This window comes from Arthrobacter sp. CAN_A2 (assembly GCF_015752045.1).
Classification (GTDB): domain Bacteria; phylum Actinomycetota; class Actinomycetes; order Actinomycetales; family Micrococcaceae; genus Arthrobacter_D.
The window spans coordinates 1-57,671 of the sequence record NZ_JADOUS010000012.1 but is presented as its reverse complement, the minus strand read 5'-3'; the positions used below and the strand labels follow the sequence as shown (position 1 = coordinate 57,671).

The following is a 57,671-nucleotide window of genomic DNA, read 5'->3' as shown; positions in this document are numbered from 1 at the left end:
CTCCGTTCCGTCGAGTGACCTGCGGTCATGTGGCCACGGTTCCCTCGTAGGTCGAGTGGGGAACCGTTCGAGTTGGGAAGACCCAATGGCACGTGGACAAAGCTACCGTATGGAATACGTACAGGCATAGTCCTTCGAATGAATTTATCCGGGTATTTCCGGTGAAAGGTGGAATTGGGTGTCGGGACCGACCACTGCGAACTCCCGCATCGCGCAGATCGACGCCCTGAGGGGTTTCGCCCTCTTCGGCATCCTCATGGTCAATGTGTGGTTCTTCGCCGACTCGTCCCATCTGTCGGGAGGGCCGGAGGCGTCCACCGCGTCACGGACGGACCTCGGTGTCCGGTTCGTCGTGGCGACGTTCTTCGAGGGCAAGTTCTACCTGCTGTTCTCGCTGCTGTTCGGCTACGGGTCCGTCGTACTCGCCGCGACGGCCGGCAGGGACCCGGCACGCCTCATGGCACGGCGCCTCGTCTTCCTGGGGATCCTCGGCGTGGTTCACGGGCTGACCCTGTTCTACGGCGACATCCTGCTGACGTACGCGCTGGCGGGCGCGATCCTGCTCGCCGCCGCATCCGTCCCGCCGCGTGCACGGCTCGGTCTCGCGATCGGCATCACGCTGGGGATGGCCCTGCTCCTCGTCGCCGCGGCGGCGCTCCTGCTCGTCGGCGGGGCGTCGGGAGCCGACGTAGCCGCCGGCGCCGCCCCGTCCACGCCCGCGGCGTCCCCCGCCGACGCACTCGCTGCCAATGCGGCCACCTACGGCGTCGTCCTGCCGTCCGTCGTGTTCTTCCAGGGGCCGCTCGCCCTCGCGGCCTTCCTCGCGGGCTCCGCCCTCGCGATGCAGGGTGTCCTCCGACCCGCAGTGCCCCCTCGCACGGTGCTGTGGCGCGTCGTCGTCCTGGCCCTCCCCCTCGGCCTGGCCGGTGCGGGGTACTCGGCCTACCTCGACGTGTGGGGCGCCGGGAGCGCGGCGCCACTCCTGGCCACCGGCATCTCGGTCGTGGCGTCACCGCTCGTGACCGCGGGCTACGCCGCGTCCCTCCTGCTGGTGCTGGGGTCACGGGCCGGACGCGTCGTCGCCGCGGTCCTCGTTCCTACCGGGCGCCTGTCATTGACCAACTACCTGGCCCAGTCCGCCGTGCTGTGCCTCGTCTTCACCGGGTACGGACTCGGCCTGATGGACCGACTCCCGCCCACCCTGGTGGTCGCGGTCGTCGTCGTGCTCTTCGCCGGGCAGGCGGCAGCCAGCCGCTTCGTCCTCGCGAGGTACCGGACCGGTCCGCTCGAGTGGGCCCTGCGGCGCTTCGCCCGCGGGACGCCGCGGCGGGTGTCAGGTCCCGACGGCGCCTAGAGGTTCCAGTGCACGATGGCGGGCGTTTGCTTGTCCCAGCCGAGCGCGCAGACCGCGGCCGTGCCGAGCACGAAGCGCCGGCCCTCGATGCCGCCGAACTCCAGCCAGCGGGCCGCGACGATCCGCAGGAAGTGGCCGTGCGCCACGAGCAGCGCATTCTGCACGGGCGTCGCCCCGGGGTCGTTGTCCGCCGCGGTCCCGCACCCGGCCTGGACGCGGGCGATGACGCGGTCCGCCCGCTCCGCCACCTGGTCCAGCGTCTCGCCGTGCGGGGCGCCGTCGTTCCAGATCAGGTAGTCGGGGTTCTCCACGCGGACCCTCGCGCTGTTCCGCCCCTCGTTGTCGCCGTAGTCCCACTCGTGGGCGTAGGGCAGGACCTCGGCGTCGGGGAAGCCCGCGAGTTCGGCCGTGCGGACCGCACGCTGCAGGGGCGAGGTCACCACGAGGTCGAAGTCGACGCCCTGGAGGTGCTCGCGCGCGGCGAGCGCCTGCTCCTCCCCGTGTCCGGTCAGGGGGAGGTCGGTCAGGCCCGTGTAGCGGCCGTCCCTGGACCACTCCGTCTCGCCGTGCCGCAGCAGCCAGAGGCGGGGCAGGGGCGTGCCCGACGGGGTGAGATCCGGTGTTGCGGCGCCTGACAACGGCTTCATGGGGTGCTCTCCTGGGATTCGGGCTGCTCGCTCCACCACTGGCGGAGCTTGGTCTGTGCGTCGGCCGGGTCCTGCGGGCCGTGGTCCATCCGCTCCTCGAGGAGGAAGCGGTAGGCACGACCCACCACGGGGCCGGGCCGGACACCGAGCAGCGCCATGATCTGCTCGCCGTCGAGGTCGGGGCGGATCGAGGCCAGCTCCTCCTGGTCGGCGAGCGCGGCGATCCTCGCCTCGAGATCGTCGTAGGCGAACGCGAGCCGTTCGGCCTTGCGCCGGTTCCGGGTGGTGACGTCGGAGCGCGTGAGGCGATGGAGCCGCTCGAGGAGGGGACCGGCGTCGCTCACGTAGCGGCGGACGGCCGAATCGCTCCAGCCCGCCTCGCCGTAACCGTAGAACCGCATATGCAGTTCCACGAGGCGCGCCACGGCCTTGATGGTGTCGTTGTCGAACCTCAGCGCCCGCAGCCTCTTCCCGACGAGCTTCGCTCCGACGGCGTCGTGGTGCCGGAAACTGACCGCGCCTCCGGGCTCGAACTTCCGGGTCGCGGGCTTGCCGATGTCGTGCAGGAGGGCGGCGAGCCGCAGGACGACGTCGGGCCCCGGGACCGGCCCGTCCTCGCCCGACTCGAGGGAGCACGCCTGGCGGAGGACGGTGAGGGAATGCTGGTAGACGTCCTTGTGCCGGTGGTGCTCGTCCGTCTCCAGCCGCAGCGCGGAGACCTCCGGCATCACGTGCTCCGCGAGCCCCGTCTCCACCATCAGGTCGATCCCTGCGTCGGGCGCCGTGCCCAGGATGAGCTTGACCAGTTCGTCCCGCACGCGCTCGGCAGAGATGATCGAGATCCGCTCGGACATGTGCGTCATCGCCTCCGTCACCTCCGGGGCGAGGGCCACGCCCAGCTGGGAGACGAAGCGGGCGGCACGCATCATGCGCAGCGGGTCGTCGGAGAACGACGACGACGGCGTGCCAGGAGTGCGGAGGACGCCGGCGTGCAGGTCCCGGGCACCACCGAACGGGTCGACGAGTTCGAGGGACGGCAGCTTGAGGGCCATCGCGTTGATCGTGAAGTCGCGGCGCTCGAGGTCATCGTCGAGGTTCGTGCCGAAGGCGACAGTCGGGTTCCTGGAGGACGGGTCGTACGCCTCGGCGCGGTACGTGGTGATCTCGATCTGGTAGCCGTCCTTCCGGAGGCCGATCGTGCCGAACGCCCGGCCGATCTCCCAGTACGCATCAGCCCAGCGTTTGACGACCGCGAGCGTCTGGTCCGGGTGGGCGTCCGTGGTGAAGTCCAGATCGGGCGACACCCTGCCCAGGAAGAGATCGCGCACCGGCCCGCCGACGAGCGAGAGCTCGTGGCCCGCGGCGTCGAAGAGTTCGCCGACCTCGAGGACAACAGGAGGGAGGGGTGCGGTGAGGGTCGAAGTGTCCAGCAGGTGCGCCATAGTCCCTTAAGGGTGCCAGATCAGCACCCGTTTCCCACACCGCGGACGGGGCCGCATGATGCCGTGACGCTGCTGCGGGAACGGGCGGGTGAAGGGTCGCGCCGTCATCGCTCCGGGCCAAAGATCGTTAGAGTGGTCTGCATGGACCGACCCGTTCCAAGTGCTCCGAAGCGCACCCCGTTGACAGTGTCAATGGGAACCACGGGTATGCCTGCCGTGCAGCATCAGTTGCCCACGGTGGAGGAGGTGTCCGCAGGCGGTATCGTCGTCGACGCCTCGAAGGAGACCCTCGACGTCGCCATCATCGCCCGCCTCAACCGCGGCGGACGCCTCGAGTGGTGCCTGCCGAAGGGCCACCCCGAGGGCGCGGAGAACAATGAGGAAGCGGCCGTCCGGGAGATCGCCGAGGAGACGGGCATCGAGGGCAGGATCGTCTCCGCGCTCGGCAGCATCGACTACTGGTTCACGGTCAGCGGCCACCGCGTGCACAAGACCGTCCACCACTACCTCCTGATCAGCACCGGCGGCTACCTCACCATCGAGAACGATCCCGACCACGAGGCCGTCGACGTCGCGTGGGTCCCCCTGCAGGAGCTCGGCCGCCGCCTGTCCTTCCCCAACGAGCGGCGGATCGCCGACCTCGCCCGCGAGGTCCTGCCCGAGCACCTCTGAGTCCGGCGCGCGACCACCGCAGCCGGGCCGAGGCGCGCCGTCGTCGTCCCATCGGTGAGACGATGGGGAGCGATGTCTGACACGAACACAGCCTCGGTACCCCTGCAGGACCCCGGTCACCCGGTCCGCGACGATCCCTCGGCGCCACGGAGCGGTTCCACCGTCCGGTCGAGCGCGATCATGGCCGCGGGTACCCTCGTCTCGCGGATCCTCGGCCTGGTCCGCGTGGCCCTGCTGGCGACGGCGATCGGCGCCACGGGTCAGGTGTCGGACCTGTTCACCTCGGCCAACAACCTCCCCAATTTCCTCTACCTGATGCTGGCGGGGGGCGTCTTCAACGCGGTCCTGGTGCCCCAGATCATCCGGGCCAGCAAGCAGCCGGACCGGGGGGCGGACTTCGTCAGCCGGCTCCTCACCCTCACGGCAGCAGCGCTCCTCGTGCTGACCGTGCTCGTGACCCTCGCCGCGCCGGTGATCGTCGGCGTGACGACGAGCTTCACGGGGGCGAACCTCGCCCTCACCACGGCGTTCGCCTTCTGGTGCCTCCCGCAGATCTTCTTCTACGGGATCTACGCGGTGACCGGGCAGATCCTGAACGCCAACGGTTCGTTCGGCCCGTACATGTGGGCGCCCGTCGTCAACAACGTGGTGTCCATCGCCTTCCTGGTGGTCTTCATCGCGCTGATGGGTGGTGAGCAGGCGGAACGGCACCAACCGGAGACGTGGACCACGGACCAGACGGTGCTGCTGGCCGGTGGGACCACGCTCGGGATTGTGATCCAGGCGCTCGTGATGTTCATCCCGCTGAAGCGCCTGAACCTGGGACTGCGGCCGAAGTTCGGCCTCCGCGGCACGGGCCTCGGGCGGACCGGCAAGCTCGCGTCGGTGACGATCCTGACGATGCTCATCGGCAACGGTCTCTATCTCGTGAACCTGCGCGTCGCCACCATCGCCTCCGATGCCCGGCAGGGTTTCCTGGCCCAGGACCCTCCCGTGCAGATCCCGGGGTCCACCAACCTCGAGTTCGGCGCGATGGTGTACCAGCTGCCGCACTCCGTGATCGCGCTGTCACTGGCCACGGTCATGTTCAACCAGCTCTCGTCCGCGCATGCAGACGGCGACCTGCGGACGGTGCGGGCCACCCTGTCGCGGGGCCTGCGCATGATCGGCGTGGCCACGGTGTTCGGCGCGGCGGCACTGCTCACCTTCGCCGGACCGCTCGGCGTCCTCTTCAGCGAATCCCCCGAGAGCGCCGCCATCAACGGCGTGATCATCGCGATCCTCGCCGTGGGCGCCCCGTTCCTCAGTGCAAACTTCTTCCTCAACCGTGTCTTCTACGCCAGCGAGGACGTCAGGACACCGCTCAAGATCCAGATCATCCTGTCCGCCGTGGGGGTCAGCCTCGCCCTCATCGCCGGTACGTTCGACCCCCGGCTGATCGTGCCGATGCTCGCCGTCGCCTACTCGCTCGGCAACGCGATCGCCGTCGTCGTGAGCCACCTGTTCCTCACCCGGAAGATCGGCTCCTACGGCGCCGGACACGTCTTCGACGTCCATGTCCGCCTCACCCTCGCCGGCATCGTGGCAGCTGTCGCGGGGACCGTCCTGTGCTGGGCGTTCGGAGGGTACAGCGCCGACGGCTTCCTCTGGCAGTCGAAACCGAACGCCCTCCTCGTGCTCGCGATCGGAGGAGTCCTCATGTTCGCCGTGTACCTCGTGATGCTGAAACTGCTGCGCGTCACCGAACTCGCCGAGCTCACGGGCCCGCTCCTCGCACGATTCCGCCGGAGCGGCGCCTGACGTACCGCCCGGGAATGGGACGACCGACCGGTAGCATGGGTAAAAATCAGCCAGGGTTTCCGGGGAGGAACACGTGCCAGAAGCAGTAGACGTCGGTTCAGTGCTGGGTGGCCGGTACAAGGTGACCGCCTACGTACTGGCATCTGCTGAGAAGGATCTCGTGCTCGACGGCGTGGACCAGGTCCTCAACCGGGCCGTCAGCATCCTCGTCGCCTCGGCCGGCAACGCCTCGCAGGTGGCCACGAGTGCCCGGGAACTGGCCACCGGTGACAGGAACGGCAATATCCAGGTCCTCGACCTGGGTATCACCGACTCCGGCACCTACCTCGTGACCAACCGCGCACCCGCCGCCGACATGCTCGACCTGATCGTCCAGCAGGACGCGCCGGCGCACGAGGCGCCGTACATCGAACCGTTCTTCACCGATACGCTCGGTTCCGAGATCTTCGGCCATCCGCGCTCCACGGAACCCGAGACCTACGACGACGATCACGACGAGGACTACGACGACCGGCCCCAGCGCCCCTCGCGGTTGTCCGGCCTGACGCGGCGCTTCGGGCGGCGGAATGCAGGGGATCCGCAGCAGGACGACACCTCGGATCTCGCCCCCGTCCCCGCCGAGCCGGTCGCCGCTCAGCCCCTGGGCGACCAGCGGACATCATCGCACCGCGTGCCGCCGCCGCCGAGCCGGCGACCGGGCGGGGCCTCACCCGCCGCCTCACCCTCGGCATCGCGCGACGAATCCCGGGACGAGAACGCCCGCGACGAGAACACCCATGAGCGCCTGAGCCCCGCCGCCGTGGCGGCCGGCGCCGCAGCAGGAGCAGCTGCCGGAGCGACCTCCGCCGGAACGCAGACCTCCGCGCGGCCGGCATCGCTGTTCCCGGCGTCCGCCTACAGCGATGACGACGACGCCCGCACCGCCGGCTCGGATGATCCGGACGAATACGACACGGAGCAGGCCGACCGGGAAGATGACGACGACAGCGACGGCGGTGGCCGGAAGTTCACCCGGATCCTCGTCGGACTGGTGCTCACCGTCGTCCTGGTGGTGGCCGTCGTCCTCGCGGCGACGCACCTGGGCTCCGTGTTCAGCGGAAGCAGCCCGGTTGCCGAGGACGATCCCGTCCGATCGACGAGCGCACCAGCGGAGGAACCGACGACGGCCCCGGCCGCGCCCTCCGCGGAGCCGACGCCCACACCGGCGGCAGTGACGCCCGTGATCACGGGCATCACCCGGCTCGTCCCGGACAACCCCGGGCTCGACGCCGGCAACGACACGACGCTGCCGCTGATCATCGACGGGAACCCCGCGACCTTCTGGGGCAATCAGGTCTACGCCAGTGACACCTTCGGAGGGCTCGCCACGAACCTGGCGCTCGTCGTCGAACTGGAGCAGGAATCCACCATCACGCAGGTCACCATCGACCAGCTCAACGCCGCGGGTGGCACCTTCTCCGTCCTCGTGAACGACCAGCCCACGCTCGCCGGCGCCGAGCAGATCGCGCAGGGTGGCTTCACCGCGCCGACCGCGAACCTCCCCATTCCCGCCGGCCCCGACGGTCCGGTCGCCGGACGATACGTCATCATCAATTTCACGCAGCTGCCTCGGCTCTCCAACATCCAGGCCCAGTTCCCGTTCGGGCTCAGGATCGCCGAGATCGACGTCAGCTGACCCCGCGGTGCGTGCTGCGCGGTCCTGTGGAGCGCGCATCCGGGCCGGCCCGGACACCCTCGTCCGGCGGAATAACCTCCCCCACGGTTCCGTTGTGGGAGGTGTCCGTGAGAAACGCCCGGCACGGCCGTATCAGCGCAGGAAAAGACAGGAAGGTCTTCCGAACACGTGACCACGCACACCGATGTCCAGCTGGAAACACCCACGGCAGATTTCTCCGGCGGTGACCACAAGGTCCACGACGTCATCATCGTCGGATCCGGGCCCTCCGGGTACACCGCGGCGGTCTACACCGCCCGCGCCAACCTCAAACCCCTCATGCTCGCCAGTTCGGTCAAGGCCGGCGGCGAGCTCATGAACACCACCGACGTCGAGAACTTCCCCGGTTTCCCGGAGGGTGTCATGGGTCCCGAGCTGATGGAACAGTTCGAGCAGCAGGCGCGTCGATTCGGCACCGAAATCCTCTATGAGGACGTGGTGTCCGCGGAACTCTCCGGCGACATCAAGAAGCTCACCATCGGCACGGGCGAGGAGTTCTTCGCACGAGCGGTCATCATCTCGACCGGTTCCGAGTACCGGGAGATCGGGCTCGACGACGAGAAGCGGTTGTCAGGACACGGTGTCAGCTGGTGTGCGACATGCGACGGCTTCTTCTTCCGGGATCAGGACATCGCGGTGGTCGGCGGCGGTGACTCGGCGATGGAGGAAGCCCTGTTCCTCACGAAGTTCGCACGCTCCGTGACTGTCATCCACCGACGCGACAGCCTCCGTGCCTCGAAGATCATGCAGGATCGGGCCCTCGCCCACGAGAAGATCCATTTCCTGTGGAACTCGGAGGTCGTCGGCATCCACGGCGCCGAGAAGGTCACCGGCGTGAAGGTCGCGAGCACGGTCGACGGGTCGACCAGCGACGTCGACGTCACCGGCATCTTCGTTGCCATCGGTAACGATCCGCGCGTGGACCTCGTCAAGGACCAACTCCAGCTGACCAGCGAGGGCACCATCGCCGTCCAGGGACGGACCTCCAAGTCCTCCCTGCCCGGCGTCTTCGCCGCCGGCGACGTCATCGATCCGACCTACCGCCAGGCAATCACAGCGTCGGGTAGCGGCTGCGTCGCGGCCCTCGATGTAGAGCACTATCTGGCCGACACGGTCAGTGCCGGCATGACCGCCGCGCGGGTACCCACCCCTCCGGCCGAAGCAGTCTCCGAATCAGCCACCCTCTGATCGACCAACTACGCAAGGAGCAACACAATGAGCAACGCAAAGGATGTGACAGACGCGTCATTCGACGCTGATGTCCTGCAGGCGAGCAAGCCCGTCATCGTCGATTTCTGGGCCGAATGGTGTGGCCCCTGCCGCATGCTGTCCCCGATCCTCGATGACATCGCAGCCGAGCACAGCGAGAAGGTCGACGTCGTGAAGGTCAACGTCGATGACAATCCCGCTATCGCAGCGAAGTACGGCATCACCTCCATTCCCGCGGTATACGTCTTCAAGGGTGGAGAGGTCGCAGCGACTTCCATCGGCGCCAAGCCGAAGCAGGTCCTCGAGCAGGAGTTCGCGGCCTTCATCAACTGATCGCAGCGTCAACGGAGGGGCCCGTCGGATCGATCCGACGGGCCCCTCCTGTGTGTGGCCACGCGGGCCTTTCCTGGCCACGCGGTATCCACGAGGGCGGCTCCCGTGTGTGCATGCTGGGAATGATGACGCACGCCGACCAGCGCTCCTGTGATTCGCACCAGGACTTCCGATCGTGGTCCTTCTTCCGGCGCCCGCCTCGATGAAGGCCGTCTGCCATCGAGGTCCCTTCGTCCCTGGCTCTGACACCGGTGCGAGACGTCCGGAGCTGATCCGCTGAGAGCACCAGCCGGTCTGGAAAGAAACGAATCTCATGGACGACCTTGCTCCGTCGACCGTAACGGCCCGGAGAAGGGTCTTGGCAGCCGAGGTTGTGTCATTCGCCCCGTCCTTCAGTACCCGGCAAGCACCCCTTCCGGCAGCTTCAAGCCTGGAATGGCTCGCCTGGCATCCTCTGAGCAGCGCACATGGCCGGCGTGCCCGGCGGGCGCATGCGTTTACCGGCAGTGTCGCGTTTCACGTGAAACCAACAATTGCTTCCTTTGTTGCTGAATACATCAGCTTTCAGCTGTTTTTGTCGGTCTGGCAACCTAGATGTGCGTTCGGCGGCCGGACCGGCACTCGAGATCGCTCCGGGCCCGAGGGCGGTGAGGATGGCCTGCCTCCCTGCCCCGCGATGGATAATTTCCTGCGATGGTCCACGCCTCATCGAAGACCCTAGGTCCTGAATTACCGACGATGCGACCGGAAGAGTGATCCCAGAACTCCTCACGTCGCGTCGAGTTGATGCGGCTCGTCGATGACGCTGTGCCCGACTGGACGTTTCACGTGGAACACCGGGCGACACCGGCAACACCGGCAACACCGGCAACACCGGTCAAGCCTCCCTCACCCGGGTCGTCGTACCCCGCGGGTTTTCGTACCTCGCGCCGTGCAACACCCGTCGACCCTACGCGTAGCAGCGACCCCCGCAATGCGCGCCCGGTGATGCACCGTGGTCTGCCGAGCTCTCGTCCGCCCATTAGTTGGCAGCCACTCTCTCACCGCCCCGGTCCTAGGATCCCAAGTCGACCCAAGGGGCACCACTGTAGATCTTCTGACCGACCCGCGCTGCGTTCCCTCCGGACGCAGCGTGTCTGAGCCGCGCGGAACCGAGCCACGGGCGCCGCGGTCCGGAGGTACACCCGCCTCTTTCGCTCGAGGCGACTCCGAGAGTGCGGGCATCGCCAAAACAAAGCCGGGATTAGTTCTCTCTCTGCAACCGGCAAGATCAGCCTCGACGGTCGGCGCAAGGCGCGTCGGATTCGGCCATCCACGGCATGTGCTCACAGGGTCTCCGGCCCGTGCGAAGTCCACCTGGGCCACGCAAATCCTGCTCAACCGAAACTTAAGCCACCGAAGCGAGGGCGCCCAGGGGTGATGTGAATATGCCGATCCATGCTCGCCCTGACCCGCTGAGGGCGATCGTGCGAATTCGATGGCGCGTCGGCTCCGACCCGAGGAACCGCCACCACCAACCCTCGGCAGAGCATACAGCCCACCATGCCTCGAAGACTTCGATCGAGCGACCCGTAGATCGCAAGCACGACAAGCTGACCGATGACGTGCCGGGCTGCCGCGCATTTCAGCATCCAGCGCACCGTATCGGCGGTACGTTCGACCCGGCCTGCGTGCGCTGCTACCCAGAAGATCACGTTTCACGTGAAACGGCTGTGGCGTAGCGCAGACGAACGGCTGACGGGTCGGGTCCAGAGTGCGAAGGGATCGGAGTGCTCGGTCTGACGTCTGGCGACTCAGACGGCGACGCCGGTACCGTCTCGGAGCTCCTGAGCTGGTCTTGCACCCTTAATCAATGTGAATGAATTGCTTTCTGGTCAATGTCACGTGCGTGGTACGTCGGCGTTGGTGGGCGCACCGGAGGCTCGGAGGCCTGCCACCTCGACTTATGCAGGTCCGACCATACCGCGGGCGGCGGGAACGACTGACCCGAATTGTCCGCTGACCGGATCCGTTCACTGTCACTGTCACTCTGCCTGTCACTTTTACAGTCACTTTCAACGTCACTGCCACTGTCGCTCTGTACGCCAGGCGATTAGCTCCACCTGCCTCGCTGCACGGTTCAGGAATTCCACCCCGCCCTCAGCACCACACCAGCAGCACCGCGGGCCACTCTCTGGACCGAGGGAATTACTCGGCCCACAGCATCGGATGCCCTGCGCCTCCGCGTGCATCCACGCGCCCCGCGCGTCCTCGGGCGATGCCGACCGACGACCGAAGGGGGAGGGACCCGTGAGGCCCAAGGACCAGGTTTCACGTGAAACGTCCGCGCGTGGACCCTCGGGGCGCACTGTGCTCGCCTCACCGCGCCGCGCCTTGGAGCGTGAACCATCGATCCGACGAGGTGCGCCGACTCGTCACCTGCATCATCCGACGTAGGTGCAACCGAACTTGTTGCAATGAAGCGCTGGGCTCGTTCTGCACACACAGCTAGGCCACGGACCATACCGGCCAGACACAACCGGACGTCAGTTTTCTCTACTGACATCGGCCACGCTGATGTTGGCATGGCTCACCGAACAGGAATCGGCTGCGGAGCATCACGAGGATGGAACGTGAGGGGAGGCAGCAGGTGGAGTGGCAGCAGCAGTCAGTGCCCCGAGCCCGAGCGGAGGAGATTCGCTCCCGTCCGACCACCGCTGGTTCCCCCGAACTGATGGAACTGATCCGAACCGACTGCCCGCCTGCGGCGTGTGGGCAGAGAAGTGATGAGGGGCTATGGACTCAGGCAGGAGCGGCGGAACATTCTGGCCGTCGTGTATGTGATCGACAGAGCCCTGCAAGGAACCGCGATGTTTCACGTGAAACTGCATTCCGAACACGGGTGATTGTCTGGTGTTTCGAAGCAGGACCTGGAAAACAGGCAGCGCAGCGGTCCTGGGGGCCGCGTACCGAACGGAAATGTACGCACATCGAGGTGGCCATGGCACTCCCGATGTCCGTCTGAGGCCCCGGCGCACGGACGTCCTGGGCTTCGGTCCACACCGCCCCTCATGGCGGGGGGGGTTTTGCGGCCGAAAATGCAACGCCCTTGGTGATTACATGAAGGATCCAAGGGGACCGGAGGACCTTGCCTGTGGATCTCCCCCAGCGCCAAGTACACAATTCCATGGCGACGACGATCCCGGCCACGGTCGTTACTTTCGACCGGGTCGAGCGTTTCACGTGAAACCGAGCGCCAAGCCTTCCGTCAGTCCTTGGAAGGAGACAAGACTCCGATGATCCTATTGAGGTCGTCGACGCTCGCGAACTCGATACTCACACGGCCCTTCTTCGCGCCGAGTGTGATCTTCACGTTTGTATCGAGCCGGTCGGACAGGGAGGTGGCGAGATAGTCCAGGCGCTCGTGGCGGGCCCCGTCCTTCGGTGTCGCCGTTTTGGTCGGCCGTCGAAGCCCTCCGCTCAGGGCGACGATCTCCTCGGTCGACCTGACGGACAACCCCTCAGCGACGATTCGTTGCGCCAGCTTCTCCATTTCAGCAGCATCGGCAAGACCGAGCAGGGCCCGCGCGTGACCCGCAGAGAGGATTCCCGCAGCCAATCGGCGCTGGACAAGCGGGGGCAGTTTCATCAGGCGGAGCGTGTTGGAGATCTGAGGGCGCGAGCGACCGAGTCTTCCTGCGAGTTCGTCATGGGAACAACCGAAGTCATCGAGGAGCTGCTGATAGGCTGCGGCCTCTTCCAGGGGGTTCAGGGCACTGCGGTGGAGGTTCTCCAGAAGTGCATCCCGGAGGAGGTCGTCGTCGAGCGTCGAGCGGATGATTGCGGGGATGGTCTCCATTCCCGCCTCGCGCGACGCCCGCAGCCGGCGCTCACCCATGACCAGTTCATAGGGAGCGTCGCCTTCCTCCTTGGACGGACGCACCACCACAGGCTGCAAGACTCCGATCTCCCGGATCGAGTGCACCAACTCCGCCAGCTCGTCCTCGTTGAATTCGACGCGTGGCTGCTTGCGGTTCGGGTGGATGCTGTCGAGCGACAGCTCGGCGAACCGGGCACCCGGCACGTCGATGAGCCCATCCGCCGGTTCCGCCCGTTCCCCGGTGCTGGGCGGGGCCGAGGCACTGGCCGTTTCACGTGAAACACGTGGTGTAGGAGCGTGGGCCTCAATCGCAGGCGTCGGCCCGCGGTCGACAGCCGAATCCGGTCCATGCACGGTCACGTCGCCTGCGGCTCCAGCGGAGACCTCACCGCTGTCCGGCTGCCGCTTCGTCGTGCCCGAGGATGATGCGTCCTCCCCTTCTCCGGAAGAGGGGAGGCCGACGGACGGGCTGGTGTCGTCGTTTGTCCCATCGGCATGGGCGCCCTCGACCACGGGGGTCGTACCCTCGGAGGATCCGCCTGCGGCCGTCGGCATCCCATTGCTCGTGGACTTGCTGCCTGCGCTGTGGGGGACGCCGGTGCCCGCTGGCTTCCGGGAAGTTCCCTTTGCAACCCGTTTGGTTTGTGCGTCGAGCACATTCTTGTTGATGCCTGTTCGCAGGGCCGACGAATAGGAGCGTGGCTGCTCTGCCACGTCGTCCTCGGTGACACGCTCGAAGAAGAGGTCTACCGGCCGTCCCCCTTGCTTTCGGGAGGTGGCTGAACTGTCCGACCGCCGGACCTCCCGCTTCTCCGGAACACGTTCCGGTTCGGCCTGCTCCGGGACCTCTTCAACAGGCGCGCTGGGAATCAAAGCGCCTAACCCCCGGCCCAGGCCACGCTTCTTCTCCGCCATGTCATTCCTTCCACGTTTCGGAGCGAGGCTCCGGTTCTACGTCTTGCGGGTCCAGCGGACCGATGGTCGGCCCGTCGTCAGGACCGCGAGGCGATTTCAGCCGCCGCTTCCTGATAGGAGAGAGCGCCACTGGATGAGGGGTCATATGTCATGACGGTCTGCTGGTAGCTCGGGGCCTCGGAGATCCTGACGGACCGCGGGACTACTGCCTTCAGCACCTGCTGGGGGAAGTGCTCACGGACTTCCGCTGCCACCTGGGCCGCAAGATTCGTCCGCCCGTCATACATGGTGAGCAGGATCGTCGAGACTGTGAGGTCGGCGTTGAGGTGCTTCTGGATCATCTCGATGTTCTTCAGGAGCTGGCTCAGTCCTTCGAGCGCGTAGTACTCGCACTGGATCGGGATCAGGACCTCCTTCGCGGCTACGAAGGCATTGACGGTCAGCAGTCCCAGGCTCGGCGGGCAGTCGATGAAGACGAAGTCCAGGCGCGGCTCACCCTTCTTCTCACGCTCCTTGGCGTACACGTCGATAGCCCGCCGAAGCCTCTGCTCGCGCGCGACGAGGGAGACCAGTTCGATCTCGGCGCCGGCAAGATGGATCGTGGCCGGAGCGCAGATCAGATTAGGGACATCCGGGCAGGCCGCGACGACGTCGCCCAGCGGCACGTCGTCGATGAGGACATCGTAGATCGAGTCAACGTCGGCGTGGTGATCGATGTTCAGAGCGGTCGATGCGTTCCCCTGGGGATCGATGTCGATCACCAGGACCTGCAGTCCGGCGGTTGCGAGGGCCGCGGCGATGTTGACCGTCGTCGTCGTCTTGCCCACCCCACCCTTCTGATTGCTGATCGTCATGATCCGGGTGCTCTTCGGCCGGGGAAGCTCCTTGCCCAGGAGTTTCTCGCGGCGCCTGGTCTCGCTCGCAAGTTCACGTCCGAGGGGGGATGAGTCATCCATCGCCTCCATCACGCTCTTCCCCTTGACCAGCTTCTTCGCCGCGGGGGAACCGACGGAGTCGGAGGTGGCCACGGTGGTTTCACGTGAAACAACACCAGTGTTGGCAGGATCTGAAAACACTCCGGGTTGTATTTCACGCAATCCAACGGCGAGATGGGATCCTGAAGCCGATCGTGGCTCGGATTTCTTCGCGGGGGCGTCCTTGATGGTCACTCAGTAGCTCACTCTCACATGCCAGACGTCGTTATCTACAAGGGTAACGGGATAACCCGCGCCGCACGGGACCACGGCACCGCCCGGGGATCGGCGGGGAACTCAGACCGTACGGACGGGGATTCGCACAACCGTCGTGGGCTCGTCGAGGACGTCGGCACCCGCTGTCACGATCTCCGCCGTCCCCCCGCCCAGTTTCCGGATGACCTTGCGGGCCTTGTCGATCTCCTCGCCGGCACTGCGTCCCTTAATGGCGAGGACCTGCCCTCCGGGCCTGGTCAGGGGGATGGTCCAGCCCGCGAGCGTGGTGAGGGCGGACACCGCCCGCGCCGTGACGTAGTCACCGTGAAGGGTGCCCACCATCTCCTCCGCGCGTGCGCGGTGCACGGTCACATTCTCCAGTGCGAGGTCGTTCACGACCTCCTTCAACCAGGTGACACGCCGCTCGAGCGGCTCGACGAGATCCAGGTGGAGATCAGGGCGGGCGATGGCTATCGCCAGACCGGGAAGGCCTGCCCCGCTCCCGACATCGACGACCGACGCATCGGCGTCCATGAGTTCCGCCACCACGGCACAGTTGAGGACGTGACGCCCCCAGAGGCGAGGCACTTCCCTCGGACCGAGCAACCCACGCTCGATCCCCGACGTGGCGAGGTGGACCACGAAGTCGCGGGCGAGTCCGAGCCGGTCACCGAACACCGCGGAAGCCGCCGTCATCTCCTCCGCCGTCGGCTCAGGGCCGCCGGCATCACTGCGGGCGGGATCAGTCATCGCTGGGGGAGACGACGATGTGCCGCGCTTGTCCCTCGCCCTCGGACTCGCTCACGAACCCGAGGTCGGCGACGACGTCGTGCACGATCTTCCGCTCGTAGGCGGACATCGGCGCGAGCGCCATGTCCTCCCCGGATTCCTTGACCTTCTCGACGGCGTCCTGCGCGATCTTCGTCAGTTCACGCCCGCGTCTGTCGCGGTAGCCATCCACATCCAGGACCAGCCGCGACCGCGTGTCGGTGGCGGTCAGCACACTGAGGCGCGTCAGCTCCTGCAGGGCTTCCAGCACTTCGCCGTCGCGCCCGACGAGCGAGCCCAGTCCTGTGTCCGCTGTGCCCTCGGACACGATCGAGATGTACGTCCGGCCGCTGCGGACCTCGATGTCGATATCCCCGTCGATATCCGCGATGTCGAGCAACTCCTCGAGGTAGTCCGCTGCGACGTCTCCCTCTTCGTCGAGTCGGGTTGCCTTGCTCGTCGACGGAATCTCGACGTCGTCGTCGGGCTCCGGCTGGTTACCGGCGATCTGCTCTTCGTCGTCTACCGTCATCGCCTCTTCCTCTTCTTGCGCTGGGGCTGAACACGCTGGCTTCGGGGCTCCGGCACCGTCTCGACGGCCGGCTCGCTCTTCCGTTCTCCGAGCAGCGGGACCATGGGCAGGCCCTTCTTCGCACGCCGGTCCGCGAGGGCCTTGGCGGCGGGGGACCCCGGGGTGGGCATCTTGCGGATGACGTAGAACTGCTGCGCCATCGTCCACACGTTGGTGGTCGTCCAGTAGACGAGCACACCGATCGGAAAGTTGATGCCACCGATACCGAACACCAGCGGGAGGATGTACAGCATGATCTTCTGCTGACGCATGAAGGGGCTCTGCATGGCCTCTTCGGACATGTTCTTCGCCATGATCTGCTTCTGCGTGATGAACTGCGACGCCGTCATGGCGATGATCATGATCACGGAGAGGATGATGACGCTGATGTTCCCGTCGGCGCCGAAGCTGCCGAGGAACGTCGAGGAGAGGGGGGCGCCGAAGATCGTCGCGTCGTCGAACTCGCGGACGGAGTCCGGCGACAGCGCACCGATCCCCTCGTTGTCCTCGCTGGCCCGCGAGATCCCGTTGAGGACCGTGAAGAGGGCGAAGAAGAACGGCATCTGGATGAGGATCGGGAGGCACGCGGCGAACGGGTTCGTCCCGTGCTTCTTGTACAGGGCCATCTGTTCCTGCGTCATCGCCTGGCGCGAGAGCTGGTCCGTTTTTCCCTTGTACTTCTGCTGCAGCTTGCGCAGGTCCGGCTGGAGCGCCTGCATGCCACGCTGCGCCTTGATCTGCTTCACGAACACGGGGATGAGTGCGGCACGGATGACGACGACGAGGCCGATGATCGACAGCACCCAGGTCCACCCGGATGCGGGATTCATTCCGAGGAACGTGAAGCCCTCGTGGAACATGAACATGATCCACGACACGAGCCACCTGAACGGTGTCAGGATCGTCTCAAAAAAACCCATAATCAGTCTGCTCCTCGGGCCGCGGGGCGGCTTTCGTCATCGGCCGGAATCACCGGGTGGTTCAACACAACTATCGCTGGCACGTTCCCTTCACGGAAACGCCGGCCGCCCGGGGGGACGTGGTCCACGCCGCCGTCGTTCCAGGGGTGGCATCGCACCAGCCGCTTCGACGCGAGCCAGATGCCACGCACTACTCCGTGGACGGTCACCGCCTCGAGCGCATACGCCGAGCAGCTCGGGTAGAAACGGCACACCGGCCCGTACAGCGGAGAGATGACCTTCCGGTACGCAATCAGGAGTCCGATCACCATCAGGCGCGGCATTCCGACGACGAAGGCCAGCACCCGGAGAGCGACGTCACTCACGATACTCCGCCCCGCCTTCCCGCTGGTTCCGAGCCCTTCAGCTTCCGCGCGACCGTGGACACACAGTTCTCGAAGTCCCTGGTCAGGGCCGGCCAGTCGCTGTCAGCGGCCGGCGGTAGGGCGCGCACGACGACGTCGTACCCGCGGGGATTCGCGACGACCCACTCCGCCGACATATGACGCAGCCTCCGTTTAACGAGGTTGCGGGTGACCGCGTTCCCGACGTTCTTGCCCACGATGAACCCGACCCTCGAGGGGGCGGAGTCCACCGTCCTGGCGCCATATAGCACAACGTTCCGGCGCCCTGACCGGGCACCGGAACGTACGGTACGTGCAAAATCCGCTGCCGTTCTCACCCGGTGGATCATCGGGAGCATGGGGAGATCCTGTCCCTTGCCGAGGAAGGGAGACCCATGCCGACGCGATCATCCGAAGGATGCATGGCGAGGGAGGAACCGCTTATGCCGAGAGTTCGGTACGGCCCTTGCCGCGGCGCGCCGACAGGATGGCACGACCAGCGCGGGTCCGCATGCGAAGACGGAAGCCGTGCTTCTTGGCACGACGGCGGTTATTCGGCTGAAAAGTCCGCTTGCTCACTGTAGTTACTCCAGAACGATCTTGAGATGCGTCCGGCCCATTGCAACAAGGGGGAAGAACAGACTGACGCGATGAAGGTGTACATCCGACATTCGCGGGAGAGCTGTCACCTCCCGAGGCCACTTAGTACCCGGGAACATCTGTGATGGCATGCGAAATGCAGACATGTTGGACTACACAACGGTAGGGGACAGCGCTGACGGCCGTCAAACTCGCGCCAGACGGCTTGTGGACGATCGATCCACCACCCTGTGGACAACTCGTCCTCAAATCACCCTACACGCCCCCCGACGGGCATGAGCCACACCCCCTGTGAGGGCTCCCACGCCGCACCAATCCGCTATCTTCTGCACTTTTCATCCTCTAGTCTTGGCTCTGGTCCGTTTATCCACGACATGTGCACAACTCTGTGGATGACGGACATTTTCGACTGGAAGCACAGCCAAGAGGGGTCTTCGTGGGTACAGATGAGGTAAACGACGTCGGGAGCTCCTGGCGTAAAGTCATCCGCACCCTCGAACAGGACGACCGCGTCACGCCCCGCCAGCGCGGCTTCATGGTCCTCGCCCAGGCGCAGGGGCTCATCGGCACCACGATGCTCATCGCCGTGCCGAACGAACTCACCCGCGAGGTGCTGCAGACCCAACTGAAGGGGGCCCTCGACGAGGCGCTGCGTGATGTGTTCCGCGAGGACATCCAATGCGCGTTCGTCATCGATCCCGAGCTGACGCCCGTCGCCGTGGACGTCCCGGAGCAGGAAGCGCCGGCGCAGCCGTCCCCGGAGCCGAAGGGTGAAGCCAAACCATCCCCGACGCCGCCCAGCAACTCGCACGAGTTCGGCCGACTCAATCCGAAGTACATCTTCGACACCTTCGTCATCGGGTCGTCGAACCGCTTCGCCCATGCGGCTGCTGTAGCGGTGGCGGAAGCTCCGGCGAAGGCCTACAACCCCCTGTTCATCTACGGTGACTCGGGGCTGGGCAAGACCCATCTGCTGCACGCCATCGGCCACTACGCCAGGCATCTCTACACCGGCATCCGTGTCCGCTACGTGAATTCCGAGGAGTTCACTAACGACTTCATCAATTCGATCCGCGACGACGAGGGTTCGAGCTTCAAGCAGACCTATCGCAACGTGGACATCCTGCTGATCGATGACATCCAGTTCCTGTCCGGCAAGGACCGGACCATGGAGGAGTTCTTCCACACCTTCAACGCCCTGCACAACCACAGCAAGCAGGTCGTCATCACTTCCGATCTGCCACCCAAGCAGCTCATCGGATTCGAGGAACGCATGCGCTCCCGCTTCGAGTGGGGCCTGCTGACGGATATCCAGCCTCCCGAACTGGAGACGCGCATCGCCATCCTCCGGAAGAAGGCGATCAGCGACAGCCTGAGCGCGCCCGATGACGTGCTGGAGTACATCGCCTCGAAGATCGCCACGAACATCCGCGAGCTCGAGGGTGCCCTCATCAGGGTGACGGCCTTCGCCAGCCTGAACCGCCAGCCCGTTGACGTGAACCTGGCGGAGATCGTCCTGAAGGATCTGATTTCCGCCGACGGCGCGCAGGAGATCACCTCGACGGTGATCATGGCGCAGACGGCGGACTACTTCCAGATCAGCATGGAAGAACTGTGCAGCAAGTCGCGCACTCGGACTCTGGTGACCGCGCGGCAGATCGCGATGTACCTCTGCCGCGAGCTGACCGACATGTCCCTTCCGAAGATCGGACAGGAACTCGGAGGGCGCGACCACACCACCGTCATCCACGCCGACCGGAAGATCCGCGAGCTCATGGCCGAACGCCGTGCGATCTTCAACCAGGTCACCGAACTCACCAACCGGATCAAGCACAAGCAGCGGGAAGCCTGACCCTCCAGCGACCCGCAGCAGCACCCACCCGTAATTAACAGGTGTGGACACAACTGTGGATAACTGGGGGGACATCCCGGTCCAGCCTGAGGATAAACCCCCCTCTACCTGTGGATCCGCGGAATCACAAGGATTCTGCCCACAGGGACCTCCTGCAGGCCGTCGATCGAACACACATGTTATCCACAGGCAAAATCCGCGGTAGCGCCTCGACAGGCGGGGTTATCCACAGAATCCACAGCAGTTATTAACACTACGAACCTTAAACTTCAAAAGCTCGTCAAATAACATTCCACGTCCCGCACACCTCACACCGGCACGGAGCGAGCCCGCTCCGCGAGCTCGCTATCCGGCTAAGCTTTGACCCAGTAGGGTTGTAGTTCCCTTGCCATGGGGACATCCGTCCAGGCATCGGACCCGACCATCCGCCGGCGATTCGCCGGTGGCTGTTTTTTTGATCTGGCGAAAGGCGGCACTGCTCCGTGAAATTCAGAGTTGAGCGGGATGTACTTGCAGAGGCTGTGTCCTGGACCGCCCGTTCCCTGTCACCGCGACCACCCGTGCCCGTCCTCGCCGGCCTCCTGATCAAAGCCGAAGGCGGCATGCTCAGCCTCGCGAGCTTCGACTACGAGATCTCCGCCCGGCTCGAGATCCCTGCCGACGTCCTCGAAGAAGGCACGATCCTCGTGTCCGGACGGCTCCTCGCGGATATCTGCCGAAGCCTGCCGTCCGCACCCGTCGAAGTGGCCACCGACGGGTCGAAGGTGACACTCACATGCCGGAACAGTCGTTTCAACCTCGCGACTATGCCCGAAGGGGAATATCCGGAGCTCCCGAAGCTGCCCGCGGTCAGCGGCGTCGTCGACGGGGACGCTTTCGCCCAGGCAGTATCGCAGGTCATCATCGCCGCAAGCCGTGACGACACCCTGCCCATCCTCACCGGGGTGCGGATGGAGATCGAGGACGACCTGATCACGCTGCTTGCCACGGACCGCTACCGGCTGGCACTTCGCGAAGTCTCCTGGAAACCGACGACGCCAGGCATCTCGACCAGCGCCCTCGTGAAGGCCAAGACCCTCAGCGAGGTCGCGAAGACCCTGGGCGGTGCCGGCGAACTGAACATCGCGTTCTCGGACAACTCGGAACTCATCGGCTTCGAATCCGGGGGGCGCCGCACCACCTCTCTGCTCGTGGACGGGGACTACCCCAAGATCAGGTCGCTGTTCCCTGCGACCACACCGATCCACGCGACCGTGCAGACCAGCGCGCTCGTGGAAGCGGTACGTCGCGTCTCACTTGTCGCCGAGCGCAACACGCCCGTCCGCCTCGCCTTCTCCGAGGGTCAGGTGACCCTCGATGCCGGAACCGGGGAGGATGCCCAAGCCTCCGAGGGGATCGAGGCAACGCTCGACGGTGATGACATCACCGTCGCGTTCAACCCGCATTACCTCAGCGAGGGACTCGGGGCCTTCAGCAGCCCCTACGTACGGTTCTCCTTCACCTCGCCTCCGAAACCGGCGGTCATCTCGGCCCAGGAGGACGCATCCGGCGAGGATAGGGAAGATTACCGGTACCTGCTGATGCCTGTCCGACTGCCCAATCTGTAGTCCGCCCATCATCGGGTCGCACAGCCCGGCCGGCGGCCGGACGAACGCATCGTCAGGAAGAGAGCTCATGCACATCGGTCTCGTTGGACTCGGAAAAATGGGATTCAATATGAGGGAACGACTCCAGGCGAAGGGGATCGGGGTCACCGGGTTCGATCGTGCTCCTGATCGCACGGACGTGTCGAGCCTCGAGGAACTCGTCTCGTCCCTGCCCGCCCCACGGATCATCTGGGTCATGGTTCCGGCCGGTGAGATCACGCACGCTGTGGTCACCGATCTGTCGCACCTTCTGTCCGAAGGGGACCTCGTGATCGACGGGGGCAACTCCAAGTTCACGGACGACCAGATCCACGCGACCCTGCTCGCGCAGCAGGGGATCCGGTTCCTGGATTGCGGCGTCTCGGGCGGCATATGGGGTCTGGAGAACGGCTACGGCCTGATGGCCGGGGGCAGCGACGAGGATGTCGAACGTGCCCTGCCCATCTTCGATGCACTGCGTCCCGAGGGCGACCGCGCGGAGAGCTTCGTGCACGTCGGCGACGTCGGAGCAGGCCACTACGCCAAGATGGTCCATAACGGGATCGAGTACGGGCTCATGCAGTCCTACGCGGAGGGCTACGAACTGCTCGAGGCCAAGGACATCGTGAAGGATGTCCATGGCACGTTCGCGGCCTGGCAGAAGGGCACCGTCGTCCGGTCCTGGTTGCTGGACCTGGTGGTCAAGGCCTTGCAGGAGGATCCGGGTCTGACGAAGATCGCCGGTTACGTGGAGGATTCGGGAGAGGGCCGATGGACCGTCGAGGAGGCCATCGCCCATTCGATTCCGGCGCCTGCGATCACCGCAGCCCTGTTCGCCCGGTTCAATTCGAGGCAGGAGGACTCCCCGTCCATGAAGATGGTCGCTGCGCTGCGCAACCAATTCGGCGGACACGCCGTCAGGCCCGCCCGGCCGAAGTCCGAGTAAGTGTCCTCCGGTGTACGTTGAGCACCTCTCGCTCACCGGGTTCCGGAGCTATGGGCAGCTCGATACCGCCATCGAGCCGGGCATCACCGTCTTCGTCGGACCGAACGGTGTGGGGAAGACCAACATCGTCGAGGCGATCGGATACCTCGCGACCCTGTCCTCGCACCGGGTCACCACGGACAAGCCACTGATCGCCTTCGGCGAGGAACGGGCGATCATCAGGGGTCGGCTGGTCCGCGGAGCGCAGCGCACGAGCGTGGAAGTCGAGATCAACGCCGACTCCGCGAACCGCGCGCGGATCAACAGGTCCAATCCCGTACGTGCCAGGGATGCGGCGGGGATCCTGAAGACAGTCCTCTTCGCTCCGGAGGACCTCACCCTCGTCAAGGGTGACCCATCGGTGCGCCGCCGGTACCTGGACGAGGTCATGGTGTCACTGCTGCCGCACCAGTCCGCGCTGCGGGCGGAGTACGAGCGGGTGCTGAAGCAACGCAACGCCCTGCTGAAGTCGGCCCGCGCGGCGGGCAGGTTCTCGACGGCGCACGAGTCCACCCTCGATGTGTGGGACCAGCACCTCGCCGAGTCCGGAGCGCGGCTGCTGTCCGCGCGTCTGGTGCTCGTCGACAAGCTCCGCCCGCATGTCCAGCGCGCCTACCAGGAGCTGACGGATGGTTCGAAGCCCGCCGACACCGCCTATGTCTCGAGTGTCTCGCCGTCGTCGGATCCCTCGGCGGAGGACGACGGCACGCATCCGGGGCACCGTGGTGCCGATGACGGACTGGGTGGGCTCGACCAGGGCGCACTCACCGAACTGTTCACCGCGGGTCTCCTGCGACACCGCAAGAAGGAACTCGAGCGCGGGATCTCCCTCGTGGGTCCGCATCGCGACGAGCTCGCGCTGCTGCTCGGAGGGGTTCCCGTCAAGGGCTATGCCTCCCACGGCGAGACCTGGTCGATGGCGCTGGCGCTGCGGCTGGCATCGTATTACCTGATGCTGGAGGAGGACCGGACGCCGGGTGGAGACCCGGTGCTCATCCTCGACGATGTCTTCGCGGAACTCGATACACAGCGTCGCGCCCGGCTCGCCGCCATCGTGGCGCCCGCCGAGCAGGTCCTCGTCACCGCGGCCGTGGGCGACGACATCCCCGCGGCGCTCGTGGGACGGCAGCTTCGCGTCGTTCCCGGAGCCATCGCGCCGGCTGGGGACACCGGCGGCGCCGCGAGGGGAACCGGTGATGCCGCATCGGAAGCCACCGCCGAGCGGTCCGACCCCGACGTCCATGCCGTCGGAGGAATAGATGTCTGACCGGTCCTCCGGGGAGACTCCTCCCGCGGAGGGACAGGACCCGCGCCGCGCCGGCGATCGGATGCCTGGGCGTGCGCAGGGGGACGGAGAAGCGTCGGCGCCCGGGACGGGAGAGGAGTTCCCGGAACAGGACGCCCCCCAGGCCCTGCTCAACCGGCTGCGAAGCGCGTCGCAGGCCAGGGGTACGCCGCGCGAGGCGGCGTCGAAGAAGGCGGCGAAGACCACGCGGCGTCCGTACTCGCCGGAGCCGGTGTACGGCGGGCGGGACCCGGAAGGCGTGGGAAATGTCTTCTCGCGGATGCTCGCCGAGCGGGGCTGGAAGTCCCCGGTTGCGATCGGGTCGGTGCTGTCGCGCTGGAGCGAGATCGTCGGAGCCGACATCGCGGCGCACTGTGTGCCGGAGAGCTTCGACGCGGACACCGTATTGGTCCGGTGTGATTCGACGGCCTGGGCCACGCAGCTGCGCCTCATCACCCCCCAGGTGCTGCAGCGGTTCGAGGCCGAACTCGGCGCGGGCGTCGTGACGCGGCTCTCGGTCATCGGGCCCGCCGCGCCGAGCTGGCGCAAGGGCGGACGCACCGTCAAGGGCCGCGGCCCGCGGGACACCTACGGGTGAGATCGAAAAGGTCCGGCCGGGCTGTCCGCTGAGCGGCCTGTAGGCCAATCAGGGTCCCGGCGGTCGTATCCGGGCTCACGGATGGTACTGCTATCCGGTCTGACCCGGGTTTATTGGCCAGTGAAGGGGTGTTCGCGCCGGACGGCGGCCCTCCGCAGGGTAGAATAGGGGAGATTGTTTTGGTCGATCCAGCTGAGGAGCCGTCTACGCCTGTGGCACACGAGAACGAGTTGAATGCAAGCGACGTGAAAATAGGCGACGGCGAGTCCCCGATCCTGGAGGCGGCCACCGAACACGCCTACGGCGCCAATGAGATCACGGTGCTCGAAGGGCTGGAAGCGGTCCGGAAGCGCCCGGGTATGTACATCGGATCGACCGGGCCCCGCGGCCTGCACCACCTCGTGTACGAAGTCGTGGACAACTCGGTCGACGAGGCCCTGGCAGGATACTGCGACCACATCGAGATCTCGCTCCAGTCCGACGGCGGCGTCAAGGTCGTCGACAACGGCCGAGGCATCCCTGTGGACATGCACCCCACCGAGGGCCGGCCGACCGTGGAAGTGGTGATGACCATCCTCCACGCGGGCGGCAAGTTCGGCGGCGGTGGCTACGCCGTATCCGGTGGCCTGCACGGCGTCGGCATCTCCGTCGTCAACGCCCTGTCCAGCCGCGTCGAGACGGAGGTCCGTCGCCAGGGCCACGTGTGGAGGCAGACCTTCGGGGACGGCGGGAAGCCCGTCGGCGAGCTGCGGAAGGGCGAGGAGACGTCCGAGACAGGGACCACGCAGACGTTCTATCCGGACGACTCGATCTTCGAGAGCACCGAGTTCGACTTCGAGACCCTCCGCGCACGGTTCCAGCAGATGGCCTTCCTCAACAAGGGACTGCGCATCACGCTGACGGACGAGCGCGTGGACGCGGTGGAGGTGGACGAGGTCGCCGAGGCCGAGAGCGCGCAGACCTCCGACGGCGAGCCGAAGCATCGGGAGGTCGTGTACCTGTACGAGAACGGGCTGCTGGACTACGTCCGTCATCTCAATTCCTCCAAGCGGGTGGATGTGATCCACCCCGACGTGATCGCCTTCGAGACCGAGGACACGGACCGGAAGATGGCCGTGGAGGTGGCCCTGCAGTGGACCTCCGCGTATTCGGAGAGCGTGCACACCTACGCGAACACGATCAACACGCACGAGGGAGGCACGCACGAAGAGGGTTTCCGTGCGGCCATGACCACGCTGATCAACAAGTACGCACGCGAGAAGAACATCATCAAGGAGAAGGACGACAACCTCACGGGTGACGACATCCGGGAGGGATTGACGGCCGTCATCTCCGTCAAGCTGTCGGAGCCGCAGTTCGAGGGCCAGACGAAGACCAAGCTCGGCAACTCCGAGGCGAAGGGCTTCGTCCAGCGCGTGGTCACCGACCAGCTCGGCGACTGGCTGGAGCGCAACCCCGGCCCGGCACGCGACGTCATCCGGAAGTCGATCCAGGCATCGCAGGCGCGCCTCGCGGCCCGCAAGGCGCGCGAGTCCACACGGCGCAAGGGACTGCTGGAATCCGGCGGGATGCCCGGAAAGCTCAAGGACTGCCAGTCCAAGGACCCCGCGCGCTCCGAGATCTACATCGTCGAGGGTGACTCGGCCGGCGGCTCCGCAGTCCGCGGGCGCAACCCCGAGACCCAGGCCATCCTGCCGCTGCGCGGCAAGATCCTGAACGTCGAGCGCGCCCGCCTCGACCGTGCCCTCGGCAACAGCGAGGTCCAGGCCATGATCACCGCCTTCGGCGCGGGGATCGGCGAGGACTTCAACGTCGACAAGGCCCGGTACCACAAGATCGTGCTCATGGCCGATGCCGACGTGGACGGCCAGCACATCACGACGCTGCTGCTGACCCTGCTGTTCCGCTACATGCGGCCGCTCATCGAGAACGGCTTCGTGTACCTCGCGCAGCCGCCGCTGTACCGGATCAAGTGGTCCAACGCGAAGCACGACTACGTGTTCAGCGACAGGGAGCGCGACGAGGTCATCAAGATGGGCCTGGCGAACAACCAGCGCCTGCCCAAGGACAACGGGATCCAGCGCTACAAGGGTCTCGGCGAGATGGACTACACGGAGCTGTGGGACACCACCATGGATCCCGACCACCGCACCCTGCTGCAGGTCACCATGGACGACGCCGCGGCCGCCGACCAGGTGTTCTCGGTCCTCATGGGCGAGGACGTGGAGTCCCGCCGCAACTTCATCCAGCAGAACGCCAAGGACGTGCGTTTCCTCGATATCTGACGGGTAACCCCGGCATTCTGCCGGCGCAACGAAAGTAAGAGTGGACTTAGGGTCCCTACCCGAGCTTGCGAGGGAAAGGGAGAAGTCCGGTCGAGCGCCTACACAGAACGTCGGGGCCACCCTTGCTCAGATTCGCCAGTACTGCGGGGCAAAAAATGACGAACGGAACTGATTCATGAGTGACGACATCACCGGCAACGGACCGGACGAGCCCATCGAGGGCGAGGTCCTGACGGACCGCGTCGAGCAGGTCGACCTGCAGACGGAGATGCAGCGGTCCTACCTGGACTACGCGATGGCGGTCATCGTGGGCCGGGCGCTGCCCGACGTCCGCGACGGGCTGAAGCCCGTGCACCGCCGTGTGCTCTACGCGATGTTCGACGGCGGCTACCGGCCGGACCGCTCGTTCAACAAGTGTGCCCGCGTGGTCGGTGAGGTCATGGGCCAGTACCACCCGCACGGCGACTCGGCGATCTACGACGCCCTGGTGCGCCTCATCCAGGACTGGACGATGCGCTACCCGCTGGCGCTCGGCCAGGGGAACTTCGGATCACCCGGCAACGACGGCGCCGCGGCACCGCGATACACCGAGACGAAGATGGCCCCGCTCGCCATGGAGATGGTGCGCGACATCGACGAGGAGACCGTCGACTTCCAGGACAACTACGACGGCAAGAACCAGGAGCCGACGATCCTCCCGTCGCGCTTCCCGAACCTGCTCGTCAACGGCTCCTCCGGCATCGCCGTCGGCATGGCCACCAACATCCCTCCGCACAACCTGCGCGAGGTCGCCGACGGGGTCCAGTGGTACCTCGAGAACCCGCAGGCCACGAAGGAAGAACTCCTCGAGGCCCTGATCGTGCGTATCAAGGGACCCGACTTCCCCACGGGCGCCCAGATCCTGGGGCACAAGGGTATCGAGGACGCCTACCGCACGGGTCGCGGCTCGGTCACCATGCGGGCCGTCGTCAACGTCGAGGAGATCCAGAACCGGACGTGCCTCGTCGTCACGGAACTGCCCTACCAGGCCAATCCCGACAACCTGGCGATCAAGATCGCCGAACTGGTCAAGGACGGCAAGGTCAGCGGCATCGCCGACCTCCGCGACGAGACATCCGGCCGCACGGGCCAGCGCCTCGTGATCGTGCTGAAGCGCGACGCCGTCGCGAAGGTGGTTCTCAACAACCTCTACAAGCACACGCAGCTGCAGGACAACTTCAGCGCCAACATGCTGGCGATCGTCGACGACGTACCCCGCACGCTCAGCCTCGACGCGTTCATCCGCCACTGGGTGACCCACCAGCTCGAGGTCATCGTGCGCCGTACCCGGTACCGGCTGCGCAAGGCGGAGGAGGAAGCCCACATCCTCCGTGGACTGCTGAAGGCCCTCGACGCCCTGGACGAGGTCATCGCGCTGATCCGCGCCTCGTCCACCACCGACCAGGCCCGGGACGGGCTGATGGGGCTGCTCTCGATCGACGAGCTGCAGGCCACGGCCATCCTGAACATGCAGCTCCGGCGCCTCGCGGCCCTCGAGCGGCAGAAGATTCAGGACCGCCATGCCGAGCTCGAGTCGATGATCACGGAGTTCAACCGGATCCTCGCCTCCGAGGACGTGCAGCGCGGCATCGTCAGCACCGAGCTGGCGGAGATCGTCGCCAAGTTCGGCGACGAGCGGCGCACCGAGATCCTCATGGGCTACGACGGCGACATGAGCATGGAGGACCTGATCCCCGAGGAGGAGATGGTCGTGACCATCACCCGCGGGGGCTACGTCAAGCGCACGCGGAGTGACAACTACCGCCAGCAGGCCCGCGGCGGGAAGGGCATCAGGGGCGCGCAGCTGCGCGGCGACGACGTCGTCGAGCACTTCTTCGTCACGACCACCCACCACTGGCTCCTGTTCTTCACCAACCTGGGCCGGGTGTACCGCGCGAAGGCGTACGAACTCGTCGAGGCCGCACGGGACGCCAAGGGACAGCACGTGGCGAATCTCCTGGCCTTCCAGCCCGACGAGACAATCGCCCAGGTCCTGGACCTGCGCGACTACCAGCAGTCGCCGTACCTGGTCCTGGCGACCAAGCGCGGACTGGTGAAGAAGACGCGACTGGAGGACTACGACACGAACCGCACCGCCGGCGTGATCGCGATCAACCTGCGGGACAACGACGAGCTCGTCTCCGCGCAGCTGGTGTCCGGGGACGACGACATCATGCTCGTCTCGCGCAAGGGACAGTCGCTGCGGTTCACGGCCGACGACGACGCCCTGCGGCCCATGGGGCGTGCCACCTCGGGTGTGACCGGCATGAAGTTCCGTCCGGACGACGAACTGCTGGCCGCGAACGTGGTCACGGACGACTCCTACGTCTTCATCGTCACCGAGGGCGGCTTCGCGAAGAGGACGAAGGTGGACGACTACCGCGTGCAGGGTCGCGGCGGACTGGGCATCAAGGTCGCAAAGCTGGCCGAGGAGCGTGGCGACCTCGTCGGGGCGCTGGTCGTCCAGGAAGAGGACGAGGTCCTCGTGGTCATGGGCGGCGGCAAGGTGGTGCGCTCGGCGGTGGCCGGAGTACCCGCGAAGGGACGCGACACCATGGGTGTCATCTTCGCGAAGCCGGACAAGACCGACCGCATCATCGCCGTCGCACGGAACAGTGAGCGCAGCGTCGCCGTCGAGGAGGGCCTCATCGAGGATCCTGCCGAGGGCAGCCCGGATGTCGACGTCATCGGGACGATCACCCCGCAGGAGGATCCTGCGGAGTTCACAGCCGATGAAGTACGGTTGTCGACAGAGGAAACGGCTGAGCCCGACGCTGAGTCGCCCGAACACGGAGGTATCGAGTGAGCTCGGCCAACACCAACCCGCGGTCGTCCAGCGGACCAGTGCGAACGTCCGGGACGCCGTCGCGCGTGAACGCTCCCGCCCGTCCGCCGCAGCGTCCGGCGTCCGCCGGACAGACCGCCCGGCCGGGGCAGCGCCCGGGCCTCGTGAAGCCGGCTCCGAAGGCCAAGGCCCGCAAGGCCCGGCTGCTCGTCAGCAAGGTCGATCCGTGGTCGGTCCTGAAGATGTCGTTCCTGCTGTCCGTTGCGCTCGGGATCGTCACCGTGGTCGCGTCCTTCGTCATCTGGACCGTCCTCGACCTGACCGGCATCTTCGACGGGGTCAATGAGCTGCTTCGCGAGATCGCAGGGTCGGAGAGTGGTGGCTTCGACCTCCGCCAGTTCGCCTCCCTGCCGCAGGTGCTCTCCTTCGCGACGATCATCGCCGTCGTGAACGTCGTACTCCTGACCGCCCTCGCCATGCTCTCGGCCGTGCTGTACAACATCTCGTCCACCCTCGTCGGTGGCATCGGCGTCACCCTGACCGACGACTAGGCCTCCGACGACCAGGAGACCGTCCTCTTCGGCGCCCCCGGGCGATTTGAAGAATGCCGAGACACTACTGTAAAGTCATGTCTCGGCCCGAAGAGGTATCGGGGCGTATAGCTCAGGCGGTTAGAGCGCTTCGCTGATAACGAAGAGGTCCCAGGTTCAAGTCCTGGTACGCCCACGGATCCACCACTCGCAGGTGACTGCAAGGAGACTGTCGTGAAGAAGTTGCTCGTCGCAGCAGCGGCTGCAGCAAGTGTCCTCGTGTACAAGCGGTGGAAGGATTCGGAGAAAAGCAAGAGCGTCTGGAGCAATGCGACGGACGAAGTGGTTTAGCTTCAGGGAACGGCGTCGGTGATCGATTCACCGGATGAAGTCCTTTTCGGGGGCATGGCGCAATTGGTAGCGCACCTGCTTTGCAAGCAGGGGGTTCGGGGTTCGAGTCCCCGTGCCTCCACCGAAGAAAAGTCCCGGCCGGTAGCCGGGACTTTTCGCATTGGCGGGACGGGTGACGGGGTGCTGATGTCGTGCCCTACAGTTGCCGGGTGACTATCTTCCTTTCGATCCTCGGAGTCATCGGGGTGTCGGCATCCGGACCGATCATGGCGGCCACCGCAGCGCCGGTCCTGGCCATCGCCTTCTGGCGTAACCTCCTCGGCGCCGTCCTGATGGGAGGGCCCGCGGTCGTGTCGAAGAGGGCGGAGTTCGCCGCTCTGACCCGGGCGGAGTACCGGCGGCTCGGCATCGCGGCCGTCGCCCTCGCCCTCCACTTCGCGTGCTTCATCACCGCACTGAAGCTGACGTCGGTCGCCGCGGCCACGGCTCTCGTCTGCCTCCAGGTGGCGTGGATCGCGCTGTTCAACGCCCTGCTGGGATCGCGGCCGCAGGCGGCAGTGGTGGCGGGGCTCGGAGTCGCTTTCCTCGGCGTCGTCATCATCACCGGATTCGATCTCTCGCTGTCGAGGGAGGCACTCCTCGGCGACCTCCTCGCCCTGGCCGGTGGGGCGCTGGCCGCGATCTACCAGATGGCTGGTGCCGCCGCCCGTCGGACCATGTCCACCGGGACATATACGACGCTCTGCTACGGCGCCTGCGCGATCATCCTGGTGGTCCTATGTGCTGTTACCGGGCAGCCCATCGTCGGTTTCAGCCCCGCCGCCTGGGCGGGCATCCTCGCCGTCACGCTGCTGGCCCAGATCATGGGTCACTCCGTGTTCAATCATCTCCTGGCCGTCATGAGCCCGCTCGTCGTCTCCATGATCATCCTGCTCGAGATCCCCGGAGCGGCGATCCTCGCTGCGGTGTTCCTGGGCGAGCAGCTCCCCCTGGGCACCTACGGCGGATTGGTCCTCATCCTGGTGGGTCTGGCGGTCGTCATCCGAGGCCAGCAGCGACGAAGGGCACGCCGTTCCCCCGCAGAAGCGCAAGCGGCGACAGCCCCACCGCCCGGCCTGGGTGGTTAGAATATTCTTGATCGGTTATATACGATACGAGTGATGGCACTTAACAAGAAGAACCCCCGGCCGGTGGCCGGGGGTTCCCGCATGTGAGGCTGACCTGTCAGACCTTCGGGTCGTCCGACGGCTTGGCGGCGGCGTGCTTGGCCGTCTCCGTGGCGTCTTTCGCCTTGTCAGCGACGGTCTGAGCCGCGTCGGCGGCCTTGTTCTTGGCGCCGTCCGTTGTGCCGACCTTGCTGTCGCCCTCCGAGGCCGCGGCGCGATCGGCCGCCTCCTTGATGGAGGTGACGACCTCCTTGGCTTCGCGCGTCTTCTCGGTGGACACCGGAGCAGGTGCTGCCTTGATCGGGGCCGGGGTCTTCCAGGGATCCTCGACCGGGCGCGATGCCCGCCAGGCCGCGACACCGGCGAGGGCGGCACTCAGGATAATGCCGACGATCAGCCAGCCCTTGCCCTTCTTGCGCCGCTGGCTCTTCTTCAGGTCCTTGGAGGCCTGCAGGGTGGCGGCGACGAGGCGCTTCTGTGCCTTCTTGACCGCTTTCTTGTCACCGGTGATCCTGATGACGGCTTTCTCGACGGCGGGCGGCACGTGCGCGGTGGCCAGCGAGCGGGACGCGGTGTCTGCCGCCTCGCCCAGCCTGGTCGACAGGGCCGGGAGGTAGTCATCGACCACCTTGACCTTCGCCGAGTTCAGTGCCGGAGCAGCCTTGTCGAGGGTGCCCTGGATTCGCGGCGTGGTGTCGTCGATGACCTGGGAGATACGGGGGCCGACCTTGTCGATACCGTCCTGGATCTTCGGCGTGACGACGGCGATACCACCGGCGATACCACCGGTGATTCCGTCGGTGGCCTTGCGGACGGAGTCCTGCAGTGCGGGCACGGCGGTCTCCCTGCCCTTCTCCCACCGTGGCTTCGCCCATTCGTAGGCGGCATCGACGCGGGGCGTGGCCCATTCCCGTGCGGCTGCCAGGCCGGCAGCGGCCGCCAGTCCGAGTGCGACGCCTTCTTCGAGTTCGTGGGTGGCGCGGTCGTTCTTCTTCACAAAAACCTCCAAGTGGGGTGGTTACTCGTTTTGATCAGCCTACGTTGCATGGGCAGAGCGTGCTATCCGGCCGGCAGGTGGAACGGCCCGCGAGGGTGCCGTTTCACTGTGCGCGGAATGGCCTCCCTCCAGCTTATTGTCGGATGCCGCGTGGAAGAATGGCCTGATGACTGCTATTCCGACAGCAAAAGCGACCATCCACACCAACCAGGGCGACATCGCGGTGAACCTCTTCGGCAATCATGCGCCGAAGACGGTGAAGAACTTCGTGGGCCTCGCCACCGGTGAGATCGCCTGGACCCACCCGCAGACCGGCGAGGAGAGCAACGCTCCCCTCTACGACGGGACGATCTTCCACCGCATCATCAAGGACTTCATGATCCAGGGCGGGGATCCCCTGGGCCAGGGCACCGGTGGCCCCGGCTACAAGTTCGACGACGAGATCAACCCCGACCTCTCCTTCAAGGAGCCCTACAAGCTGGCGATGGCGAACGCCGGCACCCAGGGCGGGCGCGGCACCAACGGGTCGCAGTTCTTCATCACCTCCGTCCCCACCACCTGGCTCCAGGGCAAGCACACCATCTTCGGTGACGTCACCGACGAGACGTCGCGTGCGGTGGTCGACAAGCTGAACTCGATCGCCACCGACATGAGGGACAAGCCCCTCGAGGATGTCGTCGTCAAGAGCATCACCGTGGAACAGCTCTAACCCAGATGTCCTACGGTGTCCCCGCGCCCGACGCCGCCGGCCAGCCGGCGCCCGTCTGCCCCCGGCACCCCGACCGCATCAGCTATGTGAGATGCCAGAGGTGCGATCGGCCGGCCTGTGCGGAGTGCCAGCGGCCGGCGGCGGTCGGTTTCCAGTGCGTCGATTGCGTACGGGAGCAGGCCGCCAGCGCTCCGGTCTACCGGAATGCTTTCGGTGGCGTCGCGCGCGGGGGCACGACCGTCGTGACCTACACGCTGATCGGTATCTGCGTGGTGGTCTTCCTGCTGCAGCTGGTGCTGCCCGGGGTGACCAACGCTTTCATCTATGCCCCGTTCTTCACCGCCGGGGTGGAGGGGGCCGTCCCGGCCCAGCCCTGGCGCATGCTGACGGCGGCGTTCCTCCACTCACCGGGCTCGTACCTCCATATCGCCTTCAACATGTACGCGCTCTACATCCTGGGCAAGGTCCTGGAGCCCGCGCTGGGACGCGCGAGGTTCCTCGCGCTGTACCTGATCTCCGCCCTTGGCGGGTCGGTCGGCGTGCTGCTGCTGACGGGGAACCCCGGACAGGGCGTCGTCGGCGCCTCCGGCGCGGTGTTCGGACTGTTCGGAGCGCTCTTCATCGTCCAGCGGAAGCGGGGCGCGGACGTACGACAGATCGTCGTCCTGATCGCGATCAACGCCGCGCTGGGCTTCCTGGTGCCGTCGATCGCCTGGCAGGCCCACCTGGGCGGGCTCATTGCCGGCGCTGCGTGCGCCGCGGTGATCGCCTACGCCCCACGCGGTCCCCGCCAGGCCCGCCTCCAATGGCTGGGGCTGGGAGGCGTCGTCGTCGTGTTGATCCTGCTCACCCTGCTGGGCGTCTCGCTCCTCCCGTTCTAGGGACGTACTTCCAGGGGGACGAATTCAGGGAGGGCCGGTGCGCATCGCACCGACCCTCCCTGAGTTGTCCACACCCCTTATCCACACCGGGGATAACTTACACACATGTAATTCCACAGCTGTGGATAAGCATCGCCCGGAATTTCGGGCCCGTCGGTGAACCATCAACAATTCTGTGCACATCTGTGGATAACTTTCTGCACAGCGTGTGTACAGAGCGGCGCAGGGGTTTCATCCCCGATTTCCGCCGTCGAGTACCGACCGCGCGGTTACCGCCAGCGCGTCGTCATGAGGAACCCGACTATCGCGATGCCGAAACCGGCGAGGATGTTCCACGAGCCCCACGCCTCGACGGGGAAGCGCGATTCCGAGATGTAGAACGTGATGATCCAGAGCAGGCCGATGATCATGAGCCCGAACATCACGGGCTTGTACCAGGCGGGGTTCGGCTTGGGCTGCGAGGACTTCACGGCAGTAGTGGCGGACCTGGCTCTTTTGCGGGGCTTCGACTCGGGCACGGTTTCTCCTCGGCAGGGCACGGCTGCGGTCAGCTGCGCCGGTGGTCGTTCCGGCTGCCATCCCATGCCCAGACCCGCAGGCTATCCTGAAGGAGAACACCGTCCGGCGGCCCGGTTATCCCCATGATTCTAGCCAAGAACCGTCCGATACCCGTGCAACCCCAGGGCAGGAGCGGCAATGGTCAGGTCAGCCGTCGACGCTGCGCCGCGCGGACCGACGGTCGGGACGCGTCCGGAGCGCCGCCGTCGTACGCCGTTCCAGCTGGTCGCCCAGGTGCTCGGCGAGCTGCTGGTCACCGCGGGTGTGATTCTCCTGCTGTTCGTCGGGTGGGAACTCTGGTGGACCAATATCGACTCCGGGATCCGGCAGGAGCAGGCGCTCGAGGAGTTCTTCTCCGAGGTGCCGTCCCTCGAGGAGGCCCCCCTCCCGCCGGTGCAGGGCGGAAATGGGACCGTCCCCGAGGAGTTCGGCGACCCTGTCGTCCTCCCGCAGGCCGACCTCACCGGGACCTTCGGGGCCGTCTACGTTCCCCGGTTCGGCGGGGACTACTCACGACCGGTCACCTCCGGCGTGGGTTCCGACATCCTGGACAACCTCGGGCTCGGGCACTATCCCGGGACGGCCGCTCCGGGCGCCGTCGGGAACTTCGCTCTCGCCGGGCACCGCCAGACGCACGGGCAGGTGCTCGACCAGATCCACACCCTGGTCCCGGGCGACAGGATCTACGTCCAGACGCGCGAGGGCTACTACACCTACGTCTTCCGCAACACGGAGATCGTGCTGCCGGATCGCTCGGACGTCATCGCGCCGGTGCCCACCCAGCCTGGAGCGGAGCCGGTGGACCGGATCCTCACCCTCACCAGCTGCAACCCGAGGTTCGGTGCGCAGGAGCGTATTATTGCTTACTCGGTGCTGGAGTCCTGGCGTCCCGCGGATGCGGGGCCTCCGCCCGAGATCGCGGAGCAGGTAGCCCGCGCCGCAGGACAGGGATGACCACGATGTACGGATGGATCTTCCGGGCACTCCCCGGACCACAGTGGCTGCGCATCATCCTCTCCGTGGTCCTGGCTCTCGTGGCCGTCGCGGTGCTGATGCTTTTCGTGTTCCCCTGGGTCTCCCAGTTCAACCCGCTCACCGATTCAACGATTGGTTCCCCCTGACTCATGGCTGACACCACCAGAATCCTCGTCGTCGACAACTACGACAGCTTCGTCTACACGCTGGTCGGTTACCTCCAGGAACTCGGTGCCGAGACGACCGTGGTCCGCAACGACGACCTCACGCTCGCCGAGGTCCAGGAGATGGCCGCCTCACGCGATGGCGTGCTGATCTCTCCCGGCCCGGGTACGCCCGCCGATGCGGGCGTGTGCGTGGACCTGATCAGGTGGTGCGGTGAGCACGCCAAGCCCATGCTCGGGGTCTGCCTCGGCCACCAGGCCCTCGCCGAGGCCTACGGCGGAACCGTCACCCATGCGCCGGAATTGATGCACGGCAAGACCTCCCTGGTGGAGCACGATGCCACCAGTGTGTTCGCCGGGCTTCCGTCGCCTGTGACGGCGACGCGCTACCACTCGCTCGCGGCCGTCAGCGACGACGTCCCGGACGAGCTCTCGGTCACGGCCCGCACGGCCAGCGGCATCATCATGGGCCTCGAACACAGGAGTGCGCCGCTGTGCGGCGTCCAGTTCCATCCGGAATCGGTCCTGACGGAGGGCGGGTACCGGATGCTCGGCAACTGGCTCGAATCCCTGGGCCTCCAGGGCGCATCGGCCATGTCGGCAGGACTCAGCCCGCTCATCGCCCGCTAGTTCCCGCCCTCCGTCGGCCGCGGCTCCGAGGGTTCTCCCGTCGCCCGGCCCTGCGGCATGTCGGACGGCTTGTCGCTCGGCGTCCCGGCCGGCTCGGGGGCTGGTTCCTGGGTGGGTTCCGGAACAGGCTCCTGGACGGGTTCGGCCGGTGCCTTCGCGATGGTGAGGACGATCTCCGTCCCCTGGGCCACCTCGGACCGTGCCGGCTCCGACTGCGCGGTGATGATACCCGGCTCCACGACGCTGTTCTCGACCTCGCGGACGCTGAAGGGCAGCTGCACCGCCGGATCTTCGAGCAGGGCCTGCGCCTGGGCGACCGTGAGGTCGGTCAGCAGCGGAACCGTCACCCTGCCGCTGGAGAGCACCAGATCCACAGCACTCCCGACCGGGACGGACTGCCCGGGCTGCGGACTCGTGGTGATGACCCGTCCCGGCGCAACCGCTGCGCTGGTCTCCTCGGTGACATCGCCGCCCTTCAGGCCCAGGTCCTCGAGCGCGTCGCGTGCCGATGACTCCGTGAGGCCGGGGAGGGATGCGGGCAGCACCACATTCGCCGGTCCCCGGGAGACCGTGATGTTCACGCGGGAGTCCGGCTCGACCGACGCACCCGCCGCAGGGTCCGACGCGATGACGTCCCCGGCTTCGACCGACGCGTTGAACTCCTCGTCCGTGGAGGGAAGAAGGCCCGCGTCCTCGATGGCGTCCGTCGCGTCGCCCTCCGGCAGACCGACCAGATCGGGGACATTCACCGTGGCGACCTCCTGGACGGGCCGGTCGTTCACGGAGGTGATCACGAAGTACCCGGCTGCGAGCACGAGCAGCACCGCCACGAAGAACACCGTGGTCCAGGCCGTCCGGGAGGCGCGTCGCCGCTGCTCCTTCCGCGCGTCGGGCTCGTCCCTGTCGTGCAGGACGTCCAGCCTGTCGTCGGGCTCCTCGTCCGGCTGGTGATCCCATTCGGCCGGTGCCTGGTCGCCCGCCACCCTGTCCATGGCGCGGGTGCCCGGTCCGCCGGATGTCGCCGCAACGGCCCCCAGGGCGGCAGGGTACGTCCGCGACGCCGTGACGCCCATCGCCTCGGTCGCGTCACCCGCCGCGCCGGCGAGCACCACGCCGCGGCCGGCGTCGAGCAGTGCCCTCCGGAAGGCACCGGCGTCCTCGAACCGGTGGTCGCGGTCCTTCTGCAGCGCCTTGGCGAGCACCGAGTCGAGCGCAGGGGTCACCTCGGGGTTCAGCGTGCTGGCGAGAGGAGGTGCCTCCCGCACGTGCTGGTAGGCCACGGAGACCGGGCTGTCACCGATGAACGGCGGTCGCCCGGTCAGCAGCTCGAACAGCAGGCAGCCGGCCGAGTACAGGTCGCTCCGCGCGTCGACCGTCTCCCCGCGCGCCTGCTCGGGTGACAGGTACTGCGCCGTGCCGAGCACGGCCTGCGTCTGTGTCATGGTGGCCTGCGAATCGGCGATGGCGCGGGCGATGCCGAAATCCATCACCTTGACGGCGCCGTCGGGCGTGATCATGACGTTGGCGGGCTTGATGTCACGGTGGACGATGCCCGCCCGGTGGCTGTACGCGAGGGCGCCGAGGACGCCGGCCACGTAGGTGACGCTGACCTCCGGGGTGAGGTCGCCGGCCTTGACGTGGTCACGCAGGGTACGACCCTCCACGTACTCCATCACGATGAACGGGACCCGCACCTCGTGCTGCGGCCGGTCCGGGATCTCCTCCTCGCCCGTGTCGTACACCGCCACGATGCTCGGATCGTTGAGCCCGGCCACGGCCTGGGCTTCCCGCCGGAACCTTGCCTGGAAGAGCGGATCCCGGGCGAGGTCCGCGCGCAGGATCTTGATGGCGACCGAACGGCCCAGACGCAGGTCGATTCCGCGGTGCACGTCGGCCATACCCCCGCGGCCGATCAGTTCACGGACCTCGTAGCGCCCGTTCAGGATGCGCTCGGTGATCGTCACGTCGCATCCTTCCCGCGCCGTCTCGGGTCGCCGGTCACGGGCCGGTGGTGGCTGTCGGCGCGGGGGTCGGCGCCGTGGCCGCGGACGTCGCCGGTGGTGCGGGCGCAGTCGTCGTCGGGACCGCCGGCTGAGGGGCCGGGGGTGCGGGAGCCTGGGTCGCTGGCGGGCCGGACGAGACCACGTATCGCACCTCGCTGTTCACCGGCACCGCTGCCCCGGGTCCCGGATCCGTGCGCAGCACCGTTCCCTCGGGCTGCTGTGATTCCTCCCTGCCCACGTTCACGGGCCGCAGGCCGAGCTCCACGAGGGCGGCCTCGAGCTCCGCGCCGGTTCGTCCCTGCAGTCCCGCGGGGATCGTGACCTGCTCCGGTCCGGTCGACACGGTGAGGGTGACGGTGTCGCCCGGGCTCAGCGCCCCGACGGGGGCGACGCCAATCACCAGGCCCGCAGCGAACTCGGCGGACGACTCCCGCTGGGATTCCACGCGGAACCCCAGTCCACCGAGTTCCGCCGAGACCTCCGCCTCGGGCCGGCCCAGGTACTGGCTCGGTGTGATGACCACCTGATCGGCCTCCGTGGTGCTCGGAGACGGGGAGGGCGACGGCGAGGTGGGCGACGGCGACGGTGTACGGGACGTCGTCGGCGCGGCGCTCGCGGAGGTGCTCGTCTCCGCCGGCGCGGGGTCACCGCCACCGGACAGGAGGGGTTGCAGGACGAGGAAGGCGATGGCGCCGAGGGCGAGCAGGAGAAGCACGATCAGCGGGATCAGCCACGGGCTCCGGCCGTTCTCGTCCTCGTCGCGGTTCGGCTGCTCGGGAGAGGGCGCGTCGAGGTCCTCCTCCGACCAGTTCCGCGATGCGGCGATGCCGGCCGCTGCGCCGACCGCGGCCGGTGCGGCGACCGTGGGCAGTGCCGACGTCGACGGCGCCGGCACCATCGTCGTCGCCTGCGTGTCCTGGCGGGGAATCGCCGCGGTGGAGTCGCCCGGATCCGGGGCGAAGGACAGCAGGCCCGGCACGGCCGCCTCCGCGGCACGGATGTCGCCGGCGCGGATGGCATCGACGGCGCGCGCGAGGGATTCGGCGTCGCGTGGTCGATCCGCGGGGTCCTTGGCCAGCATGGAGCCGATGAGTGCCCTGACCGGCCGCGGGATGGACTGCGGAAGCGGCGGCGGGGCGTCGTTGACCTGCGCGAGGGCGATCGCGATCTGCGATTCGCCGGAGAACGGGCGCCGTCCGGCCAGCAGTTCGTACCCGATGACGCCGAGTGCATAGATGTCGGACGAGCCCGTGGCCGGCTGGCCGGTCGCCTGCTCCGGCGCGAGGTACTGCGCCGTCCCCATGACCTGGCCCGTAGCGGTCAGCGGTACCTGATCGGCCAGCCGCGCGATCCCGAAGTCGGTGATCTTCACGCGGCTGTCCGGCATCACGAGGATGTTGCCCGGCTTCACGTCCCGGTGCACGAGGCCCTGGCGGTGCGCGACGGCGAGGGCGGTGGCGGTCTGCCCGACGATCGAGAGCGTGCGGTCGGGGGAGAGGACCTGTTCCTTCTCGATGACGGCCGAGAGCGGCTGCCCCGGAACGAGTTCCATCACGAGGTACGCGGATCCGCCCTCCTCGCCGTAGTCGAAGACGTTCGCGATGCCTTCGTGGTTCAGCAGCGCCGTATGGCGGGCCTCGGCCCGGAAGCGGTTGAGGAACGCGGGATCGCCCGAGTACTCCTCCTTGAGGATCTTGATCGCGACGACGCGGCCGAGGATCTGGTCCCGCGCCTTCCACACCTCGCCCATGCCCCCGATGGCGATCCGCTCGGTCAGTTGGAACCTGCCGCCCAGGGTGATGCCTGATGTGGGCCTCATCTGTTCAACACCGCCTCTATGAGTCTCTTGGCACTGGGGGAGGTCAATTGCTGACCAGTGGGGATGTCCACGTTCTCCATCACGATCGAAAGTGCTACCTGGGGGTCGTCCGCTGGCGCGAAGCCCGTGAACCATGCGTTGTCACCGGTTTCGGAGAACTCCGCGGTTCCCGTCTTGCCGGCCACCCGGACACCGGGCACCTGGGCGCCCACCCCCGTGCCGTTGTCCACCACGTTGACCATCCATTCCGTGAGCTGGTCCGCGGTGTCCCCGCTGACCGACTGGCGCAGCGACTCCGGCTGGGGCGACTCGATGAGCTCGAGGTCCGCGGCCCGGATCGATTTCACGAGCTGCGGTTTCATCTGCTGGCCGTCGTTCGCGATGGCGGCGGACACCATCGCCATCTGGAGGGGTGTCACCCGCGTGTCGAACTGCCCGACGGCGGACTGCGCCAGCTCGGTGTCCGTCAGGTCCGAGGGGAAGACGCTCGCGATGACCCTGGTGGGAATGTCCATCTCCTCGCCGAACCCGAACTTCGCGGCCTGCTCCGCGATGGCCTCCTCACCCAGGTCCAGTGCGATCTGCGCGAAGGGCGTGTTGCACGACTGTTCCAGCGCGAACTCGAGGTCCGCCGTCGTCCTGCTCGCGCAGTTGCCCGAGACGAAGTTCGGCAGGGTGTACTCGATCCCGGGGAATTCCAGGGCGGGAGGATTCGGGATCTGCGATTCGGCGTCGTACTCCCCGGACTCGAGCGCGGCCGCGGCGTCGATGAGCTTGAAGACGGATCCGGGCGAGACGAGGGATTCGGTGGCCGGGTTCGTATAGATCGAGAGGCCCGGCTGCTCCGACAGCTTCGCGGCATTCTGCTCGATGACCGCGGTGTCGTGCCCCGAGAGGAGGTTGGGGTCGTAGGAGGGCTTCGAGACCATCGCGAGGATGTTGCCCGTGGAGGGCTCCATCACCACGATCGAGCCGCGTTGACCGTCGGGGATGAGGTCGGAGGCGAGCTGCTGGATCTCCGGGTCGATCGTGAGCTCCACCGACGCGCCCTGAGGATCGACGCCGGAGAAGAGGGTCACCACGCGGTCGTAGAACAGTGAGCTGCTGGTTCCCGCGAGGATCTCCGATTCCGCTTTCTCGAGCTGCGATGACCCGAGGGAGAGGGAGTAGTACCCGCTCAGGTGGGCGTACAGTTCCGGTTCGTTGTACACGCGCTGGTAGTTGAACTGGTCGCTCGAGGGCACGGACTCGGCGATGGCACGGCCGTCGACGAGGATCGCGCCGCGCTGCCGGCCGAAGTCCTGGTAGAGCTGGCGGCTGTTCCACGGGTTCGCCTTGAGTTCCTGCGCCTGGAAGAACTGCACGTAGGTGAGGGAACCGAGCACCAGGGCGAACATGCTGATCGCCACGACCCACGCCCTGCGGATGGCCTGGTTCATCGGGTGGCCACCTTCGCGGTCCGCTTCTTCACGGGTTTGCCGCTGACTCCGACCGCATCGGGGAAGGAGTCCTTCATGGGTGCCGTCGGCACCGGGCGGCGGGCGGTCTCGGAGATGAGCAGGATCAGGGCCACGATGAGCCAGTTCGCCAGCAGCGACGAGCCACCGGCGGACATGAACGGCGTGGTGAGGCCCGTCAGGGGGATCAGGCGCGTGATGCCGCCGATGACCACGAAGCACTGTAGGGCGATCGTGAAGGAGAGGCCGCAGGCGAGGAGCTTGCCGAAACCGTCCTTCGTCCCCAGCGCGGCCCGGATCCCCCGGGAGACCAGGAGTACGTAGAGCATCACGATGGCGACGACGCCGATGAGCCCCAGCTCCTCGCCCAGTGCGGCGATGATCATGTCGCTGTTGGCATACGTGACGAGGTCGGGGCGCCCTGCTCCGAAGCCCGTGCCGGCGAGTCCGCCGTTGGCCAGGCCGAACAGGCCCTGCACCACCTGGTGGCTGCCGCCCGGCGCGCGGTCGTAGACCTCCGGGGCGAAGGCGTTGATCCAGGAATCGAACCGCAGTGCGACGTGGCTGAACAATTCGAGCGCCACGAAGATGCCGACGCCGATCATGGCCAGTCCGATCAGCACCCAGCTGACCCGGCTCGTCGCGACGTAGATCATGACCATGAACAGACCGAAGAAGAGGATGGACGAGCCGAGGTCCCGCTGGAAGATCAGCACGCCGATGCTCACGAGCCAGGCAGCCGCCATGGGCGCGAGGTCCTTGAAGCGGGGGAGCTGGAGCGGACCCAGCTTCTTGCCCGCCAGCAGGATGAGGTCCCGATTCGTCGAGAGATACCCCGCGAAGAAGATGGCAAGGGTGATCTTCGCGATCTCGCCCGGCTGGAAGGTGCCGAAGCCCACCGAGATCCAGATCCGCGCCCCGTTGATCTCCAGGCCGAGTGGGGCCGGGGCGAGCGGCAGCAGGAGGAGGACGGCGCTGACGATCAGCGAGATGTACGTGAAGCGGCGCAGCAGCCTGTGGTCCCGCAGGAGGATCAGGAGGACCGCGGCGGCGCCCATGGCGACGGCCGTCCACATCACCTGCTGCGGTGCGACGGGACTCATTTCCGGGTTGACCTGCATGGCCGACAGATCCAGTCGGTGGATCATGGCCAAGCCGATTCCGTTCAGCGCCACCACGATCGGAAGAATGAGCGGATCGGCATACTTCGCCCGGAAGCGCAGGACGACATGCAGGAACAGGCTCATGAGGGTGAGGGTCAGGCTGAGGGTCCAGAAGAACTCACTGAACGCCTCCTCGCGATCCACGCCCGCCAGGTAGTTGGCGGTGATCGCGACGACGAGCGCGAGGAGGAGCAGGAGCAGCTCGACGTTGCGCCGCGACCGGGGCACGGTCAGGACATCACTCATCTGCTGCACCTTCACATTCGACGGCTGGGGATGACACGGCGGGGGAGGACGGGGTCGCCCGCGGAGACGCGGACGCCGAGGCGGAGCCCGACGGGGACGAGGACGGGGACGAGGACGGGGTGGCGGTCGGGGTGGCCGACGGCGAACCGGACGGCCGCGGCGACGCCGTACCGGAGGGCGCGGGCCCGCCGGCAGCGGTGCCGGCTGTCGGGCCCGGTGATGCGGAGGCCGTGGAGGACGGCGCGGGGTCGCAGCTGACGGCCCGCAGTTCACTGCGCAGATCGCCGACGATCCGTTCGGCTTCCTCAAGGCTCGCCGCCGGGAGCGTGTTCGACAGCTGGGACCGCTGGTACTCGGGCAGGTTGGAGACGGGGATGTCCGTCACCTCGTACAGCTCGCTGAGGCTGATCGGTCCGATCCGTTGGGGAACCCCCGTGTAGATCGCGACGCGGTTGTCCGAGTCCGCCACGTAGTAGCGGGTCTGGGTCCAGGTGTAGCCCAGGCCGACGACGGCAATCAGGATGAGGGTCATGAGGGAGAGGATCGTCGGGATGAACCAGCGCTTCTTCCCCGACGGCGCCTGGTCCTCGGGGTCCTCCGTGGCCTCCGGCTCGGCCTTGTGCGTCAGCATCTTGGCGGCGCGCCGTTCGGTGGACCGCTGGGTCACGATCGGGATCTGGCCCGTCTCGGTCGCGAGGGCCGCGGATCCCACGAGCACATGGGGTCGCGTGAGCAGGTCCTGGCGGATGACGTCGGCGCGGATCGCCGCGCCGGGCAGGTCGCCGTTCCGGTCGATCTCGTGGGAGGCCGCATCGGGGTCGGCCGGCAGGTCGCGTTCGCCCGCCGCCTGCCGGGCGGGGGGGATGGACGCCGGGGGCGACGCGTCGTCGTCGTCGGCCTCGATGACCTCGACGACGGCGACGGTGATGTTGTCCGGGGAGCCGCCCGCGAGGGTCAGGTCGACGAGGGTGTCGACGCATTCACGGATGCTCTTCGCCTCGCGCATGACCTGCTCCACCCTGCGGTCCTGCAGGACGGCGTTGAGGCCGTCCGAGCAGAGCAGCCAGCGTTCTCCGGGTTCGGCGTCGAACTGCGCGAGGTCCAGCTCCGGGCTCGCGTCGACGTCGCCGAGCACCCTCATGAGGACGTTCTTGTGGGGGTGGGTCTCCGCCTCCTCGGGCCTGAGCCGTCCTTCCTCGATGAGGCGCTGTACGAACGTGTGATCCGTGGTGATCTGCTCGAAGACGCCGTCCTTCAGGCGGTAGGCGCGGGAGTCGCCGATGTGGGCGAGCTGCAGGGTGCTGCCCTCGAGCAGGATCGCCGTGACCGTCGTACCCATGCCGGCGAGCTGCGGGTTGGTGGCGACGAGTTCGGAGAGCAGCGAGTTCGCGGTCTGGATCTCGTCCGCCAGGTGCGTCCCGGCGTCGCCGTCATGCGCGCCGTGGTCGAGGTGGACCAGGTCCAGGACCGTGGAGGCGGAGGCGACATTGCCGCCGGCGTGGCCACCCATGCCGTCGGCGACGACGGCGAGATAGCGACCCACGTACGCGGAGTCGTCGTTCTTCGCCCGCACCATGCCCACGTCGGAGCGGGCAGCGAACCTCAGGGCAAGCGGCACGCCTACGGCCTCAATTCGATGACCGTCTTACCGATCCGGATGGGGACATTCGGCTCGACGGGCAGCGCGCGCGTCAGTTGGGCCCCTGCAAGGTAGGTGCCGTTGGTGGAGCCGAGATCCTCGATGAACCAGCGGCTGCCCTGCGGGAAGAGACGGGCGTGGCGGCCGGAGGCATAGTCGTCCTCGAGCACGAGGGTTGCCTCCTGGGCGCGGCCCAGGAGGATGGGGCTCGCCGCGAGGTCGAGGCTGGTCCCCGCGAGGGGGCCCTCCGTGACGACCAGCCGGCGGGTGGCGGTGCGTGCGGCAGGCGGTTCCTCCACGAGCTCGGGATTCTTGCGGATCTCGCGCGCCGTGGGTGCACCCACCCTGTTGCGGCGTCCGACGGCGAGGTCGCGTCGCAGGGCGCCGACCGTGCTGAGGACCAGGACCCACAGCAGGATCAGGAAACCGAAGCGGAACAGGGTGACGGTGAGCTCTCCGGCCTCGCTCATCGGCGGCCATCCCCGTCCTGTGTCGGGAGGAGGTGGAACGTCATGCGGGAGCGTCCCATGGTGATCGTGGAGCCGTCGGTGAGTTCCGCCTGTCCGACCACCCGCTGCCCGTTCACGTAGCTTCCGTTGGTGGACCCGAGATCGACGGCGTAGATCCGGGCGCCCTGCGCCCGGATCTCCAGGTGGCGCCGGGAGACCCCGGTGTCGTCGACGAGGATGTCCGCTTCCGAGGAGCGGCCGAGGACGATGGAGCCGGAATTGATGGAGTAGCGCTGGCCGTCCATCTCGAGGATCGGCTGGTAACGCGTGGGCTGGCGGCGCGGAGCCGTGGGAGCGGCCGGGCCCGGGGAGCGCCGCGCGGCGGTCTGCTTCTCGATGGAGGAATCGATCTCGAAGACCCCGGCCTTGAGCTCCGGATCGTGCTCGAAGGAGACGCGGACAGGCCCCTGGAGGCTGTACTGCTGGCCGTTCACATGGGCGATGACGACGTCGCAGAGTTCTTCGGCGAGTGCGGATCCCCACTGCTGCGCGAGTTCGAAGTCGGAATCGGACAGGCGGGCCGTGAACACGTTGGGGGCGAGGGTGCGTCCCTGCGCGAGGACGAGGGACCGGTTGTCCAGTTCCTTGCGGAGGGCACTGGCGATCTCGAGGGGCTGCACCTGGGATCGCGCCCCCGTGGTGAAGGCGCCGCGGACCAGCTTTTCGAGTCCCCGCTCCACATTGTCGAGAATGCCCATCTTCCGCCTCCTCCCCCTGCTGCACAGGTGTCCAGGGCCCGGTCAGCAGGGTGCTGAGGGGCATGGCCCGGTTCTGGTCATGGCAATGTCCAGCCGGGCATGTTCCCTCCGATACTACTGGGAGCCTCTGGTAATGGGCTCCAAGCCGTCGCGCCGGGGATTACTTTGTCCTAACGATCATCCGCCGTCGCGGACCGTGCAGGGACGCCGCCGAGCCTGCCCCTGCGGGCGGTTTAGGTAATTGCTGCCGGGCTCCGTTATGCTTGACTCTGCTGTTCACAACACCTGCCAGGTGCAGATGTTGGAATCTCGAAATTGCGCGAGTGGCGGAACGGCAGACGCGCTGGCTTCAGGTGCCAGTATCCGAAAGGGTGTGGGGGTTCAAATCCCCCCTCGCGCACGATGCAGGATCGTCTGCAGCAAACGAAGGGCCTCCGCTCAGCGGGGGCCCTTCGTCGTATCCGGGCCATCAGCGGAAGTCGCGGGACTTCGTGGTCGCCTTGAGCTGCAGGACCTCGATGCGGTCCGCCACGACATTGACGATCCCCTCGGGGGACCGCTCGAGGACACCCCTGACGATCACGCTGCTGGCCTCCCGGGCGACACGGCGGTAGCGCTGCCACACCCCCACGGAGCAGATGACGTTCACCAGTCCCGTCTCGTCCTCCAGGTTCATGAACGTGATCCCGCTCGCCGTCGCCGGCCGTTGCCGGTGTGTCACGACTCCTGCCACCTCGATCCGGCGGCCGGACTCGGACGTCCTGAGTTCCTGTGCCGTCAGGGCGCCGCGGCGCTTCAGCCTGGCCCGGGCGTGGCGCACGGGGTGGTCGTCGGGGGTGATGCCCGTGGACCACAGGTCGGAGCCCACCTTGTCGATGTCCGAGAGTTCGGGCATCAGGGGAGGCTGGATGTAGACGGCGGTGCCCCTGATCTGGCCGTCGCGTTCCGTCGAGGCCGGGCCGGCGTTCCAGAGTGCCTCGCGACGGCTCAGGCCCATCGAGTCGAACGCACCGGACGCCGCGAGCGCCTCGAGCTGGCCCGCATTGACGCCCGTGCGGCGCGCGAGGTCGGGCATGTCCTCGTAGGGCCCATTGCCATCCCGTTCGGCGACGATCCTCCCGGCGAGGTCCACACCGACGGATTCGACGCTGGCGAGTCCGAGCCGCACCGCGTAGTTGCCGTCGCGGCGGTGGGGGGTCGAGTCGAACGGCGTGTCCTGGTCGAAGTAACCGACCGGGGGCTGCTCGTCCTCCGTGCAGCAGTCCATGCCGGTGGTGCGTGCCGACGGATCGTCAGCCGGCGCGTAGCCCTCGAGCGGTTCGAGGTCGGCGTGCACCCCGGAGTGCAGGATGTCGGGCCGCAGGACCACGGCTCCGTGCCGCCGGGCGTCGGCCACGAGCGTCTGGGGTGAATAGAACCCCATGGGCTGCGCCCGCAGGAGCGCGGCCAGGAACGCCCCGGGGTAGTGCAGGCGCAACCAGGCGCTGACGTAGACCAGCAGGGCGAAGCTGATCGAGTGGCTCTCGGCGAACCCGAAGTTCGCGAAGGCGTGGATCTTGTCGTAGATGGTGTCCGCGACGTCGCCGGTGATCCCGTTGGCTGCCATGCCCTCGTACAGCGTGGCCTTGAGGGAGTCGATCCGCTCCTCGCCGCGTTTGGACCCCATGGCCCGGCGGAGGAGGTCGGCGTCCGCCCCGGAGCAGCCGCCCACCACCATCGCCATCTGCATGAGCTGTTCCTGGAAGAGCGGGACGCCGAGGGTCCGTTCGAGGACCGGTTCGAGGTCGGGGTGTAGGTACCGGACCTCCTCCTCGCCCATCTTCCGTTTGATGTAGGGGTGCACGGCCCCGCCCTGGATCGGTCCGGGCCGAACGAGGGCCACCTCGATGACGAGGTCGTAGAACTGCCGGGGCTGCAGCCGCGGGAGCATGCCCATCTGGGCGCGGCTCTCCACCTGGAAGACACCCACCGAGTCCGCGAAGCACAGCATGTCGTACACGCCCTGCTCCTCCTTGGGGATGGTGTGCAGCTCCCATTTCTCCCCGAAATGCCGCTCCACGAGGTCGAAGTTGTACTGGATCGCCGCGAGGATCCCGAGACCCAGCAGGTCGAACTTCACCAGCCCCATCCAGGCGCAGTCGTCCTTGTCCCACTGCAGCACCGTCCGCCCCTCCATCCGTCCATGCTCGATGGGGCATACTTCTCCCACGGGGCGATCGGTGAGCACCATGCCGCCGGAGTGGATCCCCATGTGGCGGGGGAACTTCAGGACCTCCTGCGCCAGGCCGACCACGGACTCCGGGATGTCGTGGTCGCTGCTGGAGACGAGTCCTCCCCACCGTTCGATCTGCCGGGACCAGGCGTCCTGCTGGCCCGGACTGTGGCCGAGGGCCTTCGCCATGTCCCGGACGGCGAACTTGGGACGATAGGTGATGACATTGGCCACCTGGGCGGCGTTGAAGCGCCCGTACTTCCGGTAGACGTACTGGATGACCTCCTCACGGCGGTCCGAATCGAAATCCACGTCGATGTCCGGCTCCTCGTCGCGCATGCTCGAGAGGAAGCGCTCGAAGGGGAGCTGGTACTTGATGGAATCGACGGCGGTGATCCCCAGCAGGTAGCAGACCGCCGAGTTGGCGGCCGACCCCCGTCCCTGGCACAGGATGCCGTTGCGGCGCGCATGGTGGACCAGGTCATGGACGATCAGGAAGTAGCCCGGGAAGTTCTTGCTCTCGATGACGTCCAGTTCGCGTTCGATGCGGTCGCGGACGTCGTTCCGGTTCCCGTAGAGCTTGTCTGCCCCCTGCCAGACGAGCTCGCGGAGGTAGCTCATCTGGGTGTGGCCCTCGGGCAGGTCGATGGTCGGCAGCCCGGGCCTGGCGCTGCGCAGGGTGAAGGAGAGATCCGCAGCGAGGTCCACGGTGCGCTCCACCGCCCCGGGGTAGTCCCGGAACCGCCGCGCCATCTCCGCACCGCTGCGCAGGTGGGCGGCGCCGGCCGCGGGAAGCCAGCCGTCCATCTGGTCCAGGCTCCGGCGGGCCCGGACCGCGGCCAGGGCGGAGGCGAGCCGGTGTTGCTTCGGTGTCGCGTAATGCACGTTGTTGGTCGCCACGGTGGGCAGCCTCACGCGGGCAGCGACGGCGCTCAGGGCGTCGTTGTGCGCCGTGTCCAGGGGGTCGCCCTGGTTGACGAGCTCGACGACGACCGACTCGCCGCCGAACAGTTCGACGAGCGTCCGGAGCTCGGCCTCGGCCGCGGAGTCACCTCCCGCGACGAGTGCCGAGCGGACAGCACCCTTCCGGCAACCGGTGAGGATCATCCACTGGCCGGCGGCATGCCCCGCGAGGCGCTCGAGATCGTAGCGGGGTTTCCCCTTCTCGGCGTCGGCGTGGAGCTGGGCCTCGGTGATGGCCGTGGACAGGCGGTGGTAGCCGGCCGATCCGCGCGCGAGGACCAGCAGGTGCCGCCCTTCCGGGTCGGCCTCCCCGTTCTGCGGCCTGGACAGGCCGAGCGAGAGTTCCGTGCCGTACATGGTCGAGATCCCGGGGTACTTCTCGGCGGCCTCCGCGAAGCGTACCGCGCCGTACAGCCCGTCGTGGTCGGTGAGCGCCATGCCGGTGAGCCCGAGCCGGTGGGCCTCCTCGGCGAGGTGCTCGGGGCTGGAGGCGCCGTCGAGGAAACTGAAGTTGGAGTGGACATGCAGCTCCGCGTACGGCACCACGGGCCCCTCGGGGGCCGGGACCTCGGCGGGGGCGGTGTAGGGCTGCCGTTTGCGCGACCAGGCGGGGCTGTCCCCGCCGTCGGCCCCGACGGGCGGCGCGCCGGGCCGGGTGTCGGAGAGGTTCCGTTCGAAGTCCGACCACGGGATGGGGGGATTGTTCCAGCCCATCAGTCGTAGCTCGCCTCGACCCACCACGCGTGGTCCTCGAGCAGCAGCAGCCAGGCAGATCCCGAGTGGTCCACCAGCTGGAAGCGGTTGAGGACGCGCCCCCTGGGGTCCCACCAGCGTTCGTCGATCGGCCACGGGCCGGCCCAGGAGTGCACGGGCCGCCGTTCGTCGTCGGGCCCGGGGCTGAAGAAGGAGGGATCGGCGGTCAGGAGGCCCCGGGGATCGACGTCGACCGGGTTGCCCCGGGAATCGACGACGACGGCGGGTACGGGGTCGGCGAACACGGTGGCCGGTGCCGGGCCGGGGAGGCGACCGGGCCAGGGCTGCGCTCGGTCCCTGGCCCGTGCGGTCGAGGACTGCGGCTGGCCCATCGGTGCGTCTCCCCACGGGATGAAGACCCGGCGGTCCGCGAGGAGCCGTCCCCCGGCGATGACCGCGGTCAGCACGGCACCGTGTCCCAGCATGCTCTGCACGCGGGCCAGGCCGTGGTGGATCTCCTCGTCCGGCCCCGTTCCCCACAGGCCGTCCGCGTGGTCGCCGAGGTTCTCGACGATGTCGGGCACGATGTGGACCCGGGTGATGCCGGAGGTCAGGCCGTGGTCGGACGCGTTGGTGCCCTGGAGCTGCCAGCGCACGCGGTCCACGACGTCGTCGGCGTCGAACCAGCGCGGGTGCCGCCACCGGCGCTCGGACACCTCCCCCGACTCCGTGTGCAGACAGACCTGCAGCGCCGTGCACACCAGTCCCGCCTCCCGCAGCCCGTCGATGAATTCGCCGGCCCGGGTGCGGAATGCGAAGGCCAGCTGGTCGATGCGGGCGAGGGGTGGCTCGAAATCGGCGGTGGCGTCGAGGTGCGGCGGAGGTTTCCGGGCCACGACGTCCCGGTGGTCGAGTCCGCTCGCCTGGCGGTGCGCCAGGGCGCCCTCGACGCCGAAGCGGTTGCGGACGTCGGAGGCCCTGAGGGCCGCGAAGTCGGCGAGGGAGCGGATGCCGAGGCGCTTGAGCAGCACGGTGAGCTTCGGCTGTCCGAGGACTTCCAGGGGGTAGCTGCCGAGGAACCAGGGCGAGCCACCCTCCGGGATGACGACCACCTGCTCGACGTCGTCGTCCAGTTCATCGGTGGCCCTGGCTGCCTGTTCGGCCGCGAACGGACCGTCAGCGATGCCGATCCGCAGGTCGGTGAGGCCGATGGCCGCGAGGGTCTGGAGGACCACGTCCGCAGCCCCGCGCTCACCACCGTAGTAGCGCGCGGGGCCCTTGATCCTGATGGCGCACAACCCGGGGCGGATGACCTGGACACCGGGCATGATCGTCTCCACGGCCGCGGTCACCGGTTCGAAGGTGCGCTCGTCCAGCGACGGGTCGTAGGGGAGGGACACGAGTCCCGTGCTGCGGGCCTGGGCCTCGCGGATGCGCAGCCCCCTCCCCACGCCGTCCTGCCGTGCTGCGGGGGAGCACGCGAAGACCTCCCCCCGGTCCACGAGGACGAGTGCCGTGTCGGCGGGCAGGGCATGCTCGCGCAGGGCCGCCGTGATGGGCCAGTCGGGGCACCAGAGCATCATGGTCCGGGTGGCGGGAGCCGCCCCTGTGCCGGCGGCGGACGCAGCGGGTCCCGACGGGGCGGATGCTGACGGCGGCGTGGTCGTCATGAGGACTTCATCAGCCGTGGTCCGAACCGGGTGGACGCCGGGGGGAGGGCGGTGTCGGGGCCGTCGAAGAGAGCTCCGGATTGTGCGACGGCATTGAGCCCCGGCGCTCCCGGAGAGGTGCCCTGCAGGTCAGCCAGCCCCACGTAGGCATGGCGGAGCCGTCCGGAGGGCTGGGTCGCGGTGATCTTCAGGCGCCGGGCACTCAGGTGGCCGGATCCAGAACCGAGACCCTCCCAGGCGCTCTCCGCCACACCGAGCGTGGAGTCGGTCTGCTTCCCGTTGCCGAGGGTGATGAGTGCCGCCCCGCGCTGCCGGAGGCGTGCCTTGAGTCGGGCCCATTCCGTGGGTGCCAGGTGTTCCGGGGCCCGGGTCAGGATGATGGAGACGACGTCCACGAGGGCCGCCGTGACCGTGAGCCACTGGGAGCCCGGGTCGGGGACCAGGATGAGGCGTTCGAGGTTGATGCCGAAGCCCTGGGCCGCCTCCACGCTGAAGTCCGGCAGGCCGATGACGCTGCACCACGCGCCGGTCGAGGAGGGCCCGGCGAGCAGGGCCATGGCGAGGGTGGTGGAGTTGCGGACGGTGTAGGAGCCACCCGACTGGAGGCCTCCGCCGGGCAGGATGTGCGCCAGGGCCGGAACCGTGGGCAGGCGGCGGGAATCGAGCGTGCCGGCCTGCATGCTGTTGATGCGGGCCTGGAGGTCGAGGGTGATGTCCGTTGCCGGTGTCCCCCGCCTGCCGGCAGCCCCCGGGCGTGTCGCCCCGGCGTTGGGGGAGGGCTCATCCCATTCGAGGGCAGAGCCGGCAGCTGGAGGCGTCACTCGTCAATATTCGAACAGGTGTTCGAATAAGTCAATCGTCATGCCTCCGCCCGACACCGGGTCCCGCGTGGTGGGGCCCGGTCCTGTGCGCCGCTCAGGCGTCGGAGGCCTTGCGCGCGGCGTCGCGCTCCTTCACCCGCGCCGCCTCGGTACGGACGGCCGCCTGGGTGGCACGCTCCGCGACGAGCCATGCGGGCGGATCCTGCAGCAGGGCGGTGATCTGCTCGCTCGTCAGGGGATCCGTGAGGCCGCCGCGAGACAGCCCGCCGTTGGAGATGCCGAGCTTCTGCGCGACGACGGGACGCGGGTGCGGGCCGGTGCGGCGGAGCTCGGCGAGCCACTCCGGCGGTGTCTGCTGCAGTTCGTTGAACTCCGCGCGCGTCAGCTCGGTCTCCTGGAAGTCCTGGGGGGCGGCGGGCAGGTAGATTCCCAGCTTCTTGGCCGCCGTGGCGGGTTTCAGGGTCTGGGGGTTCTTCGCGGGAGTCATGATCCCAGCTTAACCGTCCGCCTCGCCGTCGCCGGCAGGCGTTACTGTGATCAGATGCCCGCAGACCAGCCCAGAACCCTGTCCGTCGGCTTCGTGCCGGGCGTGACGCCGGGCAAGTGGGTGGCCCGATGGCGCGAACGGCACCCCGACATGCCCCTCGAGCTCCACCAGCACGACGACGCCCTGACGGCGCTGCTGGACGCCTCCGACGACGTCGTCTTCGTCCGCCTGCCGGTGGAGCGCACCGGGATCCACCTGATCCCCCTCTATGAGGAGCAGCCCGTCGCGGTCATGTCACGCGACAACGAACTGTCCCTCTACGACGACGTGCCGCTCGAGGAACTCGAGGGGGAGCCCCTGCTCGACATCGAGGAGTGCGGTGGCCCGAAGACCGCCGTGGAGGTCGCAGCGACCGGCGCCGGCGTCGTCGTCCTGCCGATGTCCCTCGCCCGCCTGTACGCCCGCAGGGATGCCGTGCACCGTGCCGTCCCCGGGCTTCCCGTGACGACCATCGGGATCGCCTGGCGGGTGGAGGACGAGTCCGACGACGTCGAGGAGTTCATCGGCATCGTGCGTGGACGCACGGCCCAGAGTTCACGCCAACCCTCCCAGCGCGAAGCCCCGAAGAAGACCGCGTCCCAGAAGGCCGCCGCGAAGAAAGCCGCGGCCGGAGGGAACCCCAAGGTGCAGAAGGGAGCGGGGAAGCCGCAGCCGCGGAAGCCGGCGCGCCCCGCCGGGTCCCGCGGAAAACGGCGCTGACCTCTTCAGGCGGCTGAGGCGAGGCCGAAGACGGCGGCGGCGATGGCGAAGCCCATGACGCCGATCGTCGTCTCCATGACGGTCCACGTCTTCAGGGTGGTCTTGACGTCCATGTTGAAGAAGCGGCCCACGAGCCAGAACCCGGAGTCGTTGACATGGCTGGCCACCACGGACCCGCCTGCCACGGCCACCACGAGGGCTGCCAGCTGCAGGCCGTTGTAGTCCCCGGCCAGGATCGCGGGGGAGATGAGGCCGGCAGCGGTGGTCAGTGCCACGGTCGCCGAGCCCTGGGCGATGCGGAGGATCGCTGCGATCAGGAAGCCGGCGAGGATGATCGGGATGCCGAGATCGCCGAGGACGTCGGCGAGTGCGTCACCGATGCCGCTGGTCCGCAGGACGCCGCCGAACATGCCGCCGGCGCCGGTGATGAGGATGACGGAGCAGACCGGGCCGAGTGCCGATTCCAACGTGCTCTCCAGGACGGTCTTGTCGATCCCGCGGCGGCGGCCGAGGACGTAGGACGCCACGAGGAGGGTGATCAGCAGGGCCACGGGGGTCTCCCCGAGGGTGCGCAGGAGCTGGAACCAGCCCTGCTCGGTCACGCTCTCGTCCACGGCGCCCGAGCGGGCCAGGGTGTTCAGGCCGGTGTTGAGGAAGATCAGCACGAGGGGCAGCAGCAGGATCCCGACGACGGTTCCGAATTTCGGCGGGTTCGCCTCGGCCTGCTCGTCAGCGGAACCGAGCAGTTCGGGGACGGGCAGGACGTACTTCTTCCCGGCCCAGAGACCGTACAGGTAGGAGGTCACGTACCAGGTGGGGATCGCGGCGAGGAGGCCGACCATGATGACGAGGCCGACGTTCGCGCCGAAGAACTCGGAGGCGGCGACGGGCCCCGGGTGCGGAGGGACGAAGATGTGCATGACGGAGAAGGCGCCCGCGGCCGGGAGGCCGTAGCGGAGCACGCCGCCGCCGAGGCGGTGGGCGACGGCGAAGACGATGGGCAGCATGACCACGAGCCCGGCGTCGAAGAAGATGGGGAAGCCGAAGATCAGCGAGGCGACGCCGAGGGCGAGGGGCGCCCGGTGCTCGCCGAAGACCCGGATGAGGTAGTCGGCGAGCACCTTCGCTCCGCCGCTGGTCTCGACCAGGCGCCCCAGCATCGCGCCGAGTCCCACGAGGAGCGCGACGGCGCCGAGGGTGTTTCCGAAGCTGCTGACCAGCACGGGGACGATCTGCGACGTGGGGATCCCGGTGGCGAACGCGGTTGCGAGGCTGACGAGGATCAGTGAGACGAATGCGTGGATGCGGAGCTTGATGATCAGGAACAGCAGCGCGAGGATTGCCGCTGCAGCGATCAGGAGGAGCGGACCGGCGGTGAGGCTCTGGGTCCATCCTTCGATGGGCATGTTTTCTCCGTTGAAGTGGTGCGGATCGGGGGGGGTCAGTTGCTGGGCAGGTCGAGCTGGTCGATGACGTCGGTCGTGACGTCGTCGGGGGTGCCGGTGTTCTGGATCCGGATGCCCAGCTCATCGGCTTCCAGGGGTTCGAGCGTGCTGATCTGCGAGGGCAGGAGCGACTCCGGCATGAAGTGGCCGCTGCGGGTCTTCATGCGCTCGAGGATGAGATCGGTGTCGCCGAGCAGGTGCACGAACCGCACCTGGCCCTCTGCCCCGGTGAGGAGGTCCCGGTAGGAACGCCTCAGGGCCGAGCAGGTGACGACGGTGCTGCGGCCCGCCCGCGCCTGGAGGGTCATCCAGGTGCGCATGGACTCCAGCCAGGGCCAGCGGTCCTCGTCGGTGAGTGCGATCCCGGCGGTCATCTTCGCGATGTTCGCGGCGGGGTGGAAGTCGTCCGCCTCGGCGAACACCCAGCCGAGCCGTTCCGTGAGCCGGGTGGCGATGGTGGTCTTCCCGGACCCGGAGATACCCATGACGACCACATGGTGTGGCTGTGCATCCATGCTGACTCCCTTGTCGATGCTGTGGAACGGATCACGATCGGAGTAAAGGTAACACCTTTCAATTCAAAGGTAGTACCTTTCTGGGTTCATCGGATCGCTCTATGGTTGGGGAATCGGCCGGATGGCGGCCGGTGCACGGAGGAGGACGATGACGTCGCAGACAGATCCTGCGGGATCACCGGGAGGAGCAGCCGCGGTGTTCCCTACGCGCATCATCGACGCGCTGGGCCAGGACATCGCGGACGGTGTGCTGCCCGAGGGGGCACGCCTGACGATCGAGGGCCTGCAGCAGCAGTTCGGGGTCTCACGCACCGTGGTGCGGGACTGCATGCGCGTGCTGGAGTCGATGAACCTGATCGTGCCCAAGCGCCGCATCGGGCTCGTGGTGCAGGGCCCCGAGCGGTGGAACGTCTACGATCCCCGGGTGATCCGGTGGCGGCTGCACGGCCCGGGGCGCGCGGCGCAGTTCCGTTCCCTCACGCACCTGCGCCGCGCCGTCGAGCCGGTTGCGGCGGCGCTCGCGGCCCGGCACGCCTCGGGCGCACAACGCCTGCGGATCGCGGCGCTCGGGGAGGACCTGCGGCGGCTGGGCGAGGCCGGATCACTCGAGGAGTTCCTGGACGTGGACATCGAGTTCCACACGCTCATCCTCGAGGCGAGCGGCAACGAGATGTTCCACGCCCTGCGGGAGGTGATCGCCGAGGTGCTCTCGGGCAGGACGCACCAGGGACTGATGCCCCACAATCCCAAGGAGCACGCACTCCGGACGCACGAGCAGGTGGCGTCAGCGATCAGGGGCGGTGATGCCGCGACGGCGGAGGCGTGCATGGAATCGCTGCTCGCCGAGGTCAGCGAGGCCATCGACTGAGCAGGGCGACCAGGGGACGTGAAGTCCTCGCGATACTGCACGCGTTGACCTGAGGGCGGCACGGGATGGGCCGTCCGTACTCAGATGAGGTGGCATTCGCTCCGGGCGAAGCCGGTCCGGTTCCCAAGGCGTCCCGCGGCTCCGGGAACCCGGATAGATGGAGCTTCCTGGAGCTGTCGAGATACAGCGAAGATCGGCAGGCCGGCGAGGAGCCAGAGGACGCGGAGTAGGACCCAACGCCAGGAGGCGCCGCGGTTCAGGGTGTGCAGTAAACCGACGGCTGCGGGGCGCCGCAGAGGTCGTCACGGTTCGGGACTTATGGTCCTACCGGGTACGTCCATGGGGCGTAGCGTCTTGATCCAAGCTCGCATGTCTTGGTCAACACGAAGGGGTCACAATGCTCCGGTCTCGACCCGCCGTCATCGGAATGGTCTTGGCCCTCGCCCTCGGCAGCGCCCTCGGCAGCGGCCTCGGGGGCACGACTCTGGGGCCGCCCGCGGCCGCCGCATCAGCGGTGGCTGTGCAGTGGAGCGTTCCGGCGTTGACGGCGGTCGAGCAGGCCGGCGACGACGCGATCGAGCAGCACTATGAGCAGCTCGGCGGCAGCGCATCGTTCCTCGGCACGCCAGTCGGCAGCGCGTACGACATCGCGGGGGGTCGCGCCCAGGACTACGCCGCCGGCACGATCTACTGGAGCTCCGGTGCCGGAGCGCACGAGGTGCACGGGGCGATCCGCGGACGCTATCTCGCGTTGGGCGGACCGGCCGGCTTCCTGGGCTTCCCGCTCACGGACGAGACCGCCACCCCGGGCGCCGTTGGTCGGTTCAACCACTTCAGCGGTGTGAACGCCGGTTCGTCGATCTACTGGAGCCCCGGTGCCGGAGCGCACGAGGTGCACGGGGGGATCCGCGG

General features: G+C 67.4%; 49 protein-coding genes and 3 tRNA genes. 27 read left to right on the top strand and 25 right to left on the bottom strand.

Annotated features, from left to right (window positions below; translation table 11 throughout):
- The first annotated feature begins 178 nt into the window (after window positions 1-178).
- The gene (locus tag IWX63_RS14760; protein ID WP_199278908.1) at window positions 179-1,354 is read left to right on the top strand and encodes a DUF418 domain-containing protein; all 1,176 of its coding nucleotides are present in this window, start codon (window positions 179-181) and stop codon (window positions 1,352-1,354) included.
- On the opposite strand, the gene IWX63_RS14755 is transcribed toward IWX63_RS14760, so the two are convergent.
- Together IWX63_RS14755 and IWX63_RS14750 are read right to left on the bottom strand one after the other, a co-directional pair.
- Complete coding sequence (locus IWX63_RS14755; RefSeq protein ID WP_199278907.1) at window positions 1,351-2,001, bottom strand: histidine phosphatase family protein; 651 nt, start codon at window positions 1,999-2,001, stop codon at window positions 1,351-1,353. The genes IWX63_RS14760 and IWX63_RS14755 overlap by 4 nt on opposite strands.
- Window positions 1,998-3,443 carry a CCA tRNA nucleotidyltransferase gene (locus tag IWX63_RS14750; protein WP_199278906.1) on the bottom strand — a complete coding sequence of 482 codons (1,446 nt, stop codon included), beginning with the start codon at window positions 3,441-3,443 and terminating at the stop codon, window positions 1,998-2,000. The genes IWX63_RS14755 and IWX63_RS14750 overlap by 4 nt, the downstream gene beginning before the upstream one ends.
- 192 nt (window positions 3,444-3,635) lie before the next feature.
- On the opposite strand from IWX63_RS14750, the gene IWX63_RS14745 reads away from it, so the two are divergent.
- From IWX63_RS14745 to trxA, 5 genes are all read left to right on the top strand, one after another.
- A complete protein-coding gene (locus IWX63_RS14745) occupies window positions 3,636-4,115 on the top strand; it encodes an NUDIX hydrolase (protein WP_334685900.1) in 480 nt (159 codons plus the stop codon).
- 72 nt (window positions 4,116-4,187) lie between these two features.
- Window positions 4,188-5,915, top strand: a complete 1,728-nt coding sequence (murJ, locus tag IWX63_RS14740; RefSeq protein WP_199278904.1) for a murein biosynthesis integral membrane protein MurJ — start codon at window positions 4,188-4,190, stop codon at window positions 5,913-5,915.
- Window positions 5,916-5,988: 73 nt separating this feature from the next.
- Window positions 5,989-7,590 carry an ABC transporter substrate-binding protein gene (locus tag IWX63_RS14735; protein WP_199278903.1) on the top strand — a complete coding sequence of 534 codons (1,602 nt, stop codon included), beginning with the start codon at window positions 5,989-5,991 and terminating at the stop codon, window positions 7,588-7,590.
- Window positions 7,591-7,782: 192 nt separating this feature from the next.
- Entirely contained in the window at window positions 7,783-8,817 is a 1,035-nt protein-coding gene (gene trxB / locus IWX63_RS14730) for a thioredoxin-disulfide reductase (protein WP_199278926.1), read from the top strand.
- A gap of 27 nt (window positions 8,818-8,844) precedes the next feature.
- On the top strand, window positions 8,845-9,171 hold the full coding sequence (gene trxA / locus IWX63_RS14725; RefSeq protein WP_199278902.1) for a thioredoxin: 327 nt from the start codon (window positions 8,845-8,847) through the stop codon (window positions 9,169-9,171).
- A 3,247-nt stretch (window positions 9,172-12,418) separates the two neighbouring features.
- Here trxA and IWX63_RS14720 read toward each other — a convergent pair.
- The 8 genes from IWX63_RS14720 to rpmH all read right to left on the bottom strand — a co-directional run bounded on the left by IWX63_RS14720 (window position 12,419) and on the right by rpmH (window position 18,356).
- Window positions 12,419-13,585: a ParB/RepB/Spo0J family partition protein gene (locus IWX63_RS14720; protein ID WP_334685904.1), complete on the bottom strand. Its 1,167-nt coding sequence runs from the start codon at window positions 13,583-13,585 to the stop codon at window positions 12,419-12,421.
- A 437-nt stretch (window positions 13,586-14,022) separates the two neighbouring features.
- The gene (locus tag IWX63_RS14715) at window positions 14,023-14,910 is read right to left on the bottom strand and encodes a ParA family protein (RefSeq protein WP_199278925.1); all 888 of its coding nucleotides are present in this window, start codon (window positions 14,908-14,910) and stop codon (window positions 14,023-14,025) included.
- A 306-nt stretch (window positions 14,911-15,216) separates the two neighbouring features.
- On the bottom strand, window positions 15,217-15,885 hold the full coding sequence (rsmG, locus tag IWX63_RS14710) for a 16S rRNA (guanine(527)-N(7))-methyltransferase RsmG (RefSeq protein ID WP_199278900.1): 669 nt from the start codon (window positions 15,883-15,885) through the stop codon (window positions 15,217-15,219).
- The gene (locus IWX63_RS14705; RefSeq protein ID WP_199278899.1) at window positions 15,878-16,435 is read right to left on the bottom strand and encodes a Jag family protein; all 558 of its coding nucleotides are present in this window, start codon (window positions 16,433-16,435) and stop codon (window positions 15,878-15,880) included. Before IWX63_RS14705 ends, rsmG begins: the two co-directional genes overlap by 8 nt.
- Complete coding sequence (yidC, locus tag IWX63_RS14700) at window positions 16,432-17,394, bottom strand: membrane protein insertase YidC (RefSeq protein WP_199278898.1); 963 nt, start codon at window positions 17,392-17,394, stop codon at window positions 16,432-16,434. The genes IWX63_RS14705 and yidC overlap by 4 nt, the downstream gene beginning before the upstream one ends.
- A gap of 2 nt (window positions 17,395-17,396) precedes the next feature.
- Entirely contained in the window at window positions 17,397-17,717 is a 321-nt protein-coding gene (yidD, locus tag IWX63_RS14695; protein ID WP_199278924.1) for a membrane protein insertion efficiency factor YidD, read from the bottom strand.
- Window positions 17,718-17,755: 38 nt separating this feature from the next.
- On the bottom strand, window positions 17,756-18,127 hold the full coding sequence (gene rnpA, locus IWX63_RS14690) for a ribonuclease P protein component (protein WP_334685903.1): 372 nt from the start codon (window positions 18,125-18,127) through the stop codon (window positions 17,756-17,758).
- Window positions 18,128-18,218: 91 nt separating this feature from the next.
- On the bottom strand, window positions 18,219-18,356 hold the full coding sequence (gene rpmH, locus IWX63_RS14685; RefSeq protein WP_022892375.1) for a 50S ribosomal protein L34: 138 nt from the start codon (window positions 18,354-18,356) through the stop codon (window positions 18,219-18,221).
- A 457-nt stretch (window positions 18,357-18,813) separates the two neighbouring features.
- On the opposite strand from rpmH, the gene dnaA reads away from it, so the two are divergent.
- The 12 genes from dnaA to IWX63_RS14630 all read left to right on the top strand — a co-directional run bounded on the left by dnaA (window position 18,814) and on the right by IWX63_RS14630 (window position 31,839).
- On the top strand, window positions 18,814-20,229 hold the full coding sequence (gene dnaA, locus IWX63_RS14680) for a chromosomal replication initiator protein DnaA (protein WP_199278896.1): 1,416 nt from the start codon (window positions 18,814-18,816) through the stop codon (window positions 20,227-20,229).
- A gap of 482 nt (window positions 20,230-20,711) precedes the next feature.
- Window positions 20,712-21,836: a DNA polymerase III subunit beta gene (gene dnaN, locus IWX63_RS14675; RefSeq protein WP_199278895.1), complete on the top strand. Its 1,125-nt coding sequence runs from the start codon at window positions 20,712-20,714 to the stop codon at window positions 21,834-21,836.
- 67 nt (window positions 21,837-21,903) lie between these two features.
- Window positions 21,904-22,800 (top strand): phosphogluconate dehydrogenase (NAD(+)-dependent, decarboxylating), encoded by an 897-nt coding sequence (gene gnd, locus IWX63_RS14670; protein WP_199278894.1) that lies wholly within the window; start codon window positions 21,904-21,906, stop codon window positions 22,798-22,800.
- Window positions 22,801-22,810: 10 nt separating this feature from the next.
- Window positions 22,811-24,106: a DNA replication/repair protein RecF gene (recF, locus tag IWX63_RS14665; protein WP_199278893.1), complete on the top strand. Its 1,296-nt coding sequence runs from the start codon at window positions 22,811-22,813 to the stop codon at window positions 24,104-24,106.
- A 61-nt stretch (window positions 24,107-24,167) separates the two neighbouring features.
- Complete coding sequence (locus tag IWX63_RS14660; protein WP_199278923.1) at window positions 24,168-24,722, top strand: DciA family protein; 555 nt, start codon at window positions 24,168-24,170, stop codon at window positions 24,720-24,722.
- 272 nt (window positions 24,723-24,994) lie between these two features.
- The gene (gyrB, locus tag IWX63_RS14655; protein ID WP_334685902.1) at window positions 24,995-27,007 is read left to right on the top strand and encodes a DNA topoisomerase (ATP-hydrolyzing) subunit B; all 2,013 of its coding nucleotides are present in this window, start codon (window positions 24,995-24,997) and stop codon (window positions 27,005-27,007) included.
- Window positions 27,008-27,182: 175 nt separating this feature from the next.
- Complete coding sequence (gene gyrA, locus IWX63_RS14650; RefSeq protein ID WP_199278892.1) at window positions 27,183-29,852, top strand: DNA gyrase subunit A; 2,670 nt, start codon at window positions 27,183-27,185, stop codon at window positions 29,850-29,852.
- On the top strand, window positions 29,849-30,382 hold the full coding sequence (locus IWX63_RS14645) for a DUF3566 domain-containing protein (RefSeq protein WP_199278891.1): 534 nt from the start codon (window positions 29,849-29,851) through the stop codon (window positions 30,380-30,382). Before gyrA ends, IWX63_RS14645 begins: the two co-directional genes overlap by 4 nt.
- 101 nt (window positions 30,383-30,483) lie before the next feature.
- A tRNA-Ile gene (locus tag IWX63_RS14640) sits at window positions 30,484-30,557 on the top strand.
- A gap of 38 nt (window positions 30,558-30,595) precedes the next feature.
- Window positions 30,596-30,712 (top strand): DLW-39 family protein, encoded by a 117-nt coding sequence (locus IWX63_RS16835; RefSeq protein WP_334685897.1) that lies wholly within the window; start codon window positions 30,596-30,598, stop codon window positions 30,710-30,712.
- A 48-nt stretch (window positions 30,713-30,760) separates the two neighbouring features.
- Window positions 30,761-30,833: transfer RNA gene (locus tag IWX63_RS14635), tRNA-Ala, on the top strand.
- An 88-nt stretch (window positions 30,834-30,921) separates the two neighbouring features.
- Complete coding sequence (locus tag IWX63_RS14630; RefSeq protein WP_199278890.1) at window positions 30,922-31,839, top strand: DMT family transporter; 918 nt, start codon at window positions 30,922-30,924, stop codon at window positions 31,837-31,839.
- Window positions 31,840-31,936: 97 nt separating this feature from the next.
- On the opposite strand, the gene IWX63_RS14625 is transcribed toward IWX63_RS14630, so the two are convergent.
- The gene (locus IWX63_RS14625) at window positions 31,937-32,875 is read right to left on the bottom strand and encodes a hypothetical protein (RefSeq protein WP_199278889.1); all 939 of its coding nucleotides are present in this window, start codon (window positions 32,873-32,875) and stop codon (window positions 31,937-31,939) included.
- A 166-nt stretch (window positions 32,876-33,041) separates the two neighbouring features.
- On the opposite strand from IWX63_RS14625, the gene IWX63_RS14620 reads away from it, so the two are divergent.
- Both IWX63_RS14620 and IWX63_RS14615 read left to right on the top strand, forming a co-directional pair.
- A complete protein-coding gene (locus tag IWX63_RS14620; protein ID WP_199278888.1) occupies window positions 33,042-33,584 on the top strand; it encodes a peptidylprolyl isomerase in 543 nt (180 codons plus the stop codon).
- Between the two features lie 242 nt (window positions 33,585-33,826).
- Window positions 33,827-34,465 carry a rhomboid family intramembrane serine protease gene (locus tag IWX63_RS14615; RefSeq protein WP_334685896.1) on the top strand — a complete coding sequence of 213 codons (639 nt, stop codon included), beginning with the start codon at window positions 33,827-33,829 and terminating at the stop codon, window positions 34,463-34,465.
- 269 nt (window positions 34,466-34,734) lie between these two features.
- Here IWX63_RS14615 and IWX63_RS14610 read toward each other — a convergent pair whose 3' ends face one another.
- The gene (locus tag IWX63_RS14610; protein WP_334685895.1) at window positions 34,735-34,983 is read right to left on the bottom strand and encodes a cell division protein CrgA; all 249 of its coding nucleotides are present in this window, start codon (window positions 34,981-34,983) and stop codon (window positions 34,735-34,737) included.
- A 178-nt stretch (window positions 34,984-35,161) separates the two neighbouring features.
- On the opposite strand from IWX63_RS14610, the gene IWX63_RS14605 reads away from it, so the two are divergent.
- The 3 genes from IWX63_RS14605 to IWX63_RS14595 are packed head-to-tail and all read left to right on the top strand — an operon-like array spanning window position 35,162 to window position 36,792.
- Entirely contained in the window at window positions 35,162-35,977 is an 816-nt protein-coding gene (locus IWX63_RS14605; RefSeq protein ID WP_199278885.1) for a class E sortase, read from the top strand.
- Entirely contained in the window at window positions 35,974-36,144 is a 171-nt protein-coding gene (locus IWX63_RS14600; RefSeq protein WP_199278927.1) for a hypothetical protein, read from the top strand. The genes IWX63_RS14605 and IWX63_RS14600 overlap by 4 nt, the downstream gene beginning before the upstream one ends.
- Before the next feature lie 3 nt (window positions 36,145-36,147).
- Window positions 36,148-36,792, top strand: coding sequence for an aminodeoxychorismate/anthranilate synthase component II (locus tag IWX63_RS14595; protein WP_199278884.1), 645 nt, complete (start codon window positions 36,148-36,150; stop codon window positions 36,790-36,792).
- Here the strand turns inward: IWX63_RS14595 and pknB are convergent.
- From pknB to IWX63_RS14560, 7 genes are read right to left on the bottom strand one after another with little or no spacing between them, the layout of a single operon-like run.
- Complete coding sequence (pknB, locus tag IWX63_RS14590; RefSeq protein ID WP_199278883.1) at window positions 36,789-38,756, bottom strand: Stk1 family PASTA domain-containing Ser/Thr kinase; 1,968 nt, start codon at window positions 38,754-38,756, stop codon at window positions 36,789-36,791. The two genes, IWX63_RS14595 and pknB, sit on opposite strands and share 4 nt — an antisense overlap.
- A 34-nt stretch (window positions 38,757-38,790) precedes the next feature.
- Window positions 38,791-40,614 (bottom strand): protein kinase domain-containing protein, encoded by a 1,824-nt coding sequence (locus tag IWX63_RS14585; protein WP_199278882.1) that lies wholly within the window; start codon window positions 40,612-40,614, stop codon window positions 38,791-38,793.
- Window positions 40,611-42,053: a peptidoglycan D,D-transpeptidase FtsI family protein gene (locus IWX63_RS14580; RefSeq protein ID WP_199278881.1), complete on the bottom strand. Its 1,443-nt coding sequence runs from the start codon at window positions 42,051-42,053 to the stop codon at window positions 40,611-40,613. Before IWX63_RS14580 ends, IWX63_RS14585 begins: the two co-directional genes overlap by 4 nt.
- Window positions 42,050-43,480, bottom strand: coding sequence for an FtsW/RodA/SpoVE family cell cycle protein (locus IWX63_RS14575; protein WP_199278880.1), 1,431 nt, complete (start codon window positions 43,478-43,480; stop codon window positions 42,050-42,052). Before IWX63_RS14575 ends, IWX63_RS14580 begins: the two co-directional genes overlap by 4 nt.
- Window positions 43,473-45,056: a PP2C family protein-serine/threonine phosphatase gene (locus IWX63_RS14570; RefSeq protein ID WP_199278921.1), complete on the bottom strand. Its 1,584-nt coding sequence runs from the start codon at window positions 45,054-45,056 to the stop codon at window positions 43,473-43,475. Before IWX63_RS14570 ends, IWX63_RS14575 begins: the two co-directional genes overlap by 8 nt.
- Window positions 45,057-45,100: 44 nt before the next feature.
- A complete protein-coding gene (locus IWX63_RS14565) occupies window positions 45,101-45,589 on the bottom strand; it encodes an FHA domain-containing protein FhaB/FipA (protein ID WP_199278879.1) in 489 nt (162 codons plus the stop codon).
- The gene (locus tag IWX63_RS14560; protein WP_199278878.1) at window positions 45,586-46,326 is read right to left on the bottom strand and encodes an FhaA domain-containing protein; all 741 of its coding nucleotides are present in this window, start codon (window positions 46,324-46,326) and stop codon (window positions 45,586-45,588) included. Before IWX63_RS14560 ends, IWX63_RS14565 begins: the two co-directional genes overlap by 4 nt.
- 317 nt (window positions 46,327-46,643) lie before the next feature.
- On the opposite strand from IWX63_RS14560, the gene IWX63_RS14555 reads away from it, so the two are divergent.
- A tRNA-Leu gene (locus IWX63_RS14555) sits at window positions 46,644-46,726 on the top strand.
- Window positions 46,727-46,795: 69 nt separating this feature from the next.
- On the opposite strand, the gene IWX63_RS14550 is transcribed toward IWX63_RS14555, so the two are convergent.
- The 4 genes from IWX63_RS14550 to IWX63_RS14535 form a co-directional block, all read right to left on the bottom strand.
- Window positions 46,796-50,215, bottom strand: coding sequence for an error-prone DNA polymerase (locus tag IWX63_RS14550; RefSeq protein WP_199278920.1), 3,420 nt, complete (start codon window positions 50,213-50,215; stop codon window positions 46,796-46,798).
- On the bottom strand, window positions 50,215-51,864 hold the full coding sequence (locus IWX63_RS14545; protein WP_199278877.1) for a DNA polymerase Y family protein: 1,650 nt from the start codon (window positions 51,862-51,864) through the stop codon (window positions 50,215-50,217). The genes IWX63_RS14550 and IWX63_RS14545 overlap by 1 nt, the downstream gene beginning before the upstream one ends.
- On the bottom strand, window positions 51,861-52,685 hold the full coding sequence (locus IWX63_RS14540) for a hypothetical protein (protein WP_199278876.1): 825 nt from the start codon (window positions 52,683-52,685) through the stop codon (window positions 51,861-51,863). Before IWX63_RS14540 ends, IWX63_RS14545 begins: the two co-directional genes overlap by 4 nt.
- Before the next feature lie 94 nt (window positions 52,686-52,779).
- Window positions 52,780-53,172: a DUF5997 family protein gene (locus tag IWX63_RS14535; protein ID WP_199278875.1), complete on the bottom strand. Its 393-nt coding sequence runs from the start codon at window positions 53,170-53,172 to the stop codon at window positions 52,780-52,782.
- A gap of 54 nt (window positions 53,173-53,226) precedes the next feature.
- Between IWX63_RS14535 and IWX63_RS14530 the strand changes: the two genes are divergently transcribed.
- Entirely contained in the window at window positions 53,227-53,931 is a 705-nt protein-coding gene (locus IWX63_RS14530) for a LysR substrate-binding domain-containing protein (RefSeq protein ID WP_199278874.1), read from the top strand.
- 5 nt (window positions 53,932-53,936) lie between these two features.
- Here the strand turns inward: IWX63_RS14530 and IWX63_RS14525 are convergent, their stop codons facing one another.
- Window positions 53,937-55,337 (bottom strand): GntP family permease, encoded by a 1,401-nt coding sequence (locus IWX63_RS14525; protein WP_199278873.1) that lies wholly within the window; start codon window positions 55,335-55,337, stop codon window positions 53,937-53,939.
- A gap of 35 nt (window positions 55,338-55,372) precedes the next feature.
- Window positions 55,373-55,891, bottom strand: a complete 519-nt coding sequence (locus IWX63_RS14520) for a gluconokinase (RefSeq protein ID WP_199278872.1) — start codon at window positions 55,889-55,891, stop codon at window positions 55,373-55,375.
- 148 nt (window positions 55,892-56,039) lie between these two features.
- Here IWX63_RS14520 and IWX63_RS14515 point away from each other — a divergent pair, with 148 nt between their 5' ends.
- Together IWX63_RS14515 and IWX63_RS14510 are read left to right on the top strand one after the other, a co-directional pair.
- Complete coding sequence (locus tag IWX63_RS14515; protein WP_199278871.1) at window positions 56,040-56,759, top strand: FadR/GntR family transcriptional regulator; 720 nt, start codon at window positions 56,040-56,042, stop codon at window positions 56,757-56,759.
- A gap of 397 nt (window positions 56,760-57,156) precedes the next feature.
- Window positions 57,157-57,671 (top strand): LGFP repeat-containing protein (locus tag IWX63_RS14510; protein WP_442859134.1); only part of this gene is annotated, 515 nt, incomplete at its 3' end.

Coding starts and splice junctions, on each gene's coding strand:
- IWX63_RS14755 (WP_199278907.1), bottom strand. CDS start 2,001: ATGAAGCCGTTGTCAGGCGCCGCAACACCGGATCTCACCCCGTCGGGC.
- IWX63_RS14750 (WP_199278906.1), bottom strand. CDS start 3,443: ATGGCGCACCTGCTGGACACTTCGACCCTCACCGCACCCCTCCCTCCT.
- IWX63_RS14745 (WP_334685900.1), top strand. CDS start 3,636: ATGGGAACCACGGGTATGCCTGCCGTGCAGCATCAGTTGCCCACGGTG.
- murJ (WP_199278904.1), top strand. CDS start 4,188: ATGTCTGACACGAACACAGCCTCGGTACCCCTGCAGGACCCCGGTCAC.
- trxA (WP_199278902.1), top strand. CDS start 8,845: ATGAGCAACGCAAAGGATGTGACAGACGCGTCATTCGACGCTGATGTC.
- IWX63_RS14720 (WP_334685904.1), bottom strand. CDS start 13,585: ATGCCGACGGCCGCAGGCGGATCCTCCGAGGGTACGACCCCCGTGGTC.
- IWX63_RS14715 (WP_199278925.1), bottom strand. CDS start 14,910: ATGGAGGCGATGGATGACTCATCCCCCCTCGGACGTGAACTTGCGAGC.
- rsmG (WP_199278900.1), bottom strand. CDS start 15,885: ATGACTGATCCCGCCCGCAGTGATGCCGGCGGCCCTGAGCCGACGGCG.
- IWX63_RS14705 (WP_199278899.1), bottom strand. CDS start 16,435: ATGACGGTAGACGACGAAGAGCAGATCGCCGGTAACCAGCCGGAGCCC.
- yidC (WP_199278898.1), bottom strand. CDS start 17,394: ATGGGTTTTTTTGAGACGATCCTGACACCGTTCAGGTGGCTCGTGTCG.
- yidD (WP_199278924.1), bottom strand. CDS start 17,717: ATGCCGCGCCTGATGGTGATCGGACTCCTGATTGCGTACCGGAAGGTC.
- rnpA (WP_334685903.1), bottom strand. CDS start 18,127: ATGATCCACCGGGTGAGAACGGCAGCGGATTTTGCACGTACCGTACGT.
- gnd (WP_199278894.1), top strand. CDS start 21,904: ATGCACATCGGTCTCGTTGGACTCGGAAAAATGGGATTCAATATGAGG.
- IWX63_RS14660 (WP_199278923.1), top strand. CDS start 24,168: ATGCCTGGGCGTGCGCAGGGGGACGGAGAAGCGTCGGCGCCCGGGACG.
- gyrA (WP_199278892.1), top strand. CDS start 27,183: ATGAGTGACGACATCACCGGCAACGGACCGGACGAGCCCATCGAGGGC.
- IWX63_RS14620 (WP_199278888.1), top strand. CDS start 33,042: ATGACTGCTATTCCGACAGCAAAAGCGACCATCCACACCAACCAGGGC.
- IWX63_RS14605 (WP_199278885.1), top strand. CDS start 35,162: ATGGTCAGGTCAGCCGTCGACGCTGCGCCGCGCGGACCGACGGTCGGG.
- IWX63_RS14600 (WP_199278927.1), top strand. CDS start 35,974: ATGACCACGATGTACGGATGGATCTTCCGGGCACTCCCCGGACCACAG.
- IWX63_RS14595 (WP_199278884.1), top strand. CDS start 36,148: ATGGCTGACACCACCAGAATCCTCGTCGTCGACAACTACGACAGCTTC.
- IWX63_RS14585 (WP_199278882.1), bottom strand. CDS start 40,614: ATGAGGCCCACATCAGGCATCACCCTGGGCGGCAGGTTCCAACTGACC.
- IWX63_RS14580 (WP_199278881.1), bottom strand. CDS start 42,053: ATGAACCAGGCCATCCGCAGGGCGTGGGTCGTGGCGATCAGCATGTTC.
- IWX63_RS14575 (WP_199278880.1), bottom strand. CDS start 43,480: ATGAGTGATGTCCTGACCGTGCCCCGGTCGCGGCGCAACGTCGAGCTG.
- IWX63_RS14570 (WP_199278921.1), bottom strand. CDS start 45,056: ATGGTGCGGGCGAAGAACGACGACTCCGCGTACGTGGGTCGCTATCTC.
- IWX63_RS14565 (WP_199278879.1), bottom strand. CDS start 45,589: ATGAGCGAGGCCGGAGAGCTCACCGTCACCCTGTTCCGCTTCGGTTTC.
- IWX63_RS14560 (WP_199278878.1), bottom strand. CDS start 46,326: ATGGGCATTCTCGACAATGTGGAGCGGGGACTCGAAAAGCTGGTCCGC.
- IWX63_RS14550 (WP_199278920.1), bottom strand. CDS start 50,215: ATGGGCTGGAACAATCCCCCCATCCCGTGGTCGGACTTCGAACGGAAC.
- IWX63_RS14545 (WP_199278877.1), bottom strand. CDS start 51,864: ATGACGACCACGCCGCCGTCAGCATCCGCCCCGTCGGGACCCGCTGCG.
- IWX63_RS14535 (WP_199278875.1), bottom strand. CDS start 53,172: ATGACTCCCGCGAAGAACCCCCAGACCCTGAAACCCGCCACGGCGGCC.
- IWX63_RS14530 (WP_199278874.1), top strand. CDS start 53,227: ATGCCCGCAGACCAGCCCAGAACCCTGTCCGTCGGCTTCGTGCCGGGC.
- IWX63_RS14525 (WP_199278873.1), bottom strand. CDS start 55,337: ATGCCCATCGAAGGATGGACCCAGAGCCTCACCGCCGGTCCGCTCCTC.
- IWX63_RS14520 (WP_199278872.1), bottom strand. CDS start 55,891: ATGGATGCACAGCCACACCATGTGGTCGTCATGGGTATCTCCGGGTCC.
- IWX63_RS14515 (WP_199278871.1), top strand. CDS start 56,040: ATGACGTCGCAGACAGATCCTGCGGGATCACCGGGAGGAGCAGCCGCG.